Source organism: Anaerostipes amylophilus, assembly GCF_025567365.1.
GTDB lineage: Bacteria > Bacillota > Clostridia > Lachnospirales > Lachnospiraceae > Anaerostipes > Anaerostipes amylophilus.
Genome location: NZ_JAOQJG010000006.1, coordinates 1 through 57,671 on the forward strand (window position 1 = coordinate 1; position 57,671 = coordinate 57,671).

The window sequence follows — 57,671 nt, forward strand, 5'->3', positions numbered from 1 at the left end:
GGTCGAGGCTTTAACCAAAGAAGGCAGAGTGGAAGAGATGTGAATAGTTCTTGTATGTTGTTTTGAAGGTATATCCTTTACAATTTAATAAAGGGGCATAGTTTCAATGGTAAAACATCGGTCTCCAAAACCGCAGTTGGGAGTTCGAGTCTCTCTGCCCCTGTTATTGAAAGATAGATTAGATTTATGTCTAGTCTATTTTTTGTTTTATAAGAAGATAAATCTGAGCATCTTGCTTGCTAAGCAGGATCGCACTGCTTTCTTGAATATTTCAAAAAAACGTTATAAATATTACAGAAATATTACAAAAACACTTTACAAGAAATCAATAATATGCTAAGATTACAATAAATGTAACAGAAATGTAACAATTATAAAAATAGAATTGAGGCAATAATTATGATAAAAATAGTAAAGAAAATAACAATGATTGCGGCTATGACAGCCGTAATGTTAACAACAACGATTACCCCAACAATATCGACAACAACATCATCGACAACAACAGTTTTTGCAGCATCAGGATATAGTGGTAAAATATATAAACATTGGTGCAGAATGAGAAAATCAAAATCTAAAAAAGCAAAAACGATCAAAAAATTAAAAATAGGAACAAAAGTAACAGTTCTTTCCACGAGTGGAAGTTGGAGAAAGATCAAAGTTGGAGGAAAAACAGGATATGTACTAAAAAAATATGTATATATTAATACAAGAGCACCAAAACTAAAAGGAAGTACATATAATAAAGGTAAAACAGTAGCATCATTTGCACAACGATTTGTTGGGAACCCATATGTATGGGGAGGAACGAATCTGAATACTGGTGCAGACTGTTCAGGATTTGTAAAAAGTGTGTACAAATCATTTGGATATAATCTTCCAAGAAGTTCATCTTCTCAGAGAAGAGCAGGACGTAAAGTTTCATATAACAAAAAGCAGCCAGGAGATTTAATTTGCTATAATGGTCATGTTGCTATTTATATAGGTAAAGGAAAGATTGTTCATGCAAGTTCTAGGAAAACAGGAATCAAGATTTCTCCAAAAGCTAATTATCGAAAAGTACTTTCAGTAAGAAGAATTGTAAAATAAAAAAATCAGGAGAAAATATGAGATATGAAGGAATGATTTACAGACCGCCAAGTGAGGCATATAGTCTGATTGTACAGGTAACAATCGGCTGTAGCCAGAATCACTGTATTTTCTGTAATATGTTTAAAGAAAAAAGCTTTAGGATCAGAAAAGCAAAAGAAGTACTTGAAGATTTGCAAGATGCAAGGAATCAATACAGACATGTTGAGAAGATCTTTCTTGCAGATGGAGATGCATTGGTCTGTAAAACACAAGACTTAGAATCAATTCTTCATTTTATTCAAGGAAAATTTCCAGAATGCAGACAAGTAACCTTATATGGATCACCAAGAAGTATCTTAATGAAGGACCAAGAAGAATTGGACAAATTACAACGACTTGGAATATCTATGATTTATATGGGATTAGAATCAGGAAATGATAGTGTCCTTGCATATATGAAAAAAGGTGTGACAGCACAAGAGATGATCGAGGCTGCACATAAGGTAAAAAAGGCAGGAATCCGACTATCTGTTACGGCAATCTCAGGTTTGGGTGGCAGAAAGCTATGGAAGGATCATGCCAAAGATACAGGACTCGTTTTATCAGAAATGAAGCCAGATTATATAGGATTGCTCACGTTAATGATAGAAGAAGGTCTTCCGTTGGCAGATAAGATCAGAAGCGGAGAATTTGAACTTTTAAATCCATATGATATTTTGATCGAAACAAAAGAAATGATAAAATATCTGGATTGTCCAGGATGCCTTTTTAGATCAAATCATGCATCCAATTACGTAAATTTAAGAGGAACATTAAATCAGGATAAAGAAACAATGATTCATTTATTAGATGAAGCAATTAAGGGAAATATTCATATGAAATCAGAATGGATGAGAGCACTTTAAAATGGATCAAACAAAGTAAAAGAACGAAATTATAGGAATATCTTATAATTTCGTTCTTTTTGGTATTATGAAACTTATAATTTAATAAATTCGGGCTTTTTATTTCGAAAAATCGTATAATAACGAACTCCAAGAGAAGACAGAAAATCAGGCAATTTATGAAAATCATAAGCCATATGTTCAGGACAATGTCCGTCGGAACCGATGGTGATGATTTCGCCGCCAAGTTCGAGATATCTTTTTATAATATCATGATGAGGATTAGGATCATTCATGCCGTATTTAAGTCCAGCAGTATTCACTTCAATGCCTTTTCCATGATCGATGATAGTTTTTAAAATAGTATCTAGGAGATCAGAATAATCACTGTAATGAAATTCAAAAGAAGGATCTTTGATATAACGTGCTGCATAATCAATATGTCCATAGACACAATAATCATCAAAAGAAGAAACATTTTTTAAAATATCTTCAAAATAATGAGCAAGTCCTTTGCCGGCAGGGTAAGTTTCAAAATAAATTGCATCATAAGGATCCATAAAGTCAACAATATGAGTAGAACCAATAATGAAATCGAAAGGTTCATCCTTTACAAAATCAGAACATTTCTTTAGAGTTGTTGGCATTAATCCAAGTTCAACCCCATAATTGATTTCAATCTGATCCTTAAATTGTTCTTTCATTGTAAATAAATTTTCTTTATAAGACGGAAGATCCAAAAGAAAATCAAAATCATCAGGGTTATCGGGATAATCAATATCATGATGTTCTGTAAAACAAATGGTTTTAAGACCAAGAGAAATTGCCTTTTTGATCATATCTTCCATAGGACTTTCTGAATCGGAAGAAAAACTGGTATGTAAATGATAATCTGCAAGAATCATAAAAAACTCCTTTGTAAATAGTCAAAATAAACAAAAATTAATACTTTTATTATACACGTTATAATAGAAACATAAAGAAAAAATAAGATCTATGTAAAAAGTTCTTTAAATATAGGAGTATGTTTGTTAAAATTATTTATGTCGTACAAACGATAATATTATATATGTGGGAGATCCAATAAGGGGGATCTGTTAAAAACACAGGAGGAATCATAAAAAATGAATACACTAACACATGTCGGTAACCTGTTTGCGTTTATCGGCGGACTTGGAATGTTTCTGTATGGCATGGATATCATGGCATCAGGACTTCAAAAAACAGCAGGAAATAAAATGAGAGACCTGCTAGGATATCTGACCAATAATCGTATTCTGGGTGTTCTGGTAGGAGCATTGGTAACAGCAATCATTCAGAGTTCATCTGCAACTACAGTTATGGTTGTTGGTTTTGTAAATGCTGGTATCATGAACCTTACACAGGCGGCAGGAGTTATCATGGGTGCAAATGTTGGTACAACGATCACAGCATGGCTTGTATCAGCCAATGAGTGGGCAGGAGCACTGAAGCCAGATTTCTTTGCACCATTTATTTTAGGTATTGGAGCATTTATCATTACATTTTCTAACAAACAGAAGTTGACACAGAAAGCAGAGATTGCAGTTGGATTTGGTATCTTATTTATTGGATTATCATCTATGTCTTCATCCATCTCAGTCTATCAGGATAGTCCTATTTTTTATAAAGCATTTCAGGTATTAGGAAGTAATCCGATTCTTGGAATTTTAGTTGGGGCGGTTGTAACAGCGATCATTCAGAGTTCTTCAGCATCTGTTGGTATTTTACAGACATTAGCAATGAGAGGAATTGTAAACTGGAGATCAGCAATCTTTATTACTTTAGGACAGAATATTGGTACTTGTATCACTGCAATCTTATCAAGTGCAGGAGCGAATAAAACAGCAAAAAGAGCAGCGGTAATCCATTTAAGCTTCAATGTATTAGGAGCAGCAATCTATGGAGTGATCATGACGATCTTCTTTGGAATATTTCCAGATCTTGCAATGCAGCATATATCAAGTACACAGATTTCTATTTTCCACTCAATCTTTAATGTATCTGTAACGATATTGTTATTCCCATTTGCAAATGCATTGGTTAAATTATCAGGTATTATTATCCATGAAGATGTTGTGGAGGATGAAGAGGAAGAAGAACCGGAAGAGAAAGCATTACGTCACTTAGATCCACGTATTCTTGAAACACCAGCATTTGCTGTAGAGAATGCTGTAAAAGAAGTTGTGCGTATGGGTGAAATTGTTTTAAAGAACTTAAATCGTGTCACAAAAGAAGCAATGCGAGGGGAAGAACCAAGGCAGAGTAAGATCGATAAAGTTCACAATGACGAACAGGTGATCAATCATTTAGAGCCAATGATCACAGAATATTTGGTTAAGATCAGTCATCTGGCAATCACGGAAAAAGAAATGAAAGTTGTTAATAATCTATTTGATTCGATCACGGACATTGAACGTTCCGGAGATCATGTGGAAAATATGGCTGGATATCTGCAGCATATCAAAGATATGAAAGAAAGTATTTCAGAAGATGCAGCATATGAGCTTAGAAATATGAATAATCTTGTAAAATCAGCATTTGAATCAGCAATCCGTGCGATTGAATTTGATGATACAAAAGAGGCAAAAGAAACTCTTTCTTATGCGGCAGATGTGTATTATACAAGAAAAACGATCAGGAAAAGACATATCCAACGTATGAAAGATGGAGAATGTTCACCAGATGTAGGAGTATATTTCCTTGATATCATTTCCAGTATGGAAAGAATTGCGGGATATGCATTTACGATCGCCAGATATATTTTAAGTCAGAATGACGAAGAAGAATAATGAAATTTCAGGAAAATTGGTATTTATTCATTGTGCTAAAGAAACAATATCAAAATTTGGTAAAATTGTACAAGGACGTTTTATTGTATACATGATAAAAATACTAAATTTCCCTTGAATTTTTTGTCGGTATTGTTTAAAATAAGAAAGAAGTTTGTCAATAGATTAACAGATTGACAAATCCATCAAATTAATTAATCAAGACTTAGGAGGAATTTGAGATGGCAGTTAAAGTAGCAATTAATGGATTTGGACGTATTGGACGTCTTGCATTCAGACAGATGTTCGGAGCAGAAGGATATGAAGTTGTAGCAATCAACGATTTAACATCTCCAAAGATGCTTGCACACTTATTAAAATATGATTCTTCACAGGGAACATATGCATTAGCTGACAAAGTAGAAGCTGGAGAAAACTCTATCACAGTTGATGGAAAAGAAATCACAATCTACGCTGAAGCTGATGCTAAGAACCTTCCATGGGGAGAACTTGGAGTAGACGTAGTACTTGAATGTACAGGATTCTACACATCTAAAGAAAAAGCATCTGCTCATATCGAAGCAGGAGCAAGAAAGGTTGTTATCTCTGCACCAGCAGGAAACGATCTTCCAACAATCGTTTACAATGTAAACCATGAAGAATTAAAAGCAGAGGATACAGTTATTTCTGCTGCATCTTGTACAACAAACTGCTTAGCACCTATGGCTAAAGCTCTTAATGATCTTGCAGCAATCAAATCTGGAATCATGTGCACAATCCATGCTTACACAGGAGATCAGATGACTCTTGACGGACCTCAGAGAAAAGGTGACTTAAGAAGATCTCGTGCAGCAGCAGTTAACATCGTACCTAACTCTACAGGTGCTGCTAAAGCAATCGGACTTGTTATTCCAGAATTAAACGGAAAATTAATCGGATCTGCTCAGCGTGTTCCAACTCCTACAGGATCTACAACAATCTTAACAGCAGTTGTTGAAGGAAATGTAACAGTTGATGAAGTAAACGCAGCTATGAAAGCAGCTCAGACAGAATCTTTCGGATATAACACAGACGAAATCGTATCTAGCGATATCGTAGGAATGAGATATGGTTCTTTATTCGATGCTACACAGACAATGGTTCTTCCATTAGAGAATGGAACAACAGAGGTTCAGGTTGTATCTTGGTATGACAATGAAAACTCTTACACAAGCCAGATGGTAAGAACAATCAAATACTTTGCTGAATTAGCTTAATTTGATATTTGAATGAGGATAGGCCTGTAATTAATTATACAGTGTGATAAGACTCAAACAAGGGTCCGGTCTTTGGGGACCGGGCCCTATTTTTAAATTAAAACTAAAAGCCCTAATTAAATAAGAGATGCCTTATGGCATACAATCTTAGGAGGAAAAACGAAACATGTTAAACAAAAAATCTGTAGATGACATTAATGTAGCTGGAAAGAGAGTCCTAGTACGTTGTGACTTTAACGTACCTTTAAAAGACGGACAGATTACAGATGAAAATCGTCTGGTTGCAGCACTTCCAACAATCAAGAAACTGATTGCTGATGGTGGAAAAGTAATCCTTTGCTCTCATTTAGGTAAACCTAAAGGAGAACCAAAACCGGAATTATCTTTAGCACCAGTAGCAGTACGTTTAAGCGAACTGTTAGGACAGGAAGTTAAATTTGCAGCAGATGACAATGTTGTCGGAGATAATGCAAAAGCAGCAGTAGCTGCTATGAAAGATGGAGAAGTAGTACTTCTTCAGAATACTCGTTACAGAGCAGAAGAAACTAAAAATGGTGAAGCATTCAGTAAAGAACTTGCAGATCTTTGTGATGTATTTGTAAACGATGCGTTTGGTACAGCTCATAGAGCACATTGCTCAAACGTTGGTGTAACAGAATATGTTGATACAGCCGTTGTAGGATATTTAATGCAGAAAGAGATCGATTTCTTAGGAAATGCGGTTAATAATCCAGAAAGACCTATGGTAGCCATCTTAGGTGGAGCGAAAGTTGCTGACAAATTAAAAGTAATTGATAACTTACTTGAAAAATGCGATACACTGATCATCGGTGGAGGAATGGCTTATACATTCTTAAAAGCACAGGGTTATGAAGTTGGTAATTCATTAGTAGACGATGAAAAGATCGACTACTGTAAAGAAATGATGGCAAAAGCAGAGAAATTAGGAAAGAATTTATATCTTCCAATCGATACAACAGTGGCAGATGGATTCCCTAATCCAATCGATGCTGAGATTGAAGTATCTGTAGTACCATTTGATGCAATTCCAGCAGATAAAGAAGGTCTTGATATCGGTACAGCTACATGCGAAAAATTCGCAGAAGCAGTAAAATCTGCTAAAACAGTTGTATGGAACGGACCAATGGGAGTATTTGAAAATCCTATCCTTGCAAAAGGAACAATTGCCGTTGCTCAGGCTTTAGCTGATACAGATGCAACAACAATTATCGGTGGAGGAGACTCTGCAGCAGCTGTTAACCAGTTAGGATTCGCAGACAAGATGACACACATCTCTACAGGTGGTGGAGCTTCTCTTGAATTCTTAGAAGGAAAAGACCTTCCAGGTGTAGTAGCAGCCGACGATAAATAATCGTTGTAGATATTAAATTTTTTAAATAATTTTTAAACAATATATCAAGAAAGAAGGATATAAGTCTTATGCGTAAAACAATCGTAGCAGGAAACTGGAAAATGAACAAAACTCCTAGCGAGGCAAAAGCATTAATCGAAGAATTAAAACCATTAGTAGCAAGTGAAACTTCTGATGTAGTATTCTGTGTACCAGCAATCGACATTCCAGCAGCAATCGAAGCTGCTAAAGGAAGCAATATTGCAATCGGTGCTGAGAATATGTACTTTGAAGAAAGTGGAGCTTACACAGGAGAAATCGCTCCTAATATGTTAACAGATCTTGGAGTAAAATATGTTATTCTTGGACATTCTGAAAGAAGAGAGTACTTTGCTGAAACAGATGAAACTGTTAACAAAAAAGTATTAAAAGCTTTTGAACATGGAATTACACCAATCGTTTGCTGTGGTGAAACTCTTGCTCAGAGAGAACAGGGAGTTACAATTGACTTCGTTCGCCAGCAGATCAAGATTGCATTCCAGGGAGTAAGTGCTGACCAGGCTAAGACTGCAGTTATCGCTTATGAGCCAATCTGGGCTATTGGAACTGGTAAAGTTGCAACAACAGAACAGGCTCAGGAAGTTTGCGCAGCAATCCGTGCATGTATCGCAGAAGTATATGATGAAGCTACAGCAGAAGCAATCCGCATTCAGTATGGTGGATCTGTATCTGCAGCTAGTGCACCAGAATTATTTGCACAGCCAGATATTGACGGTGGATTAGTTGGTGGAGCATCATTAAAACCAGACTTTGGTAAAATCGTAAACTATAAATAATTTTGATTAATTAAATGATGGGTCCCTCGGGTATTGAATATCCGAGGGATTTTTTCTTTTTAAAATACTAGAAGGAATTAGTAAATCAGTCTATAATAAAAGAAAAAGGAGGAATGTAATATGGAAAGATATAAAAGAATTTTTGTCATCGTTTTAGACTCCTTAGGAATCGGAGAGATGCCGGATGCAGCTAGATTTGGAGATTATGATGTAGATACTTTTGGTCATATTTGTGATACAGTAGGAACCTTAAACATTCCAAACTTAAAGAAACTAGGAATGCTGAATCTTCATCCAGTCAAAGAAATGGAAGAAGCGAAAAATCCAATGGCCTATTATGCTAGATTAAAAGAAAGCAGTAACGGAAAAGACACCATGACTGGCCATTGGGAGATGATGGGCCTAAAGATTGAGAAACCATTTCTTACCTTTACAGATACAGGATTTCCACCAGAATTGATTCGCGAATTAGAAGAAAAATGCGGAAAGAAAGTCATAGGAAATAAATGTGCCAGTGGGACGCAGATTCTGGATGAATTAGGTGAAGAAGAGATCAAAAATGGTTCCATGATTGTGTATACATCTGCAGATTCCGTGATGCAGATCTGTGGAAATGAAGAAACCTTTGATCTTGCCAATCTCTATCGATGCTGTGAGATTGCGAGAGAACTTACAATGAAAAATGAATGGAAAGTCGGAAGAATCATAGCAAGACCATATGTTGGAAAGAAGAAAGGTGAATTTGTAAGAACCAGCAACCGAAGAGATTATGCTTTAAAACCATTTTCAAGAACTGCGTTGAGTGCATTAAAAGATGAGGGATTTGATGTGATTTCTGTCGGAAAGATCAATGATATATTCTGCGGAGAAGGAATCACAAAAGCATATCATTCTGAGAGTTCTGTCCATGGAATGGAGCAGACCGTAGATGTATGTAAAGAAGATTTCCACGGATTATGCTTTACAAATCTGGTAGACTTTGACACTCTTTGGGGACATCGAAGAAACCCGGTTGGGTATGCAAAAGAGATTGAAAAATTTGATGTTGGTTTAGGAAATCTTTTAGAAGTTTTAAAAGAAGATGATTTACTGATCATCACTGCAGATCATGGAAATGATCCAACTTATATAGGAACAGATCATACAAGAGAATATACACCATTTATTGCATACTCAAAATCTTTAAAAAGCAGCGGAAAATTAGAAGATCAAGATACCTTTGCAGTGATTGGAGCAACAGTTACTGATAACTTTGGAATCAAGATGCCAGAAGGAACGATTGGAACATCATTATTGGATAAATTAAAATAATTACAAAAAAGTACCACAGGAGTATAAAATTTCTGTGGTACTTTTGTTATGATTTAAAGATATAAAAAATTCCTTTATCTTTTACGAAATTATAATGAGAAAATTATTCATTCAAAACTGAATCCATAAAGGAAACAATTCCAGCCTCTACCTCATCCTTCAGATCATCATAATTATGAATCTCATGACGATATCCAGAATAAACACGAGTTTTTACGTTATGTCCGGTATCAACAAGCCAGTTAGAAACTTCATAGATACCCTTTCCATATTCACCAACAGGATCCTGATCTCCGCCAATATTATAAATTGGAAGATCAGAAGGAACCTTACTTGCCCATTCCGTACCAGTGATTGCTTTCATCATTTGGACAAAATAAAGCAGAGACTGGTTGGTTGTTGGTTTTGTAAATGCATCAAATGGATCTTCAGCATGATCTTTCTGAACATAAGGATCAGAACAGATCCATTCATTTCCAATGGAAACATTACCACAACGCTCGCACATCCACCCCATCAGATCAGTTGTAAAGGAAGGATCAGACTCTTTTCCTTTTCCTTCAGCAACAGCAGCCAACAGAGCAGTTTCAGCTTCTGTAGCACCGCGGAAATGTCCGGTTGTACCACAGATTGTAATTCCTGCAAGCTCTTCCCCATATTTCGCAGCAAAATCTCGAGTAATAAAGGATCCCATGCTATGTCCGAATAGAAAATAAGGAAGATCAGGATACATTTCATTGACGATCTCTTTTAACTTATGCTCATCTTCCATCATCGTATGGAAACCAGCATCACCCCAGTCACCCCAGGTGTTGTTATACATGGCAGTTTTTCCATGGCCAACATGGTCATCTGCCGCAACGATATACCCAGCATCCATAAATTTCACGATCATATGGAAATAACGGCGAGAATGTTCTCCGAATCCATGGATTACCTGTACAATTCCTTTTGGTTTGCAGGCAGGTACATAAACCCATCCCTGCACTTCATCACGATCATTAAAGGAATGAAAACTAATTTCATGAAGCATACTAAGCACCTCCGAATCTGTAAAAACTAATATGTAATGAAAATGAACAAACATATCAGCTATATAAAATTGTATCTGAATCCATTATACTCCGAATAAGAATGTTCGTCTATAAATACAAACATATAATAGTTGAATTTCAAGAAGAAAATCGTTATAATATTAACGGACATAAAATAAGATTAATTTTTGGGAAATGAAGGAGAAAATAATGAGTAAAAAACCAACAGTCCTGATGATTTTAGATGGATATGGATTAAACGAAAACAAAGAAGCAAATGCAGTAGCAGAAGCAAAGACTCCTGTAATGGATAAATTAATGAAAGAATACCCATTCGTAAAAGGAAACGCATCCGGAATGGCAGTCGGACTTCCAGAAGGTCAGATGGGTAATTCTGAAGTAGGACATATGAATATGGGTGCAGGACGCATCGTATATCAGGAATTAACAAGAATCACAAAAGAGATCCAGGATGGAGATTTCTTTAAGAACGAAGCAATGTTAGAAGCAATTGAAAACTGCAAGAAGAACAATTCTGCATTACATTGCTTTGGATTATTATCAGATGGTGGAGTACACAGCCACAATACACATTTATATGGTGTTCTTGAAATGGCTAAGAGAAATGGTTTAGAGAATGTATACGTTCATTTATTCTTAGACGGACGTGATACAGCTCCAACATCAGGAAAAGGATTTATCGAAGAATTATTAGCAAAGATGGACGAGATCGGAGTAGGTAAAGTAGCATCTATCTCTGGACGTTACTATGCAATGGACCGTGACAATCGTTGGGATCGTGTACAGAAAGCATACAATGCAATCGTTATGGGACAGGGAAATGAAGCAGATAATGCAATCGATGCAATCGATGCATCTTATAAAGAAGACGTTACAGACGAATTCGTAGTACCAACAGTTATCATGGAAAATGGTACACCAGTTGCAACATTAAAAGAAAATGATTCCGTAATCTTCTATAACTTCAGACCAGACCGTGCAAGAGAGATCACACGTTCTATCTGTGATGATAAATTTGACAGTTTTGATCGTCCAAACGGATATTTCAAGACAACATTCGTATGCTTCACAGAATATGATGTAACAATCCCTAACAAATTAGTGGCATTCCATAAAGTAGAGATTAAGAATACATTCGGAGAATTCCTTGCAAAACACGGATTAAAACAGTTAAGATTAGCTGAGACAGAGAAATACGCTCATGTAACATTCTTCTTTAACGGTGGAGTTGAAGAACCAAATGAAGGAGAAGACAGAATCTTAGTAAAATCTCCAGCAGTCGCAACATATGACCTTCAGCCAGAGATGAGTGCTCCAGAAGTTGGTGCAAAACTTGTAGAGGCAATCAAATCTGACAAATATGATGTGATCATTATGAACTTTGCAAACAGCGATATGGTAGGACATACAGGAATCGAAGAAGCAGCGATCAAAGCCGTAGAAGCAGTTGACAAATGCGTTGGAGATGCTGTAGAAGCGATCAAAGAAGTAAACGGACAGATGTTCATCTGTGCTGACCACGGAAATGCTGAACAGTTAAAAGACTACGAAACAGGAGCTCCATTTACAGCACATACAACAAATCCAGTACCATTTATCCTTGTAAATGCAGAAGAAGGATTAAAATTAAGAGAAGGTGGATGCTTAGCTGATATCGTACCTACATTAATCGAGTTAATGGGAATGGAACAGCCAGCAGAAATGACAGGAAAATCCCTGATCGTAAAATAAGATCTTCTTAAAGACTTCTTGAAAGAAGCAAGATAAGAGGATATAATAAGAATAACAGCAAAGGCGCTTGTGAGAAATCACAGGCGCCTTTTTGAAGTTCAAGTAAATATATAGATTGTTTAAGCATTATAAAAAATGCTATAATGATAATCAAGTAAGAAGAGTCGTCAGAGAGGAGTGAAACATTATGGATGTATACGAAAAATTAGAAGAATTACAGGAAAAAGCTCTGCATGATGAAACAATGAAACAGGCTTTATTAGCAACAAGAACAGAAAAGGAACCAATCATTGCTTTTTGTAAGAAATGCCAGGAGTTTGGTTATGAGATCTATCCAATGGAATTGATCAACGCAGGAGAAGAATTTTATGCAACAATGCGAAGAAGTACGAATGGTGGCGGAGAGAATTCTCCAAAACTAAGCGGTGAAGATGATATGTATGAACTGTTTATGGTAGCAATCGAGAGAGGAACACAGTTTTAAATAATAACAACTTTGCAACTTGACGAAACATCAAAAATCTGTTAGAATACCACACAGTGTAAAAATTAGATATGATAGGGTGTTGTAATGATAGTATTACAATGCTACGGTTCGGACATCCATAATCCATTATATATTTTAAGGATTATGGATGTTTTTTGCCGTTGAAACAAATAAAATGGTATCAATCGAAAGGAGATTTAAAAATTTATGGAAAATTATTTATTTGAAAAAATGCCGGTACCAAAGGCATATATGAAACTGGCCTTACCAGTTGTATTAAGTATGATCGTATCACTTGTATACAACATGATAGATACTTATTTTATCGCACTGACTGGTGTACAGGAACTGGTCGCTGGAGTATCACTCGTAGCGCCAATGTTTACCTTAATGATCGCATTTGGAGATATCTTTGGCCTTGGTGGAAGTTCTGTGATTTCAAGATTATTAGGAGAGAAGAAAGATAATGAAGCCAAGAAAACATGTGCGTTCTGTATCTGGGTTTCTCTTGTATTTGGATTATGCATCAGTGTGATCTTATTATTATTCCGCACACAGATTCTTGGATTATTAGGAGTCAGCAAGGTTACATATGAATATGCCAATGCCTATTACACATGGATCGCGATCGGAGCAGTATCCATCATTTTCAGTATGGTGCCAAGCAACATTCTAAGAACGGAAGGATTGGCAGTCCAGTCAATGGCAGGATCTATTATTGGCTCCATTGTAAATATCATCTTTGATCCAATCTTTATCTTTGGATTAAATCAAGGGGCAGCAGGAGCAGCGATGGCAACAGTTCTTGGAAATATCATTGCGGATATTTACTATGTCTATGCAGTGATCAAGAAATCAAAGAGACTGACATGTTCCCCATCCCATATGAAGATTACAGGAAGAAGAGTCAAAGATATCTTAATGATCGGAATTCCAGCATCGATCACAAATATCATGCAGACCTTTATGATGGTCATGACAAATAATTTTTTACTCCTATATGGAACAGACAAAGTTGCAGCCATGGGAATCGCATTAAAGGTTAATATGATCACAGCCTTAGTACTCGTAGGATTTGCATTCGGAGGACAGCCGCTAGTTGGATATAATTATGGAGCGAAAAATGAAAAAAGATTAAAAAATATCTTGAAATTTTCTTATCTTTTTGAAATTGGATTAGGATTATTATTTACGATCATCATGTGCATTTTCGCACCACAGATCATCAAAGTATTTATGGATAAACCAGATATCATAACAAATGGAGCTATGATGTTAAGATTCCAACAGATGGGAATGATATTTATGTCAGTTACCTTGATTTCAACTTGTGTGTGTCAGGCAGTGGGAAATGCAGGAGGAGCTTTTGTACTGTCCATTAGCAGACAGGGAGTGATCTATGTATTGGCACTTTTGATCATGTCAAATGTATTTGGATATACAGGAGTTTTGGTATCACAGGCATGCTCAGATGTGGTAACAGCATTGATCGCAGTGGGGATTATGTTAAGGATTATGAAAAAACTTATAAAGAAGTAAAAAATATAAATCAACAGATGATTTTGTCAGACTTATTACTAACTTGTATTATTCATACTTTTATGATAGGATAAAAAAGCATTTGTGTAGTTTTGTGAAGTAGAAAGAAGTTTGAATACAAATGATAAAGCATAAGTTTTTTCAAAATAAAAAAATATGGATTGTTTCAGTGATGGAACTGATCATTTTTTGACAAATTACAATGTCACAATTCTTCCAGGTGTTACCATTGGCAATAATGTTGTGGTCGCAGCAGGTGCGGTAGTAACAAAAGATGTACTGGATAATTGTGTGATCGGTGGTATTCCGGCAAAAAAAATAAAAGATATTGAGAATGATATTTTATGACATAAAGGAGAATATATATGAATAGTATTTTTCATCATGTAAGTATAAGAAAATATAAAAATCAGCCAGTAGAAAAAGAGAAAATTCTTCGGATATTAAAAGCTGGTATGCAGTCCCCAAGTGCATGAAATCAGCAACCATGGGAATTTTATGTAGTAACAAATAAAGAAAAGAGGAAGCATTAGACAACAACAGGTAAGGCTGGCAGCATGGCGAAGGACATTATGGATCGACATGGACAGTATAAAGATCCATATACTAGAATTTAAGAGAAAACATAGAATATCTGGAGAAAGAAATTCAAAATCTTGAAGAAAGGTACAAAATAAGCGATAATAACTTTGAAGAAAAGTACATTTCATGCTATAGAAAGGAGCAAGACAATAATGTTTAGACTAAACAACGAAACACAAATTCCAGAAATCGGATTGGGTGTCTATAAAATGGAAGCCGGAAAAGAAATGAACGATGCAGTCAAATATGCTTATCAAAGTGGATACCGCCTATACGACACCGCACAGATGTATAAAAATGAACAGGCATTAGGAGATGCCTTAAAAGAAAATAAAATTCCAAGAGAAGATATCTTTCTGATTAGCAAAGTTAATAATTGTAACCAAGGTTATGAAAAAACAATCAGCAGTTTTAAAGAATCCTTACAAAAGTTGCAGACAGAATATCTTGATGCATTTTTAGTACATTGGCCAGGACAAGACAAAGCTAGAATGCTTGATACATGGAAAGCAATGGAACATCTATACAAAAAAGGCAAGGTAAAAAGTATCGGTGTCTGCAACTTTGAAATCAGTCAGTTAACTTATCTTTTAGAACACTGTGAGATCAAACCAATGATCGATCAGGTAGAACATACACCGCTCATGCACGATGAAAAACTGATTAGTTTCTGTAAAGAAAACAATATTCAGATCATGTCATGGGGACCTTTATTAAGAGGAAATCTTGAGAACAAAAAGATGGAGGAAATCGCAGAAAAATATAATAAAACAACTGCACAATTATTGTTAAGATGGAATATTCAGCAGGGAATCATCCCAATTCCAAAATCCAAAAATGAGCAGAGATTACAGCAGAATATTGATGTTTTTGATTTTGAGATTACAAAAGAAGATATGGAAGAGTTAAATCATATGAATGAAAATCACAGGACAAGTTTTGATCCGTTGACATTTGATTTCTAACATTTCGTGGAGGTTTATTTTATATGGTAAATACTTTAAAACTGCCAGTAGGAATCGATAGTTTTGAAAAAATCAGAAAGAATCAATTTTATTATATCGATAAGACAAAGCTTATAGAACAGTTAGTGGAAACAGGTGGAGAGGTGACTCTTTTTACACGCCACGTCGTTTCGGTAAGACCTTAAATATGAGTATGTTACGCTCTTTTTTTGAAATAGGTGCTGACGAATCATTATTTGAAAGTTAAAGAGTGGTATGACGGTTATCATTTTGGAAACACTGATATATATTGTCCATGGGATGTAATTCAATATTGTAAAAGTTTATATTTAGATGCTGCTGCTAAACCACAGGATTTCTGGTCCAACTCAAGTGGTAATGCTATCGTTCGCAGATTTATAGATAAGGCTGATATATCAATGAAAAATGAGATAGAATGTCTGATAGCAGGAGAGAGTATTGAGAAAGATGTTGTACCAGAACTTACCTATGATGAGCTTGATAAAAGCATAGAAAATTTGTGGAGTGTGCTTTTTACGACAGGATGGTATGAAAAATTTTATCAAGTATGGAGTTGCATGTTTCAAGAAGGTATGCAAGGTTGTGGTTGAGGGATGATTTTTAATTTGCTGGTTTGATGACGGAAGTTATTGGTGGAATATTATAAAAATTAATCAGCATAATGCTTTCTGAATTTCTGAAAATTCTTCCCACCCTGATATGCAAAAAATAAGAAAAGTACTGCCTGTAATCCTCTTTCAATAGGAGAATGGAGTGTTGGAAAAATAGCAACAATAAATAAAATCCAACAAAGAATACTGATGATTAAATACTTATAGTGTGTTTTAGATTTCAAGTTTGTTCACCTACCACGTGATTGTGCAAATATAATTATTATGTCAAAAAGGATAATACATCTGCTAAAATGATAAGTCAATAGTTAGTATGATTTTTTTACTAAAAATATATTACTAAAAGATTATTTTGAACATGAAATTAATATTATTTTAAATGCATATGTATAAAAACATCCAATCAAGGAAATAATACAACTATTATTTTCAGAAAGAAGGATGTGACAAAAATTGAAAAATCGTTTATGCATTGAAAACGTTATCGGAAGGGAAGTCTTAGATTCCAGAGGAAATCCAACGGTAGAAGTCGATGTGCTTTTAGAAAATGGAGCCTTGGGAAGAGCGATCGTTCCTTCTGGTGCTTCCACAGGGAAATACGAAGCGTTGGAGCTAAGAGACCGTGAAAAAAGATACCGCGGATTGGGAGTCGAAACGGCAGTGAACCATGTCAATCACAAGATTGCAGACCGTCTGATCGGCAAAAATGCACTTAATCAGATTGAAATTGACCAAATCATGTTGGAAGCAGACGGCACACCAAACAAAGAGAGATTTGGAGCAAACGCAATCCTTGGAGCATCTCTTGCAACCGCCAAGGCAGCAGCCAGCGGGCTAAGTATTCCGTTATATCAATATCTTGGAGGTAGTTTTGCATCCAGACTTCCAATACCAATGATGAACATATTAAATGGAGGAAAACACGCAGATAACACCGTCGATTTTCAGGAATTTATGATCGCACCAGTAGGAGCAGATTCTTTCAAAGATGCACTGATGATGGGAACCGACGTGTATCATACATTAAAATATATTTTGAAAAAAAATCATTTGAATACAGGGGTTGGGGATGAAGGAGGTTTTGCTCCAAATCTAGAAAGCTCTGAACAGGCATTAGACCTTTTGGTTCAGGCAATTGAACAGGCAGGGTATAAAACAAAAGAAGAGATCGCGATTGCGATGGATTGTGCAGCATCAGAAATCTATAATGAAGATGAGAAAATCTATCATTTTATGGGAGAAAGTATGATGGCAGGCAAAGAAATTAGAAGAAATTCAGAAGAAATGGTGCAATATTATGAAAAGTTGGTGGAAGATTATCCGATTTTTTCAATCGAAGATGGATTAAATGAGGAAGATATGCCAGGTTGGAAGGTATTAACCTATCGTCTTGGAGAGAAAATTTTATTAGTAGGAGACGATTTATTTGTAACAAATGTTATGCGTTTAAAAGAAGGAATCGAAGAGGATATCGCAAACAGTATTCTGATCAAGCCAAATCAGATCGGAACATTGACAGAGACGTTAGATGCCATTGAAACAGCTGCAAAATCAGGCTACAAAACGATCATTTCCCACAGATCAGGTGAAAGTGAAGACACAACGATCGCAGATATCGTAGTTGCAACGAATGCTGGTCTGATCAAGACAGGAGCGCCATGCAGATCTGATCGAACATCAAAATACAATCGTTTATTACGCATTGAAGAAGAACTTGGAAGTTGCAAAAAATATGGTTTTTAAAAGGATAAAAATGTAAAAACTATGGAAAGTATTGCTGTTTTTCTTGCAAGTTTGATATGTCTATGTTAGAATAAATCTCAGTGAATGGAAATATATTAGGAGGCATATTGTGAAAACAGCATTAACTGTAATTTTTATTATAGCATCAATTTTATTAATCATATTAGTATTAATGCAAGAAGGAAAAGAAGCGGGATTAGGTTCTTTAACTGGTGCAGCAGACAGCGGAACATACTGGAGCAAGAACAAAGGTCGTTCTAAGGAAGGAACACTGATCAAAGTGACAACATTCTTTACGATCGTATTTTTCGTAACAGCAGCAATCCTTTGCTCAAGATTTATTTAGAGAAAAGATAAGCACTTCTTAAACTTGTTTTAAGAGGTGCTTTTTATGTCATAACGCCATAGGTAATATACACGATATGAAAATGATATTTCCATAAGATCAAATATATAGTAAAAAGAGTTGAATATACAGGAGAACACAATGACAGATAAACGATTTAACAGAAAAAAGAAAATTAAAGCGTTGATCAATGATCCGTATTACCAGCCAATGAAGCAGAGAGAGATCGGATACCTGATGCAGGTAGCTCCAGAAGATCGAGATGAGTTTGTTGAGATTTTAAATGAACTGGTAGAAGAAGGATCAATTGAAGTAAGCAAACGTGGAAAATACATGCCGCCAAGTGTGAAGACAGTCAAAGGAACCTTCAGCTGTACAAGCAAAGGCTTTGGATTTGTAACCGTGGAAGGGGAAGACGATGATTATTACATTCATGAGAAGAACATGAATGGAGCTTTCCATGAAGATACAGTCTTAATGCAGGTATTAGACGATCATCCAACTTCTGGAAGAAGAAAAGAAGGAAAGATTATCAAGATTTTAGAGAGAGGAATCAAGACAGTGGTCGGAACTCTTCAGAAAAACCAGAACTTTGGGTTTGTGATTCCAGATAATTTAAGATTTGACAGTGATATTTTTGTATCCAAATCTCAGTGCAAGAATCTTACCAGCGGATTTAAAGTGATGGTAGAGATCACAGATTATGGAGATGCCAGAAGAAGTCCAGAAGGAAAGATCATTGAAGTTTTAGGACATAAAGATGATCCAAGAGTTGATATTTTATCAATTGTCAAAGCTTATGGAATCCCAACCCAGTTTGAAGATGATGTCAAACAGCAGGTTGATACGATTCCATCTGAGATCAAAGCATCTGACTACAAAGACCGTATGGATATCAGAGACTGGCCGATGGTAACGATCGATGGAGAAGATGCGAAGGACTTAGATGATGCGATCACATTATCAAGAAAAGGAGAGAATTATTTACTCGGAGTGCATATCGCAGATGTATCCGAATATGTAACAGAGTATTCTCCATTAGATAAGGAAGCATTAAAACGAGGAACGAGTGTGTATCTTGTAGACCGCGTAATTCCAATGCTTCCACACCAGTTATCGAATGGAATCTGTTCCTTAAATCAGGGATGTGACAGACTGGCACTAAGTTGTATCATGAAAGTCGATCCAAGTGGAAAGGTTGTCGATCATCAGATTGCAGAGACATTGATCAATGTTGATCACCGTATGACATATACATCCGTAGCAAAAATCTTAGACGGAGATATGGAAGAACGTAAGAAATACGATGACTTTGTAGAAATGTTTGAGTTAATGAAAGAATTATCTGATATTTTAAGACACCGTCGCCATGAAAGAGGAAGTATCGATTTTGACTTCCCAGAGTCTAAGATCATTTTAGATGAAAAAGGTCGTCCGGTCGATGTTTATCCACAGGTAAGAAATGCAGCGACAAAGATCATTGAAGATTTCATGCTGTGTGCGAATGAAACGATCGCTGAGGAATTTTACTGGAGAGAGATTCCATTCTTATATCGAATCCACGAGATTCCAGATCATGAAAAGATTGATAAATTACAAGTATTTTTACAAAACTTTGGAATTTATTTAAAGAGTAGCCATGATGAGATTCACCCAAAGGAAGTGCAGAAGTTACTGACAAAGATCGAGGGGACTCCAGAAGAACCATTGATCAGCCGTTTGACATTAAGATCTATGAAGCAGGCAAAATATTCTGCATACAGCTCCATGCATTTTGGATTGTCTACAAGATATTACTGCCATTTTACATCACCGATCCGAAGATACCCAGACCTTCAGATCCACAGGATCATCAAGGAAACATTGCATAATAAATTTACAACAAGACGATTCAGTCATTACGATGCAATCCTGCCGAAAGTAGCAGAACAGTCCTCTAAGATGGAACGTCGTGCGGAAGAAGTCGAGAGAGAAGTATGTAAGCTTAAGAAAGCGGAATATATGAGAAGAAGAATCGGAGAAGTTCATGAAGGAATCATTTCTGGTGTGACAAACTGGGGAATTTATGTGGAACTTCCAAATACGATCGAGGGAATGGTGCATGTATCCATTCTTCCGGGAGATTACTATTACTATGATGAGAAGACTTATTCTATGGTCGGTGAGAGAACTGGAAGAACCTTTAAACTAGGAGAGAAAGTAAAAATCCGTGTCAAAGATGTGGATATGATGCTTAAGAATATTGATTTTGAGTTAGTGGAGGATGATGATTATGAGCAAAGCGAAGACGGATGGAAAAAAACTCATTGCAAATAATAAAAAAGCAAGACATGATTATTTTGTAGAGGATAGTTTTGAAGCAGGGATCGTACTTCATGGAACCGAAGTAAAATCCTTAAGACAGGGACACTGCAGCATCAAAGAAGCTTTCATTGATATTGATAATGGAGAAGCTTTCATTCATCAAATGCATATCAGTCCTTACGAAAAAGGAAATATCTTCAACAAAGATCCACTTCGTACAAGAAAACTGTTATTGCATAAATCCGAGATTTCCAAGATGATCGGGCAGATCAATCAGAAAGGATATACACTGATTCCATTAAAGGTATACTTTAGCGGAAGCCTTGTGAAAGTCCAGATTGGATTATGCAAAGGTAAGAAACTTTACGATAAACGACAGGATATCTCAAAGAGAGACCAGTTAAGAGAAGCACAGAGAGATTTTAAAGTAAGAAACTTTGGATAATTTCAAGTAAGATAAAAGATTGTATAAGAACTTGTACAAAAAGACTTGACATCTTATATAAGAGACTATATAATATAATTTCGAGACTGGGAAGATTCCTAGTCTCGAACCAAGCTAATTAATTCCGGGCTAGTAAAGGTTTCGACAGGGGTTATGAAGCTTGAGGAGCCATTGGGAGGGACCACCTTACGGTACAAACTTAAATATAAACGCAGATAATAAATTAGCGTACGCTGCCTAGTTTGCAGCAGTCAGCTCTAGATCACCTGTAGTCTGGAATCCTGGCTTCAAACATGCAGGACCCTTGACCGGTCAAGCTTTGTGCCGGTTAAAGTATTGATGAAGCTACTGAAACTGTGATCCTGTTAGTCGGAGCACAGTAGAGGGAATGAAAGAAGACTGACTGTAATGGGAGAGCCTCATGTGAATTGGCTTTTGGACGCGGGTTCGATTCCCGCCTAGTCCACTAAAGCTGAACAAGTCAAACTCTGTATATGATATTATCGTATACAGGAATATGTTTTGTTTGGTGTATCGAAGAAAATAAAAGTAACGACATTGTATGTTACGAAAGTGATATACAGTGTCGTTATTTTTATGCTATAATGCGGATATGAATTTAACAAATCGGAATTGAGATTTCATATATTCCAAGGGATTTAATAACTGTTATATTTTATTATCAAATATCTCTCAATCTCTTGAAAACACAAAGTTTATCGCAGGTGAGCTTCCCCTTATTGTTTCCCTTGTGTTATATCGTCCCACCAGTGTTTACGAACTCTAATAAGGGCAAAAACAAGGGCAAGAAAATTATATAAAACAGTATAACACAAAATAAAAGTGATATGGTGAACTGATTGAAATGCTTCTGATTTTTGCAACAAATGATTGATTTAACGATAAGGATATTTGATACGATGAGAACAATATTTGCAGAATACACTCCCAAGCGCAACAGTATTGATGTTTACACCTCTGTTGGCTATATGCTCCGCATTGACTGTTGGGAAGCTGAAAAGAACTTAAAAACCACACCAGGATCAGACTGTGCATTAAACGCACTCGCCATTGATGAACCTCTTGAATATGCGAAATTATATCTTGATGGAAATTTGCAGATGTGGGTAGATGCGGAAGACTCATTAGATATTTTTTAATTTTTAAACAAATACAACAGTTTAAATCGCTATTAACCACAATATTTCCGGAAAATTCATTATAGGTTTGTGTAAACGCAAAGAAACGGCGGCTCTGAAAATTAAAGCCGCCGTTTGATAAGCGCGTGAAAATATGTCTGCTGTACGACGGCTTTTTTTCTTTTGCCGTCGTGCGACAGATAATCAATTCATTCTATTTTGAACTTCTTTTATGCTACCTGATGTCTGCAATAGGAATGAATCGCCAAGAATGTAAACACAAATAATTCAATTCCTGCCGAAATCAAAATAACATGCGGTGTCCAGAAACTCATTCCACCGATATTCAGATAATTGAAATTTGCAAGCTGATAAAGGAAATTGTTCTGCATACCAATTCCACCAGATGGAAGTATGGTAGAGAGCCATGTTGCTCCCATCGCCACATAAGCAAAAAGCGGCATGAGAAGAACTACAATAGAGATCAGCAAAACTGTCAATGTGTCTTTACATTTTGCAGACAGTAACAACGTACAGCTAACCGTTGCTAATACAGAAATCAAGCCCGCTGCTGCGAGAATTATCTGCAACTGCCCCAGATTGATGTTTGGCAGGTTAATGATAGAGTATAGCATCTGAAACGATGTTTTTAAGCAATCCGTCCCGAACGCTGCATCTAAAATCAGAATGTGTACCGTGATCCCGACAAGGAAAGTAACAACGAAAAGTGTAAATGCCGCCAGAATTTTTGTAATTGCTAATTGGTTACGCCCGTATTTGGTAGTTCGCAGGATGCTGTCACCGCCTGTTTGATATTCTCCGGCAAAAGTAGGAGCTTCGATTGTCACGCACAAAATAGCAAGGAACAAAATATAAAACTCAATATAATCAAATGCATCTTTAGAAATTCCAGAATGAATATAAAAAGGCGTATCAAGTTCTGAATATTTTTCAAGAGCTTTCTGCTGTGCGGTTTCGTTTTCTCTTTGCTCATTTCGCATGACATCCTGTAAATGTTCTGCGCACTTTTCATAATAGGCTCCGTCAATGTCATTCGGGTCAATATTCCATTAAATCAGCACCAATGTCTGTTAATGGATCAGCAAACGCTTCGGACAGACCTTTCAGCAAGGGACGGATCGGGACGATTTTTTCAATATTTACAGCCAGAGGAAGGCCCTCTTCCTCGACTGGCCCATATTCTCGAACGCAGCTTTGATAAGTTTCCAAAGCCGATTTGATCCTATCCGGGGTCACTTCACCAGCGGATGTTTTATATAAATCTTGTTTGTACTTGATAGCTGCCAAGCCGTCTAATTCTGTAACCGTGCCATCTTCGTTTGGACGGTTAATACCCTCAAATGAATGCTCATGTGCCATAAAGTAACACAAAAAAGCAATAGACAGCCTCCACAATTCCGTAATGATTGATGCTTGACGGTCTCCTGAAAGTTCGCTATAATAATAACCGTAAAATTTGAGTGGACTTTTCCGGATTCGGTCATCTTTTTGCCACACAACTGTCTTGTGATAGTTGTGTGGCTTTTTTGTTGCCTGCATCTCGGAAATGTTGACAGAATGGAGGATGATTTTTTATGGAAAACAACTTCTTATCTCTGATCAAGACGCGCCGCAGTGTAAGGGCTTATAAATCAGAGTTTGTCCCCTCCGAGGCTTTGGACGCTGTACTGGAAGCAGGGACTTACGCTCCTACCGGCGGAGGACATCAATCTCCAACCATCATTGCAATTACAGACCCCAAATATAGGAAGGAGATTGCAAAACTAAACGCAGAAGTGATGGGGAGTAACACAGACCCTTATTATGGCGCACCTGTCGTGATTTTGGTTCTGGCAGATGGCTCCGCAAGCACCTTTGTCGAGGATGGAAGCTGCGTCCTTGAAAATATGATGCTCGCTGCCCATGCCCTTGGCCTGGGAACCGTATGGGTACATCGGGAACGTGAGATTTTTGACAGTGAAAGCGGCAAGGCTCTCCTGCGGGAGTGGAAGCTACCGGAAACCTTGCGTGGCGTCGGGGCGATTGCATTGGGTTATCCAGCCCAGGGAAGCCGGCCAACCGCAGCACGCAAACAAAACTATATTGTTCGGATTTAATGTCCTGCTGTCCGGCACAGTTTTCCTGCGCCGGACAATTTATGGAAAGGAGGTAGAGTATGCAGACGAATAACAAAATGGCGGTTGCTCCTGTCGGAAAGCTCATCTGGCAAATGTCGCTGCCACCGCTGATCTCCATGTTTCTGCAATATTCCTATAATCTGATAGACAGCGCGTTTGTAGCGCGTCTGAGTGAGAATGCGTTGACGGCTGTTTCTCTGTCATTCCCGATTACAACCCTGATGAACGCAGCGTCCATCTGGATCGGTGTCGGTGTGAATGTATTGATTGCAGGGTATCTTGGGGAGAGAAAGCAAGATGAAGCAAATATCACCGTTACACACGGATTGTTACTGGCCTTTGGAATTGGGGCTTTGCTCAATCTTCTGTCATTGCTGATTATGAAACCCTACTTTTGGGCATTTACCAATAATGAAGAAATCTATCAGTTGAGCATTGCCTATATGAGCGTATGTTCGTTCATGCAAATCCCCAATATGGTGCATATCGCCATCCAGAAGATGATACAGGGCACCGGAAATATGGTCGCTCCCATGTGGTTCCAGATTGCAGGAGTGGTCGTTAATTTTGTATTCGACCCACTCCTAATTTTTGGTATTGGTGTTTTTCCGGCTATGGGAATCCGTGGCGCTGCGGTGGCTACTGTTGCGGGCTATTTGTTATCCATGATTTTGGCATTTGCCTTGCTGCTGGGCAAAAAGCAGAAAGTGCGGATAAAGATCAAAGGATTTCATTTGCAAAAGTGGCTGATTGGCCGTATTTTCACCCTTGGACTGCCGTCTTTTATTATGAATGCCCTTAGTTCTTTTATGGTGACTTTTGTAAACTTTTTTCTGGTCGCCTATTCCGATACGGCAATCGCTTTCTTCGGTGCGTATTTTAAGGTGCAGCAGTTGATTGTCATGACGGTCAACGGGCTGATCCAGGGCTGTCTTCCTATTATGCGGTTTAACTACGGTGCGGGAAACAGAGATAGGCTGCACTCTGCTTTCCGCTACGGAACCGCTTTGGTCTCCGGTATGATGATACTGGGAACATTGACCGTCATCCTCTTTCCGGCGCAGCTTTTGGGATTATTTACGGCGTCGGAATCCATGCGCTCCTTTGGAATATCCGCTATGCGGATTATGGCGGTCAGCTACCTATTCTGCGGATGGTCTACCATGATCTCCACCTATCTTCAGGCAACAGAACAGGTCTTTCCAAGTATGCTGATCCAGCTACTGCGTCAGTTTCTGCTGCTCATTTCATTCATGTGGGGTCTGGAAAAACTCCTGAAGATTACAGGGATCTGGCTGTCCTTCCCTGTCACAGAAACGGCAACATTCGTTCTGGCGCTTCTGATCTTCCGAGCAGGCAGAAAAACAGAAACGCTTTGCAGCGGTACAAAAACACAGTAAGAACAGGAAAAGGAGAGACGATATGGAAATACATATTAAAAAAGGGCTAGATGCTCTGCAAACAGAAACCGTACTTCGCCTTCTATCTGGGCGCTGGAGATAACAGGAAAGCGGATCAGGCTGCAACGCAGGGACTTGTGCTTGCCGTGATACATGGCGTTGTCATGACAGTCTGCTGTATCGCAATGATGCCGGCTTTTTTAGGAATGTTCACTTCATCCGAGACAGTGATTGAACTTGGCGTCCGCTATTCTGTTGTTGCATTCGCTTTTACATTGATTATCATTGTTGGTGTAACATTCGAGAAAATATTCCAGGCAGTAGGAAACATGAAAACAACCATGATAAGCCTGATGTGCGGGTGCATCACAAACATTGTCTTAGACCCCGTTCTGATTTTTGGCTATGGCTTATTCCCGGCAATGGGAATCGAAGGCGCTGCGCTGGCAACCGGTATCGGGCAAACTCTGACGCTGGCAATTTATCTGGTCGTTTATTTTGTGCGGCCAATCCGCGTACATATTCGCAGGCAGTACATTCTGCCCGGCAAATGAATGGTATTGAAGCTATATTCAATCGGCATTCCTGCCACCTTGAATCTTGCACTTCCGTCTCTTTTGATTTCGGCGCTCAATGCTATTTTAGTAGCATTTTCCGAAGTGTATATTTTGGTTTTGGGAATCTATTACAAATTACAGACTTTCATCTATCTGCTGGCGAATGGCATTGTGCAGGGGATGCGCCCCCTGATCGGCTATAACTACGGCGCGGGCGAGAACAAAAGGGTCAGTCAGATTTATAAGATTGTCTTGTGCATGAGCGGTATCATTATGGTACTTGGAACAGTGATATGCCTTCTGATCCCCGGACAGTTGATGGGGCTGTTTACCCACACAAAAGCGACGATTCAGGCCGGGGAAACCGCCTTACGCATCATCGGGGCCGGGTTTATCGTCTCGGCGGTTTCTGTTACATCTTCCGGCGCATTGGAGGGACTTGGGAAAGGAACTCCCTCCTTACTGATTTTCCTTTGCCGGTATGTAGTGGTCATCATCCCGGCTGCGTTTTTACTCAGCAGGTTTTTCGGGGCCGTTGGCGTCTGGAATGCGTTTTGGATCACGGAAGCGATTACAGCAATCATTTCTATTTGTATTTACTACAAGGCAATAGCAAAGCCAGCCGAGCCAGTCAACGGTCAAGATGAACGGCGCCATACGCACCGCCGTTGACAGCCCCGCCTGCCTTTGTAGATTGACATCATTTACTGCTGTTTTGTCTTTGAACTGCTTGCTTAAATGCTCTATTTTCAGTTCCATGCTTACACTCCTTTCTTTTGCTTCGGCTGAACAATAAAAAGCCCTTGTTCGATAATCATTGTACCGAACAAAGGCTTTTCAATCTCAAAAATCACACGCTTAAATTCCTAAGTAATTCCTAAGATCACATTCTTATTTTCCTAAGCGGAAAGGGGTAATGTAATCACAAAGTCTATAGTTTCGTTTTGACTGGATGCAGTAATCTTTCCACCATGTAAATGTATAATTTCTTCCGCAATAGAAAGACCAAGCCCCGCACCACCTGTATTAGAAAGCCGAGCATCATCCAAGCGATTGAATTTTTCAAATATACTGTTAAGCTGTTCCTGTGGAATTGTTTTTCCACGATTTTCAAAAGTGATCTGTATATCATGCTCTAACCGTTTGGTGGATATAGTGATTTCTGTCTGCGGGTAACTGTATGACGCAGCATTTCGTAAAAGGTTACTGAAAACTCTCGCCAGCTTTTCGGGATCAGCGTTCACAGATAAATTGTCCTCCGCAGTAAATACAGCCGTATTGCCATTTGCAGAGAGTGTCGGGTATATTTCATCTATTACCTGCGCAATCAAACAATGTAAATCTACATTTTCTTTTTTGATAATGACCGTATGTGCATTGTACTTGGTAATTTCAAAAAGCTCATTGATAAGTCTTTCAAGGCGCTCTGCTTTGTCCAACGCCACCTTCACATACTTTTCCTTTTGCTGTTCAGGCATGTCAGGTGCTTCATGGAGCAGGCTCAAATAGCCGATTACCGTTGTGAGAGGGGTGCGTATATCATGTGCCAGATACATAACAATTTCATTTTTCTTTTCTTCTGCCTGCTTTGCATCCTGCTTGCTCAACAGAACAGACATTTTAATCTGATTGAGCTGTTCCTCCAGTTCTTTCAGTGGCTCAGACAACGATACTGTATGATTGTTCTGCTCATAGACCGTTTGGGTTGCGTCAATTACTTCATCCAGATAGCCCCACGGCTTTTTCCAATAGTAATTGAAGATACATATAAAGCCAAGCATCAGATACAAAATAAAAAGCAGATCAAGCCGCCAGTAGAGCCATGCAAAAATACCGATGTCAAATTTTGAAAAGATGTAGTCCAAGATAAGGGTCAAACCATATCCAACAACGGTATAAACCAGCAATGATAGGTATAAGCGCGCTTTAAGGCGCTTTTCTGTTGATTTATAGGAAAGTTCGCCTTTGGCTCCTTTCCAAAAGAAAAATAGCCCACATAAAAGTGGGCAGAGCAAACAGATGATCATGGTTTTAGAAAATATAAAAACCTTCTTCACCAAAATCATCACCAAACACATCTTCATTTAGGAAATAATCCGTATCCAGCAGGTCCTCCTCGCTCATATGGCGAATGTCCTCGGATGTCATACCTTCTGGAGGATTTAAAATATATTTTTCGCGTAGCTCTTTGATCTTCTTTTTCATGGTAGGGTTCCTCCTATATATGAGGATTATAGCATAAAAAAGTGGTCATGCAGAAGAACGCTTTCCACGGGAGCGGGACATTGCTTTCTCGTATAAATCTTCAAGAGGTACGCGGTGATGGTTATGATATATTTCAAGGATCACCATCTGTTGTTTACAATGAGGACAGATCAGAGGATTATAGCCAAAAGAAGAAAGGATCGCAGTACGGAAAGCATTGCGAAGGAAAGTATAGTTGAAATGAGAGACATTACGCCAGAAAGCATCATCACTGTAACCGCCTTCAGAGATGAGACAATGGATATGAGGATTCCATTTAAGATCCCTGCCGAAAGTATGCAGGACCATGATAAAACCAGGGGTAAAGTTTTTGTGTTTGTTCATTTTAGAGAATAAACGAAGGACAACGCTGGAGACAGTTAAGGAGAGAGCAATCCTGCAGTAAAAAAGGGAAATCGTATTTTAATGTCAATTCTTAATAAGACGCTAAAGACCATGCAGACATCGAAGTTGTCAGATGCGGTTTCTGCATATGAAGAATCCCAGAAGAAAGTGACATTATCAGACTTTATCAAAGACAATCTGGCAGCAGTTTCTGTCGGGTGTACTGGTGCTTTTTTATTGGTTTTGATCGTGTTTTTAAAGCTGCTTCAAAAGGCAAGAATCGAAAGCGGGAAGATGGAACTAGATGAAAATTATGCAAGTGTTAGAACCGTTGTAAAAGAAATATATGATGTGTTTGAACCAGAAGCAACGAAAAAAGAAGTTGACTATATCCAGAAAGTTGATGTGATATATGAGCATATTTTATGCGATATCACAAAAGTAGAACAAATTCTTTTAAATCTAGTCAGTAATGCAGTAAAATATACAGCATCTGGTGGAACAGTAAAACTGAAGATACAAGAGATTCCATGTGATCAGGATGGGCTTGTCCAGATTAAAACAGAAGATAATGAGTTAAATGCAGAGATCGCAATCACGATCCTCAATGAAATGGGAATGAAAGTCGATCATGTAGAAGATGGAGTTCAATGCGTCAGCAAGATCGAGCAGATGCCAGCAGATATCTACGATCTGATTTTAATGGATATCCAGATGCCAAATATGGATGGGTATAGGGCAACAGAAGCAATCAGAGATTTAACAGATCAGAAAAAAGCAAAGATTCTGATCATTGCCATGACCGCCAATGCATTTGAGGAAGATCGTAAAATGGCATTATCAAAATGCATGAATGGACATATTGCGAAACTAATTGATGTCAAGAATATGGAAGAAGTTTTGATGTCGGTTTTACGATAGTAAAAAAGAAGAGGTTATAAATAAAAGGGATCGATCACAAGAAAATATAAGTGATCAATCCCTTTTGTTATTTTGTGATACAAATTTTATAAATTCACAGATACAACCTATTCAACAACCTCAATTCCGTCAATATTTGGAATACACATCATAGAATAGTTCGTATGGTAAATGACAAATCCAGGTTTTGCTTTCGGTGGTTTCCGAAGTTCTTTTCTCTGTACATAATCGACTTCAACCTTTGGTGCCTGACGGCCTTTAGAATAATAAGCCGCAAGACGACCAGCTTCTTCAAATGTTGCATCTGGAAGCGTTTCTGCCTGCTCTTTACGAACAATGACATGTGAACCAGGCATATTTTTCGCATGGAACCACCAGTCACCACCATTTGCAAATTTAAAGCTTAATTCATCATTCTGGTAGTTGTTTTTTCCAACATACATATGGAAACCATCGGAAGAAATAAAATGTAATGGTTTGGATTTTGCTTGTTTCTTACCCTTTTTCTTTCCATGGCTCTTAATATAACCATAATCAGAAAGCTCATCTTTGATCAACTGAAGATCTTTTTCATCTTCTGATAAAGAAAGAGCGGTAGAGATGGAATCGAGATGATCAAGATCTGCTTTTGTCTCCACGACTAGCTCAGAAAGAGCTTCATACGTACGTTTTAATTTATTATATTTTGCAAAAAATTTCTTGGAATTCTCCAAAGGAGTTTTTGTTGGATCCAGAGGGATCGTAATCTCTTCATTTGTATAATAATTCATGCAAGTCAGAGATTTTGCATTTGGTTCCAATCCATAGCCATAAGTTTGTGTAAGTTCTCCATAAACTTTGAATTTCTCACGTTTTTCCGTATCTTTTAACTGACGAAGCTGCAGATCATATTTCTTACTCGTTCTCTCAAGGGCTGTCTGCACGATCTTACGAAGATCAGAAGATTTCTGCTTCATTCTCGTATATTTTTCTTTTTCAGAATAATACCCGATCAATACGTCGAAAATAGAATCATATGTTTTTGCGGTGCAGTCAGGATAAGAAGTTAAAGGGATACAAGAAAATTCCTTCGGTTCTTCCCCGGAATAAATGATATTTGGCTGATAAGCTTCATCTTCTACAAGAGCATTTAATTTTATAAGCTGTCCATATAAACCAGCAGCACTGTCATCGGTCAAAGAATCCGTGGAAGCATTACCGTCAAGTCCTGCACGATAACAAAGTTCATTTGCGATCAAAGGACTCATTCCCGTGATGGAAGTATAAAGTGCTTTGCAAAGATTCAATGGTTTTGTGATGATATGCTGATAAAAGTCATCTGCAGTCAGGCTTGCTAGCGGATGTTTTCCCTTAGATGGCGGGAAGGTATAAGTACGTCCCGGCAATACCTCTCTGACAGAACTGATATTTGCAGAGATATGCTTGATGCTATCTAAGATCACATCATCGCTGTTTACAAAAATGATATTGCTGTGTTTTCCCATGATCTCAATGATCAGACGCTTCTGGCAGATATCTCCAAGTTCGTCCAGATGCTCAATCTGAATCTCAATGATACGCTCAAAATCAGGCTGAGTGATCGAGATGATCCTTCCGCTGCTGATATGTTTACGAAGCAGCATGCAGAAGTTTGGTGCCTGCATAGGGTTTGCTTTTCCTTCCTTGGATAAATAGACAAGGGGAAGAGAAGCACTGGCTGAGAGATGAAGTCTTGTTGTCAGTCTCTCTTTCTTGATCACAAGTGTGATCTCGTCGGCTTCTGGCTGATAGATCTTATAGATTCTTCCGCCAATGATCTGTTTATTTAATTCTGATACAATATTTGAAATGACAAATCCGTCGAATGCCATAATGAAATACCTCCTGGTAAAAAATCGGTTATCTTATAATATAAGAAGATAAATCCGTCAAACAATTATATCAGAAATCGGGAAAAGTATAAAGAAAAAACGATCAAATCGATAAATCATAGAGAGATAGTCGGGATTTTGTTGTAATTAAAATCATTTCTTATTATAATAAATCTTAAGTATACAAAATTACGTCAAAGATATGGAGGAAAGTTCATTGAGAAAAGAAGCATCAATCAATGCATGGAAGCAGTTATATGATATTACATTAAAGTTAGACAAATTAGAACCTTGGAATGATCTTGGAGATACGCAGCTTGTGACGATTCAGTTAAAAGACAGAGAAGAACCTGTCTTTTGCAGTGTGATGGGAAAATTCAGTGGGGAAAGAGGAATCGCAGTCTTCGACGGAATGGAAGGTTTAGGGGATTTTTATATGATCCTTGGAGCAGAAGAGGGAGATCTTCCAGCACAATATCTGATGGATGAACATTCAAGCCTTACTTGTTTCTGGGGAAGCATGATGAATGTTCCAGACGAGCAAAGAAGCGTGATCGATGAATTGGATATCCGTTTCAAAACAATCAGTGACTGGATTTATTTTGTTTCTTATAAAAAAGGATACAAACCATATCAGTTAGATGAAGATGAAGTAGCACTTCTTACAGAAACTTATGAAAATTTATATATGGTATTAGAAGCAGTCAAAGATGGAAAATTAAATCCAGATATCGAACAGGCAGAAGGAATCGTACGCCGTTATAATTCTGAAAATGACACATGGGAGATGTTTGTAAAAGAAATTCCAGAAGCAGAAAAAGAATTTCCATCCGTGATGTTAGAAGATCAGGATTTAAAAGACGAATTAAAGAATAAGAAACAGATTGATCTTGAAGTGATCTTAGATTTTACTTATCTCCCAGTGATGGTAGAAGGGGAAGAAGAGGGAGAACGTCCAAAGAATCCTCTGTTATTTATGGCATATGATAATACCGATGGCGGAGTGATCACAATGGATATTTTAGAAGAAGGTGATGATGAGATCAGTAGAACTTTGGGATTTTTCATCAGTTTCGTACAGCAGAATGGAAGGATGAAGACGATCAAAGCAAGAAATCCATGGATTTTTGGAGCCTTAGAAGATATCTGTGAATACTGCAGTGTGGATCTTGTATATGACCCAGTAGAAATCATGGATCAGGTCATTGAGGAAGTAATCTCCCAGTTGTAAGATTTTCATGTAATATAGGATAAGATGAATTAGAGTGAACGAGGTTGACAAATAAGTTAATGATTGGTAAAATACAAATAATTTGACGTGCTACCTAAGTAGCACTTTAATTCGATAAAGTATCAAGGAGCGGCAAAATTATGAATAAAAAGAGAGTCCACACACCAGAAGGTGTCAGAGATGTATATGGAACCGAATATGGACAGCGAAGCAAGTTAAAAGCCAAATTAAACAAAGTCTTTGCATCTTACGGATATGAAGGAATCAGAACTCCAGGATTTGAATTCTTTGACGTATTTAATAGCGAAAAAGGAACAGTCTCTGCAAGAGAGATGTTTAAATTTTTTGACAGAGAAGGAAATACCTTAGTTCTTCGTCCAGACGTCACACCATCCATTGCACGTTGTATTGCAAAATATTTTAATGAAGAGAATATGGGAATCCGTCTTTCTTATGCAGGAAACGTGTTTTTGAATAACTCAAGTTATCAACTGAAGTTAAAAGAGACATGTCAGTTAGGTGCAGAATTAGTCAATGATGCATCTGTACAGGCAGATACAGAATCCATTGCAATGGCAATTGATTGTTTTTTAGCAGCAGGATTAACAGATTTCAGACTTTCCATTGGGGAGGTTGAATTTTTTAACGGATTAACACAGACGATCAAAGAGGAAGAAGTCAAGACACAGCTTCGTGAATTGATCTTAAATAAAAACTATTTCGGATTAATGGAATATGTGGAAGCATTAGATTTATCTGATAAGATTAAAGATGTCTTCTTACATTTCAATGAGTTAAATGGAGATGTAGAGATCTTAGATCAAGCAGAAGCTATGGTAGAGAATGAACAGTCTAAGAAAGCGATCAAAAGACTTCGTGATGTCTATGATATTTTGAAATTATACGGCAAAGAACAGTATGTAAGTTTCGATCTTGGAATGTTAAATAAACATAACTATTATACAGGAATCATTTTCAAAGGTTACACTTATGGAACTGGAGACGCAGTCCTAAAGGGTGGACGATATGATAATCTGATCGAACAGTTTGGAAAGAAAGCCCCATCTGTCGGATTTGCGATCGTATTAGATGAGCTGATGATGGCATTAAGTCGCCAGGGAATCCATATGGAAGCTGATCATATGGATACCATGATCATTTATAAAGAAGCAACGATGAAAGATGCGATCCTTCGAGCAGAAGAATTAAGAAAAGAAGGAAAGAAAGTCATCTTAGAGAGAAAGAATGATCTGTGCAGTAAAGCAGATTATGAAAAATTTGCCAAAGAACATCGCCTTGGTGGAATCCTTTATTTTATCTAATCAACAAATCTAGCACAAAGAAGGGAAACAAAAGATCATGAGATATATTACATTTGCCCTTGCAAAAGGGCGACTTGCAAAGAAAGCGATGGCTTTATTAGAAGAGATCGGTATTACATGCGAGGAAATGAAAGATGAGAAAACAAGGAAATTGATCTTCGTCAATGAAGAATTAAAATTAAAATTTTTCCTATCCAAAGCAAGTGACGTGCCAACTTATGTTGAATACGGAGCAGCCGATATCGGTGTTGTTGGAAAGGATACGATCCTTGAAGAAGGAAGAAACCTGTATGAAGTATTAGATCTGAAATTCGGAGCCTGCAAGATGTGTGTCTGTGGACCAAAAGAAGCGAAGAAATACTTAAACAGCAATGAGATCATCCGTGTAGCATCCAAATATCCACATATTGCGAAAGAATATTTCAATAATCAGAAATTACAGACAGTAGAGATCGTTAAATTAAACGGATCTGTCGAACTTGCACCGATCGTTGGATTATCTGAGGTGATCGTCGACATCGTAGAGACAGGAACAACATTAAAAGAAAACGGACTAGAGGTCTTAGAAGAGGTTTACCCACTATCTGCAAGAATGGTAGTAAATCAGGTAAGCCAGAAGATGGAACAGGAACGTATCAGTAAGATCATCGTTGCATTAAAGAAGATCTTAGACGAAAAAGAATAGGTCGGAGGAAAGAATCATGAGAATAGTAAAAGTAAACAAAGATTCAATTGCAAATATCTTATCAGATTTATTAAAGAGAAGTCCTACAAACTATGGGGATTTTCAGGATAAAGTTGATGCGATTATCAAAAATGTCAGAGATAATGGAGATAAAGCAGTCTTTGATTATACAGCACAGTTTGACAAAGCTGAGATCAATGCAGACAATATTTTAGTTACAGAAGAAGAGATCAAAGAAGCTTATGAAGAAGTGGATGATGAATTGATCAAAGTTATTCGTAAAGCAATCAAGAACATTCGTGATTTTCATGAAAAACAGATTCAGAAGAGCTGGTTTGAGACACGAGAAGACGGAGTGATGCTTGGACAGAAAGTTACACCAATGGAGACTTGTGGTGTTTATGTGCCAGGTGGAAAAGCCGTTTATCCATCTTCTGTATTAATGAACATTGTTCCAGCACATGTTGCAGGAGTGAAAAATATCATCATGACAACACCTCCTGGAAAAGATGGAAAAGTTACAGCAAATACATTAGTGGCAGCAAAAGAAGCTGGAGCAACAAAAGTATATAAAGTTGGTGGAGCACAGGCAATCGCAGCGATGGCATTTGGAACAGAGTCTATTCCAAAAGTAGATAAGATCGTAGGACCAGGTAACATTTTTGTTGCATTAGCGAAAAAAGCAGTTTATGGAAATGTAAGCATCGATTCCATCGCAGGACCAAGTGAGATCTTAGTTTTAGCAGATGAGACAGCAAACCCAAGATATGTGGCAGCAGACTTACTTTCACAGGCAGAACATGATGAGATGGCAAGTGCGATCCTTGTTACAACAAGTGAAGAATTAGCACATAAAGTATCTGATGAGATCGATGGATTCTTAAATCAGTTATCAAGAAAAGAAATCATGGAGAAATCTCTAGATTCTTTCGGATATATTCTTGTTGCAAGTGATATGAAAGAAGCGATCGATACAGCAAATGCCATTGCATCTGAACATATGGAGATCATGACAGCCAATCCATTTGATGTTATGACAAGAATCAAGAATGCAGGAGCAATCTTTATTGGAGCATACAGTTGTGAACCTCTAGGAGATTATTTCGCAGGACCAAATCATGTTCTTCCTACAAACGGAACAGCGAAATTCTTCTCTCCATTAAGTGTTGACGATTTTATCAAGAAATCAAGTGTCATTTACTATTCAAGAGAAGCCTTAGAGCCAGTACACAAAGACATCGAATTCTTTGCAAATCAGGAACAGCTGACTGCACATGCAAATTCCATGAAAGTAAGATTTGAAGATAACCAGGAAGGATAAAGATATGAGTAGAAGTGCATCAATTGAAAGAAATACAAGCGAGACAAAGATCAAACTTTCCATTGACCTTGATGGAAATGGAAATGGAAACATCCATACAGGAATCGGTTTTTTTGACCATATGTTAAATGCATTTGCACGCCATGGATTTTTTGATCTTGATGTGGAAGTCGAAGGAGATCTATATGTCGACTGCCACCATACAATTGAAGATGTTGGAATTGTACTTGGCGAAGCGATCAAACAGGCGGTTGGAGATAAAAAAGGGATCAAACGTTATGGATCTTTCATGCTTCCAATGGATGAGACATTAATGCTATGTGCGATCGATTTATCTGGAAGACCATATTTTGTGATGGATTGTGACTTTACCGTTGACCGTGTTGGCGAATTTGACACAGAGATGGTAAAAGAATTCTTCTATGCGGTATCTTATGGCAGTATGATGAATCTGCATTTAAAGAAATTACATGGGGAAAATAATCATCATATGATCGAAGCAGCATTTAAAGCATTTGCTAAAGCTTTAGATGAAGCAACAAGTTTAGACTCAAGGATCACAGATGTGCTTTCTACGAAAGGAGCCCTATAAGATGAGCAACGAAGCAAAACCATTAAACAGTAAGATGAGTTTTGATGAATTCAAATTAAACAGCGATGGAATGTTAACCGTTGTTGTACAGGATTATAAGACAAATGAAGTTTTGATGGTCGCATATATGACCAAGGAAGCTTATGATAAGACGATCGAGACAGGAATCATGACATATTACAGTCGAAGCCGTAATGAATTATGGATTAAAGGAGAGACATCCGGACATTATCAATATGTCAAAGATTTATATATCGACTGTGACAGAGATACTTTACTTGCCAAAGTAAAGCAGATCGGAGCTGCCTGCCATACAGGAAATTATTCTTGTTTCTACACAGATTTATTAGAAAAAGAGGATTAAGATGTAATCTTTGTGAGAAAATATTTGTGTTTCTAAGTTCGATTTGGTATAATCGACTTTATAAGATAAGGAGGCAAGATTATGACAGCATTTTTATCAGAATTAGTCTCTTATGTATTGAAGTTTGCGATTCTCTTTGCATGCTCCGCGGCAGGAATTTATTTCGGAACTGGTCGTGCAAAGGCAAAGAAGAAAGAAGCATAAGATCATACATGATTAGGAGAAGATCATTTAGCTGCATGAGTTTATATTCTCATGCAGCTAAAAAGCCGTAAAGACAAGGTCTTCTTAATAATATAATGAAATGACACTAGGAGGATGAAACGTTGAGAGCATATGGAGTCAACGAACTCAGGAAGATGTATCTTGAGTTTTTCGAAAGTAAAGGACATTTAGCATTAAAGAGTTTTTCACTTGTGCCAAAGAATGATAACAGTTTATTACTGATCAACGCTGGTATGGCACCACTGAAACCTTACTTCACAGGACAGGAAGTACCACCAAGAACAAGAGTAACAACATGTCAGAAGTGTATCCGTACAGGAGATATTGAAAATGTTGGTAAGACAGCAAGACATGGTACATTCTTTGAGATGTTAGGTAACTTCTCTTTTGGAGATTATTTTAAACACGAAGCAATCGCATGGTCTTGGGAATTTTTAACAGAAGTGATCGGATTAGATCCAGATAGATTATATCCATCTGTATATGAAGATGATGATGAAGCATTCGAGATCTGGGAGAAAGAGATCGGAATCGCACCAGAGAGAATCTTCCGTTTTGGAAAAGAAGACAACTTCTGGGAGCATGGTGCAGGACCTTGCGGACCATGTTCAGAGATCTACTATGATCGTGGAGAGAAATACGGATGTGGAAGCCCAGACTGTACAGTAGGATGTGACTGCGATCGTTATATGGAAGTATGGAACAACGTATTTACACAGTTTGAGAATGACGGACACAACAATTATACAGAATTAGAGAACAAGAACATTGATACAGGTATGGGACTGGAACGTCTTGCTGTTGTAGTACAGGAAGTAGATTCTATCTTTGATGTAGACTCTATCAAAGCAATCCGTGATGAAGTCTGTAAGATTGCTGGTGTTACTTATGGTGTCGATCACGAGACAGATGTATCTATCCGTGTGATCACAGACCATATCCGTTCTGCTACATTTATGTTATCTGATGGTATCACACCATCCAACGAAGGACGTGGATATGTACTTCGTCGTTTGATCCGTCGTGCAGCAAGACATGGAAGATTACTAGGAATCGATCATCTGTTCTTAACAGATATCAGTAAGATCGTGATCCGTGAATCCAAAGACGGATATCCAGAATTAGAAGAAAAAGCAGAATTTATCTTCAATCATTTATCTCAGGAAGAAAAACAGTTCAACAAGACGATCGATCAGGGACTGTCTATTTTAGCAGATATGGAAAAAGATATGAACGAAAAAGGCAGCAAAGAACTTGCTGGTGCTGATGCGTTCAAATTATATGACACTTATGGATTCCCACTAGATCTGACAATCGAAATCTTAGAAGAAAAGGGATTTACTGTAGACAAAGAAGGCTTTGATAAAGAAATGCAGATTCAGAGAGAAACTGCCAGAGCTGCAAGAAAAACAACAAACTACATGGGTGCCGATGCAACTGTTTACGAACAGTTAGACCCAGCTATGACAACAAAATTTGTTGGATATGATGAGCTTACTTGTGAAGGCGAGATCACAGCCATGACAACAGAGACAGAAGTTGTTTCTACTCTGAATAAAGGAGACAAAGGAACAATCGTTGCTGACCAGACAGCATTTTATGCAACAAGTGGTGGTCAGGAAGCAGATAAAGGTGTGATCGTCAGTGGAGATGCAGCTTTTGAAGTAGAAGATGTTATTAAATTATCTGGTGGTAAGTTCGGACATGTTGGACACGTAGTTGAAGGAACATTCAACGTAGGAGACAAAGCAGTCTTTACAGTCAATGAGAAGAACCGAGCATTAGGAGCTAAGAATCATAGTGCAACTCATTTATTACAGAAAGCATTAAGAGAAGTGCTTGGAACTCACGTAGAACAGGCAGGATCTTTAAATAATGCCGAACATTTAAGATTCGACTTTACACATTTCTCACCATTATCTGATGATGAGATCGCAAGAGTTGAAAAGATCGTCAATGAAAAGATCGCCGAGGATCTTCCAGTTGTAACAAAAGTTATGTCTATGGAAGATGCTAAGAAAACAGGAGCTATGGCACTGTTTGGAGAGAAATACGGAGATGAAGTAAGAGTCGTTTCTATGGGAGATTTCTCTGTAGAATTATGTGGTGGTACTCATGTAAAGAATACCGGAGTGATCACAGCATTTAAGATTTTATCTGAAACTGGTGTTGCATCAGGAGTTCGAAGAATCGAAGCAGTGACTGACCAGGGAGTATTTAACTATTACCACAAACAGGAAGAAGAATTAAAAGAAGCAGCCAAAGCATTAAAAGCTACACCAGCAACACTGCTTACAAGAATTGAATCTCTTCTTGCAGAAGTGAAAGAATTAAAGAGTGAAAATGAATCCTTAAAGAGCAAACTTGCAAAAGATGCTCTAGGAGATGTTATGGATCAGGTAGAAGAAGTCAAAGGAGTGAAAGTTCTTGCAACTTCTCTAGAAGATGTTGATATGAACGGGCTTCGTGAACTTGGAGATAATTTAAAAGAAAAATTAGGAGAAGGTGTCATTGTCCTTGCTTCCCAGAAAGACGGAAAAGTCTTCTTAGTTGCCATGGTAACAGACGAAGCACAAAAAGCAGGGGCACACGCTGGAAACCTGATCAAAGCGATCGCCGGATGTGTTGGAGGCGGCGGTGGAGGACGTCCAAACATGGCTCAGGCCGGAGGAAAGAACCCAGCCGGAATCCCAGAAGCAGTAGCAAAAGTAAAAGAAATTTTAGAAAGTCAAATTTCATAGTTGACAAATCTCTGGAATGTGATATACTAATCTAGTGCAAAAAATTAAAACCCAAACAGTCCTATGCACAAGTACAAGACTGGAGGGGAGGTCGGGAATAGAATGTCAAACGTAATCGTTAAAGAAAATGAATCTTTAGATAGCGCTCTTCGCAGATTCAAGAGAAACTGTGCAAAAGCAGGAATTCAGCAGGAGATTCGTAAAAGAGAACATTACGAGAAGCCAAGCGTAAGACGTAAGAAAAAGTCTGAAGCAGCTCGTAAGAGAAAATCTAAATAATTTTTATCAGTTGAAAAGATAAGCATCATTTACCTGAAAACAGGTATATGATGCTTTTTTTCGGCATATATTAAACCAAATGCCACAAAAGGAGTTTTTCATGAAGAATAAACCAAAAGAAGCAATCGCCAAAGGACTTTCGCTTCCAAGAGATGTGGTGTTTGGAGATTTTATCATTAGCTTGACAGGGAACTGTGAAGCGTACATAGAAAATTATCGGGGAATTGTATCGTATGATGAGGATACGATTTCTGTTCAGGGAAATCATGTCATATTAAACATCTATGGATGTGGTTTAACGGTTGATTTTTACTCACAGGAAGCGATGAAGGTTAAAGGAAAGATCAAAAGGCTGGAATATGTATGATATTCTCTGAAAGGAGCATGGCATATGCTTAAGATCCTGCATTTTATATTTGGGCAATTATATTTTCAAGTCAAAGGATATCAGGCAGAGCGTTTCCTAAATCTCTGTGCCAAAAACCATCTGGTACTGTGGGAATTGAAACCAGTATCAGACGGCTATGCCTTTTGTATTAGAAAAAGTGCTTATCAAACATTAGTAACATTAGCACAGAAAGCAAATGTTGAGCTTACGTTACAAAAACAAAGGGGGCTGCCATATTTCTTAAAAGAACATAGAAATCGTAAAATATTATTTTTCTTCATATTTTTATGTGCGATGATGATCTTTTCTTTTAGCCAGTTTTTATGGGAAATCACAGTTTCAGGAGGAGAAGTATATTCGAAAAGTGATATACTAAAATATGTCACGGATAACTACTATCATCTGGGAACATTAAAATATCAGATTGATTGTGATGCTTTGGAAGATCATCTGAGAGAAGATTATGATGAGATTGCGTGGGTATCCTGTTCTGTTCAGGGAACAAGACTACATATCGAGATCAAAGAAACTTTGGATCGCAAAACAAAGCAGAATCCAAAGAAGCCATGTGATATCGTGGCAAATAAATCAGGGATCATTACAAAAATGGCAGTAAAAAGCGGGACACCATTGGTAAGTACCGGTGACAGCGTGAAAAAAGGAACAACATTGATATCTGGATTGATCTATTACTACAGCGATGATTTTACTGTGACACAAACAGATAAGATCAAAGCAGATGGTGAAATTATTATGCGTACCAAAGAGGTATATGAAAATTCCATCCCGATGGAATATTATGAAAAAACAATCACAGATGAGAAAAAATGCATCAAAAATATATATTTGGGGCAATATCAGTTTGATTTTCCATCGAAGCAAAAACAGAATCATACAAATGTAGTGACAGAGAGAAGATCATTAAAAATAGGGACTTCTTTTTATTTGCCCATAGGAATTACGATTCAAACAACCGAAAAATACCAGCCAAAAAAGAAAATCTTAACGAAAAAAGAAGCACAGTTGAAATTAAAAAAACAGCTCGAACATTATCTTACGAAGAAAGCCAAAAAAGGGGCAAAGATTGTTCACTGTGAAGAAAATTATCAAAGGAAGAACAACCGATATGAAGTGAGGGCATCGATCATCAAAGAAGAAAGTATTGGAAAAATCCGAAATATCAAGAAATTAACAAAAAAACAAGAAGAGATGATCGCACCAACGACGGCACAGCAATAAATATTAAAAACCTATGAATCAGACCACATGTATTTTATATGTCTGTCAGGTTGAAAAACTTTGTAACAGATGGTAAAATACATAAGAATATACGCAAAGAAGGAGACTGAGAATTAGATGAATCCAGTTGAAATAGAAATGAATTTTCCAGCAGAACATGGTGGGAATGTATTTGGGCAATTTGATGCCTACATGAAGAAAATTGAAAAGACATTGCATGTAAGTCTGATCCTGCGTGGTGACCAGTTAAAATGCATTGGAACACAACAGGCAGTTAATCATGCGATTTCTGTGATCGATGAGTTACTTGAATTATCCAAACGAGGGAATGTGATCACAGAGCAGAATGTAAATTATGCTTTATCTTTATCTATGGAAGAAAAATCTACAAGTCTTGTAGAACTTGATAAAGATGTGATCTGTCACACGATTCAGGGTAAAGCTGTCAAACCAAAGACTTTAGGACAGCAAAAATACGTCGAAGCGATCAAAGATAAGATGATCACGTTTGGTGTTGGCCCAGCAGGAACTGGTAAGACTTATCTTGCGATGGCAATGGCAATTACAGCATTCAAGAATGATGAAGTCAGCCGTATTATCTTAACAAGGCCAGCGATCGAAGCAGGAGAGAAATTGGGATTCTTGCCAGGAGACTTACAAAGTAAAGTAGATCCATATTTAAGACCATTGTATGATGCTCTGTATGAGATTCTCGGAGCCGATGCATTTATGAAGAATATGGAGAAAGGCTTAATTGAAGTTGCTCCATTGGCTTATATGAGAGGCCGTACACTGGATAATGCATACATTATCTTAGATGAGGCACAGAATACAACACCAGCACAGATGAAGATGTTCTTAACACGTATTGGTTTTGGCTCTAAAGCGATCATCACTGGTGATTTGACACAGAAAGACTTGCCATTTGACAGTATTTCAGGGTTAGAAGAAGCTTTAAGAGTGTTGCGAAAAGTCAAAGAGATCGGAGTCTGTGAACTTACAAATAAGGACGTTGTAAGACATCCATTAGTACAGAAGATTGTTGCAGCATATGATCAGTATGAATCAGCTAGATCTGCGAGAAAGAATAAGAACAACAAAAAGAACAGAAGATAGGAATATTATGAGTATTATAATTGAGAACGAATACGAGGGAGAGATCAATATCCCTTATGAGAAGATCGCACATGAAGTCATTGAGGCAGCAATTGATTATGTGGACTGCCCTTATGAGTGCGAAGTGAACTTAATGTTGACTGATAATGACACGATCCATGAGATTAATAAAGAACAAAGAGAGATCGACCGTCCAACTGACGTATTATCTTTCCCAATGGCAGAATATGAACAGCCAGCAGATTTTTCAAAGATCGAAGAAGATCCGATGGCGTTTGACCCGGAAAGTGGGGAATTTCTGCTTGGAGATATTGTGATCTCTATGGACAAAGTATGGGAACAGGCTGAGAATTATGGACACAGCCGCGAGAGAGAATATGCATTTTTGATCGCGCACAGTATGTTACATCTGTTTGGATATGACCATATGGAAGAGGAAGAACGAAAAGATATGGAAAAACGTCAGGAAGAGATTCTGACAAAGACGAAATATACAAGAGATGAAAGAGGTTTAGTATGAGTAAAAGCAGCAAAAACTCATTTTTAATGCAGGGAATGATTTTAGCCGCAGCGTCTATTGTCTGCCGTGTGATCGGATTATTATATCGTAGTCCACTGTTTGGGATCATTGGCGAAGAAGGAATGGGGTATTATTCTTATGCATATAATATTTACAATATTATTTTGCTGATCGCATCCTTCAGTATCCCACTTGCAGTTTCCAAGTCAATTTCTGCAAGACTTGCAAAGAGAGAATATATCAATGCACAGAGAATTTTCTATGGAGCATTAGTTTATGCGATCGTTGTTGGTGGTATCGCATCATTGATCGCATATTTTGGAGCACCAACCTTTGTTGGACATCAGAAAGGTGCCGCACTTGCTCTTCAGGTGATCTCTCCAACCATCTTTTTCTCTGGAATCCTTGGAGTATTAAGAGGATATTTTCAGGGGCATAATACGATGGTACCAACATCCATTTCCCAGATCATCGAGCAGATCTTGAATGCGATCTTTAGTATTTTGATGGCATATGTATTGATCTTACCATATCTGCCATCTAAGACGATCACATACGAGATTGCTAGACATGGAGCAGCAGGTAGTGCGATTGGTACAGGAGTCGGAGTTTTAACAGGGCTGATCTTTTGTTTTATTATTTATCGTGCATATCAGCCAAAAGTTAAGATTCAGATGAAACATGACCGTACGAAATATATCGAATCTTATGGAAATATCTTAAAGATCTTATTATTGACGATCACACCAGTGATCTTCAGTACAGCGATCTATAACTGCAGTGCAACGATCGATCAGACGATCTTTAGTAATATTTTAGTAGGAAAAGGAATCACAGCGAAAGTAGTTTCAGGATTTTATGGACTGTTCAGCAGCCAGTACAATGTTCTGATCAACGTACCAGTAGCGATGGCATCCGCACTTTCCAATGCGATCGTGCCAAATGTTTCTGCAGCTTATGCTTTGGGTAAGAAAGATGATATGAATGATAGCATTCAGATGGCAATCCGTTTTACAATGATGATCGCAATTCCATGTGCGGTCGGACTTGGCGTGTTAAACAGCTCTATTAATGGACTTATTTTCGGTGCCGTATATGCCAAAGGATTAGGAGCTGCAATGCTTCGAATCGGTGCAGTCTCTGTTATTTTCTACTGCCTGTCTACATTGACAAATGGTATTTTACAGGGAATGGGCAAGATGCGTGTGCCAGTCAAACATTCAGCAATCTCTGTTGTCGTTAATATCGTTGTTTTATGGCTGTTATTAACATATACAGATTGTAAAACCTATGGATTAGTCTTTGCAACAATGGCTTTTTCGCTTGTCATGTGTCTGTTAAATGCACATTCCATCAAGAAATATACAGGATTCCATCAGGAGATCACAAAGACATTTATCAAACCTGCATTAAGTGCAGCTGTGATGGGTGTCGTATGCTTCCTGATCCAGTATGGGGTTCAAAGCGTCCTGCCATTTGGACGAGTATGCTTTGCAATCTGTGTGATCATTGCAGTACCAGTTGGAGCACTGATCTATTTTGCGGCGATCATTAAATTAAAAGTATTTACAGAAGAAGAACTTACAAAGATTCCAAAAGGAAATCTGATCGTAAAATTAGCAAAGAAATTACATTTATTGTAAAAACAATAACAAAAGTCCAAGTCGTAACAGATCTGGACTTTTTGTATAAATAATCCCATCTTTGGAAACAATATAGCCAAAGGAGGGTGATATCATGAAGAAGATCAACCGATTTTTGATCATTTATATGATCGTGATCACTGTTTTATGTGCATACATGTGCTATCTAGCCTTTACAAGAAATGAAAATATAGACAAGATTCAGGAAGTTCGCTCTCAGGTAACAACGACAGTGCTAAAGGAGCAGACAAAAGCCGAAAAGAAGGTGAAAGCAACCTACAGTCTTAAGATTTTAGATGGCAGTCTGGCAGTGATCAATAATAAGACAAAAGAAGTTTTTGAGTACACAGATATGAAGAAAGAAAACCTCCCAGCAGATATTTTAAATATGTTAAAGGAGAATTTTGTCTTTGAAAACAGAGAAGAAGTATATCATTTTCTGGAATCATACAGTAGCTAAACGAATAATTTGGAGAAAACAACAAATGAAATATGATGTGATCATCGTTGGAGCAGGGGCTTCCGGAATGATGGCAGCGATCACAGCAGCTGGCCATCATAAGAAAGTTCTTTTGCTTGAGCGAATGGATAAATTAGGAAAGAAAATATTGGCGACAGGGAATGGAAGATGCAATCTGTCAAATGCTTATATGGATGAGAATTGTTACCGCGGGCAGAGACCTTCCTTTGCCTATCCGATGATTGAAGAATTTGGTTTGGAAGAATTGATTCAATTCTTTGAATCCCTCGGAATGCTTATCACAGAGCAAAACGGGTATTATTACCCGGCATCCTTACAGGCGGCAACGGTGGTTGACACACTGACACAGAAATTAAAATATTTACATGTCGATATTTTGACAGACTTTGAAGTGATAAAGGCAGAGAAACGCAAATCGACATTTTATGTCTATGGAAATGAGAAATGTTTTCAGTCAAGCAATCTGATCCTTGCAACTGGCGGATGTGCACAGCCCAATTTAGGAAGCAATGGGAGTGGATACAAACTTGCAAAAGACTTTCATCATAAGATTACGGATACATTCCCGTCTTTGGTAGGACTGGAAGCGGAAGGGAAATATTTAAAAGAAACTTCTGGAGTCAGAAATGTCAGTGATATTAGCGTCTATGCAAACAATGAACTGATTGCAAAAGAACATGGAGAAGTCCAGTTTACCAAATACGGAATCTCTGGAATCCCAATTTTCCAGATCAGCCATTTTGCGATCGAAGCACTAAGAAGAAAGAAAAAAGTAAAAGTCTATTTAAATCTCATGCCGCAGATGGTAACCTTAGAAGAAACGACAGAAGTATTCTTAAAAAACTGTAATTACAAGACAGTGGAAGAATTCTTCCAGGGATTTTTAAATAAAAAGTTGGTTTATGCGATCTTACAGAGACTAAAGATCGATCCGAGAAAGCCAGTTGCGCAGATTTCAAAGAAGGATCTAAAAAGAATTTTAGATATGATCCAAAACTTTGAAGTCCAGATCAAAGGATACAAAGGATACGATATGGCACAGGTAACAGCCGGAGGTGTATCCACAAAAGAAATTATACAGGGAACACTAGAATCAAAGTTATTAGAAGGGCTTTATGTTGTCGGTGAATTACTAGATGTCGATGGAACATGCGGAGGATACAATCTGCAATGGGCATTTACATCCGGATACATCGCAGCAAGCCAGATAGGAAGACAATGATAAGAATCAACCAGATCAAGCTGCCGATCGATCACAAAGAAGCAGCATTTGAAAAAAAGATAAAAAAAGCGTTACATAACACAGAATATAAACAATACAAGATCGTAAAACGATCCATCGATGCAAGGAAAAAAGAAGAATTATCTTATGTATATGCAGTCGATGTGACATTAAGCAAGAATCAGGAAGAGAAATTCCTGAAAAAGAATAAAAACCGCAATATCATGGCGGTTAAAGAAAAGGTATTTGAATTTCCGAAAAATCAGAGAGAATTTAAGTATCCGCCAGTTGTGATCGGAATGGGACCAGCAGGACTATTTGCAGCCTTGATGCTCGCAAGAGCCGGGTTAAATCCAATCGTCTTAGAACGAGGAAAAGACGTCACAAACCGTATGAAAGATGTCGAGCATTTCTGGGAAACTGGCGAGTTGAATTCTGAATCCAATGTCCAATTTGGAGAAGGTGGCGCAGGAACATTTTCTGATGGAAAGTTAAACACATTGGTGAAAGATAAATTCGGAAGAAATAAATTCGTCTTAGAAACTTTCGTAAAACATGGGGCACCAGAAGAAATCTTATATGAAAATAAACCTCATATTGGAACCGATCTTTTAAGAAATGTTGTTGCAGGAATCCGAGAAGAGATCAAATCACTTGGCGGAGATGTCCGTTTTGAGGCAAAAGTGACGGATTTTGTGATCAAAGATGGAAAATTAACCGGACTGATCATCAATGACGAAGAAGAACTTAAAACAGAAGCAGCAATCTTAGCACCAGGACACAGTGCCAGAGATACATTTAAGGTATTATCAGACCGGAATTTAGAGATGCATCCAAAAGCATTTGCGATCGGACTTCGTGTGGAACATCCGCGTGAGATGATCGATCATTCCCAGTACGGAGAAGGTGCAGATAAATACAATCTTCCAGCAGCATCTTACAAACTGACCTATCATGCAGACAATGGAAGAAGTGTATATTCTTTCTGCATGTGTCCAGGAGGTTTTGTTGTCAACGCATCTTCAGAACCAGAACGATTAACTGTTAATGGAATGAGTAATCATGATAGAGCAGCAAAGAATTCTAACAGCGCGATCATCGCAAGTGTTACACCCGATGATTTTGACGGAGATGATGCATTAGCAGGTGTAAGATTCCAACAAAAATGGGAAGCAAAAGCGTTTCATGAAGGGAAAGGAGAGATTCCGGTACAGACATTAAAAGATTTCAGAGAAGGAAAGATTACAGAATCTTTTGGTGAGATCACACCGAATACCAAAGGAAAGACAAGCTTTGGAAACTTGAGAAACTGCCTTCCAGAACCAGTTAGTGAAGCAATTTGCGAAGGAATGGAATATTTTGATACAAAGATCAAAGGATTTAACAGAGAAGATACCGTTCTTTGCGGAATCGAAGCAAGAACATCTTCCCCGTTAAGGATTGAAAGAGATCAAGGATTCGAGAGTAATATTAAAGGAATCTATCCATGCGGAGAGGGAGCAGGTTTTGCCGGAGGTATCACTTCTGCAGCAATGGATGGAATTAAGGTTGCACAAGCCCTCGTTACAGTGTAAAATACCTTTCAAGGAGTGAATGAAAATGAATAATCGTGAAAAACTAAAAGATAAACAGAGAATCGTCATCAAAGTAGGAACATCTTCTTTGATCCACAAAGCAACAGGAAACATTAATTTATTCCGTTTAGAGAAATTAGTCCGTGTCTTAACAGATTTACATAACAGCGGAAAAGATGTGATCTTAGTATCATCCGGAGCAATCGGTGTCGGATTTAAAGCCTTAGGATTAGAAAAACGTCCGACATCCCTTCCAATGAAACAGGCATGTTCCGCCGTAGGACAGGGACAGTTAATGATGATCTATCAGAAGTTATTTGCAGAATACAATCAAGGATCTGCACAGATCTTGATCACAAAAGAAACAATGCTCAATGATGAGAGAAGATATAATGCCAAGAATACCTTTGAAGAATTACTAAAACTTGGCGTGATCCCAATTGTAAATGAAAATGATACCGTGTCTACAGAAGAAATTGAGTTTGGTGACAACGACACTTTATCTGCAGTCGTAACTGCTGTTGTAGAAGGAGATCTTTTAATTCTCTTAACAGATATTGACGGACTTTATACCGATGATCCGCACAAGAATCCAATGGCAAAATTGATCTCTGAAGTACCAGTCTTAGATGAAAAGATTGGGAAAATGGCAAAAGGAGCTGTAACGAAAGTCGGAACCGGAGGAATGGAGACAAAGATCGCAGCAGCCAATATCGTAACAGATGCAGGAGCAGATATGGTCATTGTGAATAGTGATGATCTAAATAATGTCAATAAAGTCGTTGCAGGAGAAGAAGTTGGAACATTATTCTTAGCACACAAACGTCCAGACTTTGATTTTAAGAAATACTTAACAGAACGCCCATACTTTAAGGCGTAAGGAATCATATATTATATAGAAAGGAAACATTACAAATGAAAGAAAAAGATATTCAGAGAATTAATGAATTATACAATCTAGATAAATCCATTGGATTAACACCAGAACAGAAGGAAGAACAGAGAAAGTTAAGACACGAATATATTCAGTCTGTCCGTGCTAACTTAAGAGCACAACTTAATAACGTAAGCATCAAGAATGAAGATGGATCTATCACTCCGTTAAAACCAAAAGGATTAAACTAGAGCAGATTAGATAAAACAGATTTATAAAGATGCAAAACATACCGAAAAGGAGGCATTCATAATGTTAGAACAACTAGGAAAACAGGCAAAAGAAGCATCATTCATTCTTGGAAAAGCAGGAATTGAAGATAAGAATGAAGTATTAAGAGAAGCCGCCAAATGTCTGCTACAGAGTCAGGAATACATCTTAAGCGAAAACTATAAAGATGTAGAAGCAGCCAGAGAAAATGAGATGAGTGAAGCATTGATCGATCGCTTATCCCTAAATCCTGACCGTATCGAAGCAATGGCAGAAGGACTTCGTCAGGTAGCTGAACTTCACGATCCAATCGGTTCCGTAGAACATATGCAGAAAACACCAAACGGACTATTGATCGGAAGGAAGACAGTACCATTAGGAGTTGTTGGAATCATCTACGAATCCCGTCCAAATGTAACAGCCGATGCTTTTGCATTATGCTTTAAAACAGGAAATGCATGCCTTCTGCGCGGTGGAAGCGATGCGCTCAACTCAAATCTTGCGATCACAAACGTGATTCAGAGTGCATTAGAGTCATGTCACATGCCAAAATACAGCATGCAGCTTTTAACAGATACAAGTCATGAAACAGCAACAAAGATGATGCAGTTAAACGATTACTTAGATGTTCTGATCCCTAGAGGTGGTGCAGGACTGATCAAGAGCGTTGTAAAGAATTCCACAGTTCCAGTTATTGAGACAGGAACAGGAAACTGTCATGTATATGTTGATGAATTTGCACAAAAAGATATGGCAGTGAACATCATCATCAACGCAAAGACACAGAGACTTGGAACATGCAATACATGCGAATCTTTACTCTTACATAAAAACATCTTAGAAAGTCATGGTCCAGCCATCATTGAAGCTTTATTAGAAAAAGGTGTCCAGATCCGTGGAGATGAGAGAGTTTGTGCCTTAAATGATCAGGTCATCCCAGCAACAGAAGAAGACTGGGGAACAGAATACTTAGATTCTATCATCTCTGTCAAAACTGTTGATAGCTTTGATGAGGCAGTGGCACATATCAATCATTATAATACAGGACATTCCGAAGCGATCATCACAGATTCCTACCAGAATGCTCAGGAATTCTTAAATCAGATCGATGCGGCAGCTGTTTACGTGAATGCATCCACAAGATTTACGGATGGATTTGAATTTGGATTTGGAGCGGAGATTGGAATCAGTACCCAGAAGATTCATGCCAGAGGACCAATGGGATTAGATGCACTAACAACAACCAAGTTTATCATTTATGGCAATGGACAGATCCGTAAATAATGTAGTAGCGTCGACAGAATTGTTAACTTATTTTAGAATTTTAAGGAATTCTGAAGAAAAAACACAGAATTTTGTATGCAATATAAAGAAAATGTTAAAAAAACATTGAAAAATAAAAAAGACTATGATATCATAAGTCTTGTGTTCAAAGGAGTTTTCATTTCATGAGAACTCTTTTTTTTCGCAATGGAAAAAAATGTAAAGAAGAAAGGAAGGCTTAAAATGGCATTGTTTACATTTAGCGGAGGTGTTCATCCAGCGGATGGTAAAGAATTTGCAAAGAATTCACCAATCACCGAATACCTGCCAAAAGGAGATGTTGTTTTACCTTTAGGTCAGCACATCGGTGCCCCTGCAAAACCAATCGTTAGCAAGGGTGACCAGGTATTAGTAGGCCAGAAGGTGGCAGAAGCTGGAGGATTTGTATCCGCAAACATTTTCAGCTCTGTTTCAGGAACTGTTAAAGCGATCGAGCCAAGAATGACTCCAGCCGGAGCAAAAGTTAACTCTATCGTAATTGAGAATGACGGAGAATTCAAAGAGGTTGCATACGAGACAAAACCTTATGACCAGATGTCTAAAGATGAAGTCTTAGCAGCGATCAAAGAAGCCGGAATCGTAGGACTTGGTGGAGCTGGATTCCCAACACATGTAAAATTAGCTCCAAAAGATCCAGATGCGATCGAGTATATCATCGTAAATGGAGCCGAGTGCGAACCTTATATCACAGGTGATTACCGCACATTAATGGAAACACCAGAACTTTTAATTGAAGGATTAAATATCGTACTTGATATGTTCCCAAAAGCAAAAGGTATCATTGGTATTGAAGATAACAAAAAAGATGCAATTGCCAAAGTAGAAGCACTGGTAAAAGGTGATGCAAGAATCAGTGTTGCAACATTAAAGACAAAATACCCACAGGGTGCAGAGCGTTCTTTAATTTATGCAACAACAGGAAGAAGTATCAACTCTAGCATGTTACCAGCAGATGCAGGATGCATCGTTGATAATGTAGCTACGATCGTAGCGATCAAAGAAGCTGTCAAAGACGGAAAACCATTATATGAACGTATTGTGACAGTGACTGGAGATGCGATCAAAAACCCAAGCAACTTTAAAGTCCGTACAGGAACAAATGTAGAAGAACTGATCGAAGCAGCTGGTGGATTTAAAACACAGCCTGAAAAGATCATTTCTGGTGGACCTATGATGGGTATGGCAATGTTTACAACAGACGTACCAGCTGTGAAAACATTCTCATGCTTCTTAGCGTTCACAAAAGATGAAGTTGCTGCAAACCAGCCAAGCAATTGTATTCGTTGTGGAAGATGTGTAAGCGTCTGTCCGCAGAAGCTGATGCCAGCAAAATTATCTGTATTAGCAGATCATAACAAGTTTGACGAGTTTGAAAAACTTTATGGAGCAGAATGCGTTGAGTGTGGATCATGTTCATTCGTATGTCCAGCAAAACGTAACCTTGCACAGTCCATGAAGACAGGTCGTAAACAGGTATTAGCTAACCGTAGAAAGAAATAAAGGAGAGATACATATGAGCGAAACATTATATCATGTGTCAGCCAATCCTCATGTAAGAGATAATGGTTCAACACAAAAGATTATGTTAGATGTTATCATCGCATTACTACCCGCTACAATTTTTGGTATCTATATCTTTGGAGCATCTGCGGCACTGACAGTTGCAATTTCTGTTGCTACCTGTGTTGTCGTTGAGTATATTTACCAGAAACTTATGAAACAGCCAATCACAGTAAGTGACTTAAGTGCGGCATTAACCGGACTGTTACTTGCATTAAACTTACCACCAGAGGTACCATTCTGGATGCCGATCTTAGGTGGAATTTTCGCGATCATCGTTGTAAAACAGGTATTCGGTGGACTAGGACAGAACTTCATGAACCCAGCCCTTGGTGCAAGATGTTTCTTAATGATCTCATTTGCAGCAAGAATGACAACATTTACATATGATGGTGTAACAACAGCAACACCACTTGCTGTTATGGAACAGGGAAAAAGCGTAGATGTTATGAAATCATTCTTAGGATTTATCCCAGGAACGATCGGTGAAACATCTGCATTATTACTGATCATCGGTGGAGCATATTTAGTATTTAAGAAAGTCATCTCTCCGATCATCCCATGTGTTTATGTTGCAGTTGTAGCAATCTTCGTACTGATCTTCGGTGGTCATGGATTTGATCTATCTTACATGGCAGCACAGATCTTCAGTGGTGGATTAATGTTAGGTGCGATCTTCATGGCAACAGACTACGTAACATCTCCAATTACAAAGAACGGAAAGATCATCTATGCGATCGTTCTTGGTATTTTAACTGGATTATTCCGTCTGTTCGGACCAATGGCTGAAGGTGTATCTTACTCTATCATCATTGCCAACTTATTAGTTCCACTGATCGAGAGAGTGACAGTACCAACTCCATTTGGAATCGTAAAAAAAGGAGGTAAGAGCAATGAATAAGAATCTCGTAATGGATTGTATTAAATTATGTGTGATCACATTAATTGCAGGACTCCTTTTAGGTATCGTATATAACGTAACAAAAGCACCGATCGCCGCACAGGAAGAGAAGACAAAACAGGAAGCTTACAAAGCCGTATTCGAAGACGCAGCGAAATTTGATACAGTAAAATTAGATCAGAAAGACGTAGCGGCTGTCTTAAAGAAAAATGATCTTGGACAGAACACAATTTCTGAAGTCGTAAAAGCAGTTGACAAAAACGGAAAAGAACTTGGATATGTATTCTCTGTAACAAACCCAGAAGGATACGGTGGAGATGTAACTTTATCCGTAGGTGTCAGAGATGATGGAACAGTCAATGGTTATGAAACATTATCCATCAGCGAAACAGCTGGTTTAGGTATGAAAGCCAAAGAACCAGAATTTAAGAGTAACTTTAAAAACAAAAAAGCAGACAGATTTGAAGTTGTAAAAGATGGATCTGGTAAGAACGATGATTCTAAAGTAGATGCCATCAGTGGTGCAACGATCACTAGCCGTGCTGTCACAAGTGCAGTTAACAGCTGTGTTGCATATTCAAAGAGCCTGAAGGGAGGTAATTAAACATGAAACCAAATCCAATGGAACGATTGATTAATGGTATCGTAAAAGAAAACCCTACCTTCGTATTAATGTTAGGTATGTGTCCTACATTAGCAGTAACAACATCTGCGATCAACGGTGCAGGAATGGGGCTTTCAACAACAGCCGTATTAATGTTTTCTAACATGATCATTTCCGCATTAAGAAATGTCATCCCTGATCGTGTACGTATCCCAGGATACATCGTAGTTATCGCATCTCTGGTAACGATCGTACAGTTCTTATTACAGGGATATGTTCCAGCAGTTAACGATGCATTAGGATTATATATCCCACTGATCGTAGTAAACTGTATCATCCTTGGACGTGCAGAATCCTTTGCAGCAAAGAATGGACCAATCAACTCCTTCTTTGACGGACTTGGAATGGGACTTGGATTTACAATTGCCCTGACAATTTTAGGAGCATTCCGTGAATTATTAGGAGCAGGACAGATCTTTGGAATGCAGGTAATGCCATCTGCATATGAACCAATCACAATCTTTATTCTGGCACCTGGAGCATTCTTTGTACTTGCATGCTTAGTAGCAATCCAGAATAAAGTTAAGAGCAAAAAACCTCAGAAACCAGGACAGCCACAGACAAGTGGATGTGGAGACTGTGCTCACTGTGGAAACAGTGCTTGTGGTTCCAGAAGCTTTTTTGACACAACTGTAGATGACAAATAAGGAGGATCAGAATGAAAAGTTTATTGTTAATTGCCATCGGCTCAGCCCTGGTAAATAACGTTGTATTAAGCCAGTTCCTTGGTTTATGTCCTTTCCTTGGAGTTTCTAAGAAAGTTGAGACAGCAGCCGGAATGGGTGCAGCCGTTCTCTTCGTTATTACCATCGCATCAGCAGTTACAAATTTAATTTATACATTTTTATTAGTACCAACAGATTTAACATACTTAAATACGATCGTATTTATCCTGGTAATCGCAGCATTAGTACAGTTCGTAGAAATGGTATTAAAGAAATCTATGCCAGCATTATATGAATCTCTGGGAGTATTCCTTCCACTGATCACAACAAACTGTGCAGTTCTTGGTACAGCATTAACAAACGTACAGAACGACTATAGTTTCATCGCCAGCATAGTCAATGGTATTGGTATCTCTGTAGGATTCTTAATTGCCATCGTGATCCTTGCTGGTATCCGTGAAAAGATGGAATACAACAACATCCCAGAATCTTTCAAAGGAATGCCTATCACACTGTTAACAGCAGGATTAATGGCGATCGCATTCTTCGGATTCTCAGGACTTATTTAGGAGGTAAAGAAGATGAATATATCAGCAATTTTACTTGCCATGGTTGTTGTCGGAGGAACCGGTCTGCTTATCGCAATCTTACTGGGAATTGCCTCAGAGAAATTTAAAGTTCCTGTAGACGAGAAGGAAGTGGCTATCCGTGCAGAACTTCCAGGAAATAACTGTGGTGGTTGTGGATACGCAGGTTGTGATGGACTTGCAAAAGCAATCGCAAATGGAGAAGCACCAGTCAATGGCTGTCCAGTTGGTGGAGCAGCAGCCGCTGAAAAGATCAGTGCGATCATGGGTGTTGAAGCCGGAGAATTCGTAAAGAAAGTCGCATTCGTTAAATGTGCCGGAACTTGCGAAAAAGCATCTGACAAATACCAGTATTCTGGAGTTCAGAGCTGTATCGAAGCTATGAACGTACCAGGTGCAGGACCAAAAGGATGCGAATTTGGATGTATGGGATTTGGAAGCTGTGCAGCAGTATGTCCAGAAAATGCGATCTCTATCGTGAACGGAATCGCTCACATCGATGAAGAAGCATGTGTAGGATGTGGAAAATGTGCAGAAACATGTCCAAAATCTTTAATCGACCTTGTACCAGAAAATAAGAAAACAAGAGTACAGTGCAGCTCTAAAGAATTCGGTAAACAGGTAATGTCTGTATGTAAGGCAGGATGTATCGGATGTAAAGCATGTGAAAAAGTATGTAAACTTGGAGCAATTAAGGTTGAAAACAACATTGCACAGATCGATTATGAAAAATGTGTAGGTTGTGGATTATGTGCAGGTAAATGTCCAAAAGGAATCATTACAGGAAAGAAATTAGTTCCTAAGAAACCAGCACCTAAAAAACCAGTAGAAAAGAAAGAAGCTTAATCTTTCTTCATAATGATAATAATAAAGAAGCAGAAGATTCTAGAGATTGGATCTTCTGCTTTTTTCTGCGTCTATTTATCGAAAAAAAGAATACTATTATAATAGGAAGAAAAAGGATTTCCGACATGAAATTTCTCGAACTTCGGCAAAAAGATGTGATCAATTGTAACACAGGTGAATGCTTAGGATTTGTCTTAGACCTCGAATTTGAAATACATACTGGACAGATCTGCTATCTGATCGTGCCCAAAACAACAAAGATGATCCTGTGCCTTGGGAAAAAGAATAAAATCTATAAAATTCCATACAAATGTGTCGTGAGGATCGGAAGAGACACCATTTTAGTCGATATTAATGAAAAAGAATGCCTGAAATAAAAGAAAAGCTTTTATTTCATGGCAAAAAATGATATACTTCAAGCAGAAAAAAACACGGAGGTACAAGAAGATGAGATGCCCATATTGTGGAAGCGAGAATTCCAGAGTCGTAGATTCCAGACCGGCAGAAGACAACAATGCGATCCGTAGAAGAAGACAATGCGATGAATGCGGAAAGCGTTTTACAACTTATGAGAAGATAGAGACAGAACCATTAAGCGTTATCAAGAAAGATAAGACAAGACAGCTTTATGACCGAAGCAAAATAAGAAATGGAATCGTACAATCCTGTCACAAACTTCCAGTCTCCATGGGACAGATCGAAGCAGCGATCGATGAGATCGAGACAAAGATCTACAACATGGGAACAAGAGAAGTGGAGTCATCCGTGATCGGAGAGATGGTCATGGACAAATTAAAAGACTTAAATGAAGTTGCATATGTAAGATTCGCAGCCATCTATCGCGAATTTAAAGATGTGAACACCTTTATGAGTGAATTAAAGAAATTATTGAAATAAGTACGATTGTTTTGAATATACAGTATTGTAAAAATATTACTTTTGTGATAGACTAACCATATCATTTTGAAACCAGCTTCTTTTTTGAGAAGAGAAGGAGTTGAGTACTATTTATCAGGAAGTAATCACAGGAATCGTCAGTGGAGTGAGCGGAAGACTCATCCACGTCGAAGTAGAGATCAGAAATGGCCTGCCATATTTCACCATGGTAGGCTATCTT

Annotated in this window: 59 protein-coding genes, 1 tRNA gene, 1 other RNA gene and 3 pseudogenes (1 of these 64 running past the window's edge); 56 read left to right on the forward strand and 8 right to left on the reverse strand. The window is 38.0% G+C overall.

The annotated features are described in order from the left end of the window. Positions 1-91 precede the first annotated feature (91 nt). The 3 genes from OCV53_RS09280 to OCV53_RS09290 all read left to right on the forward strand — a co-directional run bounded on the left by OCV53_RS09280 (position 92) and on the right by OCV53_RS09290 (position 1,976). A tRNA-Trp gene (locus OCV53_RS09280) sits at positions 92-163 on the forward strand. 236 nt (positions 164-399) lie between these two features. Then, positions 400-1,089 (forward strand): C40 family peptidase, encoded by a 690-nt coding sequence (locus OCV53_RS09285; protein WP_055197821.1) that lies wholly within the window; start codon positions 400-402, stop codon positions 1,087-1,089. 17 nt (positions 1,090-1,106) lie between these two features. Continuing rightward, on the forward strand, positions 1,107-1,976 hold the full coding sequence (locus tag OCV53_RS09290) for a radical SAM protein (protein ID WP_055197823.1): 870 nt from the start codon (positions 1,107-1,109) through the stop codon (positions 1,974-1,976). 74 nt (positions 1,977-2,050) lie between these two features. On the opposite strand, the gene OCV53_RS09295 is transcribed toward OCV53_RS09290, so the two are convergent. After that, on the reverse strand, positions 2,051-2,860 hold the full coding sequence (locus OCV53_RS09295; RefSeq protein ID WP_055197824.1) for a histidinol-phosphatase HisJ family protein: 810 nt from the start codon (positions 2,858-2,860) through the stop codon (positions 2,051-2,053). A gap of 219 nt (positions 2,861-3,079) precedes the next feature. On the opposite strand from OCV53_RS09295, the gene OCV53_RS09300 reads away from it, so the two are divergent. The 5 genes from OCV53_RS09300 to OCV53_RS09320 all read left to right on the forward strand — a co-directional run bounded on the left by OCV53_RS09300 (position 3,080) and on the right by OCV53_RS09320 (position 9,498). Next, positions 3,080-4,765, forward strand: coding sequence for a Na/Pi cotransporter family protein (locus OCV53_RS09300; protein ID WP_022374760.1), 1,686 nt, complete (start codon positions 3,080-3,082; stop codon positions 4,763-4,765). Between the two features lie 221 nt (positions 4,766-4,986). After that, entirely contained in the window at positions 4,987-6,000 is a 1,014-nt protein-coding gene (gene gap / locus OCV53_RS09305) for a type I glyceraldehyde-3-phosphate dehydrogenase (RefSeq protein WP_055197827.1), read from the forward strand. A gap of 166 nt (positions 6,001-6,166) precedes the next feature. Then, a complete protein-coding gene (locus OCV53_RS09310) occupies positions 6,167-7,372 on the forward strand; it encodes a phosphoglycerate kinase (RefSeq protein WP_022374986.1) in 1,206 nt (401 codons plus the stop codon). Positions 7,373-7,440: 68 nt separating this feature from the next. Beyond that, entirely contained in the window at positions 7,441-8,187 is a 747-nt protein-coding gene (gene tpiA / locus OCV53_RS09315; protein WP_022374987.1) for a triose-phosphate isomerase, read from the forward strand. Between the two features lie 120 nt (positions 8,188-8,307). Next, on the forward strand, positions 8,308-9,498 hold the full coding sequence (locus OCV53_RS09320; RefSeq protein ID WP_022374988.1) for a phosphopentomutase: 1,191 nt from the start codon (positions 8,308-8,310) through the stop codon (positions 9,496-9,498). A gap of 103 nt (positions 9,499-9,601) precedes the next feature. Here the strand turns inward: OCV53_RS09320 and OCV53_RS09325 are convergent, their stop codons facing one another. Continuing rightward, positions 9,602-10,531: an alpha/beta fold hydrolase gene (locus OCV53_RS09325; RefSeq protein ID WP_022374989.1), complete on the reverse strand. Its 930-nt coding sequence runs from the start codon at positions 10,529-10,531 to the stop codon at positions 9,602-9,604. 211 nt (positions 10,532-10,742) lie between these two features. Between OCV53_RS09325 and gpmI the strand changes: the two genes are divergently transcribed. The 14 genes and pseudogenes from gpmI (at position 10,743) to OCV53_RS09390 (ending at position 22,487) form a co-directional block, all read left to right on the forward strand. Continuing rightward, positions 10,743-12,284, forward strand: a complete 1,542-nt coding sequence (gene gpmI / locus OCV53_RS09330) for a 2,3-bisphosphoglycerate-independent phosphoglycerate mutase (protein ID WP_055197831.1) — start codon at positions 10,743-10,745, stop codon at positions 12,282-12,284. Between the two features lie 187 nt (positions 12,285-12,471). Then, on the forward strand, positions 12,472-12,768 hold the full coding sequence (locus OCV53_RS09335) for a hypothetical protein (protein ID WP_022374991.1): 297 nt from the start codon (positions 12,472-12,474) through the stop codon (positions 12,766-12,768). A 210-nt stretch (positions 12,769-12,978) separates the two neighbouring features. After that, positions 12,979-14,310 (forward strand): MATE family efflux transporter, encoded by a 1,332-nt coding sequence (locus tag OCV53_RS09340; protein WP_055197833.1) that lies wholly within the window; start codon positions 12,979-12,981, stop codon positions 14,308-14,310. A gap of 189 nt (positions 14,311-14,499) precedes the next feature. Further along, the gene (locus tag OCV53_RS09345; RefSeq protein WP_410075686.1) at positions 14,500-14,658 is read left to right on the forward strand and encodes an LbetaH domain-containing protein; all 159 of its coding nucleotides are present in this window, start codon (positions 14,500-14,502) and stop codon (positions 14,656-14,658) included. Between the two features lie 17 nt (positions 14,659-14,675). Further along, a complete protein-coding gene (locus OCV53_RS09350) occupies positions 14,676-14,786 on the forward strand; it encodes a nitroreductase family protein (protein WP_022374994.1) in 111 nt (36 codons plus the stop codon). Positions 14,787-15,044: 258 nt separating this feature from the next. After that, complete coding sequence (locus OCV53_RS09355) at positions 15,045-15,857, forward strand: aldo/keto reductase (protein ID WP_022374995.1); 813 nt, start codon at positions 15,045-15,047, stop codon at positions 15,855-15,857. 23 nt (positions 15,858-15,880) lie between these two features. Continuing rightward, positions 15,881-16,104, forward strand: a pseudogene (locus OCV53_RS12600) (AAA family ATPase). Further along, positions 16,079-16,405 (forward strand): annotated as a pseudogene (locus tag OCV53_RS12605) (AAA family ATPase); the annotation flags it as partial. The pseudogenes OCV53_RS12600 and OCV53_RS12605, both read left to right, overlap by 26 nt. A gap of 537 nt (positions 16,406-16,942) precedes the next feature. Then, positions 16,943-18,232: a phosphopyruvate hydratase gene (gene eno / locus OCV53_RS09365; RefSeq protein WP_055197842.1), complete on the forward strand. Its 1,290-nt coding sequence runs from the start codon at positions 16,943-16,945 to the stop codon at positions 18,230-18,232. A gap of 70 nt (positions 18,233-18,302) precedes the next feature. Then, positions 18,303-18,578, forward strand: coding sequence for a preprotein translocase subunit SecG (gene secG, locus OCV53_RS09370; RefSeq protein ID WP_055197844.1), 276 nt, complete (start codon positions 18,303-18,305; stop codon positions 18,576-18,578). 141 nt (positions 18,579-18,719) lie between these two features. Further along, complete coding sequence (gene rnr, locus OCV53_RS09375) at positions 18,720-20,894, forward strand: ribonuclease R (protein WP_055197845.1); 2,175 nt, start codon at positions 18,720-18,722, stop codon at positions 20,892-20,894. Beyond that, on the forward strand, positions 20,842-21,327 hold the full coding sequence (smpB, locus tag OCV53_RS09380) for an SsrA-binding protein SmpB (RefSeq protein ID WP_081020101.1): 486 nt from the start codon (positions 20,842-20,844) through the stop codon (positions 21,325-21,327). Before rnr ends, smpB begins: the two co-directional genes overlap by 53 nt. A 126-nt stretch (positions 21,328-21,453) precedes the next feature. Then, positions 21,454-21,796, forward strand: a transfer-messenger RNA (tmRNA) gene (ssrA, locus tag OCV53_RS09385). Positions 21,797-22,247: 451 nt separating this feature from the next. Beyond that, on the forward strand, positions 22,248-22,487 hold the full coding sequence (locus tag OCV53_RS09390) for a DUF6061 family protein (RefSeq protein ID WP_055197850.1): 240 nt from the start codon (positions 22,248-22,250) through the stop codon (positions 22,485-22,487). A 209-nt stretch (positions 22,488-22,696) separates the two neighbouring features. On the opposite strand, the gene OCV53_RS09395 is transcribed toward OCV53_RS09390, so the two are convergent. After that, complete coding sequence (locus OCV53_RS09395; protein ID WP_242852150.1) at positions 22,697-23,467, reverse strand: hypothetical protein; 771 nt, start codon at positions 23,465-23,467, stop codon at positions 22,697-22,699. Between the two features lie 58 nt (positions 23,468-23,525). Beyond that, positions 23,526-24,026 carry a hypothetical protein gene (locus tag OCV53_RS12610; RefSeq protein WP_242852151.1) on the reverse strand — a complete coding sequence of 167 codons (501 nt, stop codon included), beginning with the start codon at positions 24,024-24,026 and terminating at the stop codon, positions 23,526-23,528. Positions 24,027-24,061: 35 nt separating this feature from the next. Between OCV53_RS12610 and OCV53_RS09405 the strand changes: the two genes are divergently transcribed. The 4 genes from OCV53_RS09405 to OCV53_RS12555 are packed head-to-tail and all read left to right on the forward strand — an operon-like array spanning position 24,062 to position 27,233. Beyond that, positions 24,062-24,583 (forward strand): nitroreductase family protein, encoded by a 522-nt coding sequence (locus OCV53_RS09405; protein WP_055197853.1) that lies wholly within the window; start codon positions 24,062-24,064, stop codon positions 24,581-24,583. Positions 24,584-24,642: 59 nt separating this feature from the next. After that, positions 24,643-26,004 (forward strand): MATE family efflux transporter, encoded by a 1,362-nt coding sequence (locus OCV53_RS09410; protein ID WP_055197855.1) that lies wholly within the window; start codon positions 24,643-24,645, stop codon positions 26,002-26,004. A gap of 50 nt (positions 26,005-26,054) precedes the next feature. Then, positions 26,055-26,558 carry an MATE family efflux transporter gene (locus OCV53_RS12550; RefSeq protein WP_331485932.1) on the forward strand — a complete coding sequence of 168 codons (504 nt, stop codon included), beginning with the start codon at positions 26,055-26,057 and terminating at the stop codon, positions 26,556-26,558. A gap of 6 nt (positions 26,559-26,564) precedes the next feature. After that, positions 26,565-27,233, forward strand: coding sequence for an MATE family efflux transporter (locus tag OCV53_RS12555; protein ID WP_331485933.1), 669 nt, complete (start codon positions 26,565-26,567; stop codon positions 27,231-27,233). Between the two features lie 227 nt (positions 27,234-27,460). Here OCV53_RS12555 and OCV53_RS09420 read toward each other — a convergent pair whose 3' ends face one another. The 3 genes and pseudogenes from OCV53_RS09420 to OCV53_RS12475 all read right to left on the reverse strand — a co-directional run. Continuing rightward, positions 27,461-28,627: a sensor histidine kinase gene (locus OCV53_RS09420; protein ID WP_242852152.1), complete on the reverse strand. Its 1,167-nt coding sequence runs from the start codon at positions 28,625-28,627 to the stop codon at positions 27,461-27,463. Continuing rightward, the gene (locus OCV53_RS09425; protein ID WP_172674556.1) at positions 28,593-28,766 is read right to left on the reverse strand and encodes a hypothetical protein; all 174 of its coding nucleotides are present in this window, start codon (positions 28,764-28,766) and stop codon (positions 28,593-28,595) included. The genes OCV53_RS09420 and OCV53_RS09425 overlap by 35 nt, the downstream gene beginning before the upstream one ends. A gap of 45 nt (positions 28,767-28,811) precedes the next feature. Continuing rightward, a pseudogene (locus OCV53_RS12475) lies at positions 28,812-29,214 on the reverse strand (transposase); the annotation flags it as partial. Positions 29,215-29,231: 17 nt separating this feature from the next. Between OCV53_RS12475 and OCV53_RS09435 the strand changes: the two are divergent. After that, a complete protein-coding gene (locus tag OCV53_RS09435) occupies positions 29,232-30,071 on the forward strand; it encodes a hybrid sensor histidine kinase/response regulator (RefSeq protein WP_055197859.1) in 840 nt (279 codons plus the stop codon). A gap of 107 nt (positions 30,072-30,178) precedes the next feature. Here the strand turns inward: OCV53_RS09435 and OCV53_RS09440 are convergent, their stop codons facing one another. After that, on the reverse strand, positions 30,179-31,921 hold the full coding sequence (locus OCV53_RS09440; protein WP_022374180.1) for an Rqc2 family fibronectin-binding protein: 1,743 nt from the start codon (positions 31,919-31,921) through the stop codon (positions 30,179-30,181). 217 nt (positions 31,922-32,138) lie between these two features. On the opposite strand from OCV53_RS09440, the gene OCV53_RS09445 reads away from it, so the two are divergent. From OCV53_RS09445 to OCV53_RS09585, 29 genes are all read left to right on the forward strand, one after another. Next, positions 32,139-33,152: a DUF7309 domain-containing protein gene (locus OCV53_RS09445; RefSeq protein WP_242852153.1), complete on the forward strand. Its 1,014-nt coding sequence runs from the start codon at positions 32,139-32,141 to the stop codon at positions 33,150-33,152. Positions 33,153-33,292: 140 nt separating this feature from the next. Then, positions 33,293-34,474, forward strand: a complete 1,182-nt coding sequence (hisZ, locus tag OCV53_RS09450; protein ID WP_055197863.1) for an ATP phosphoribosyltransferase regulatory subunit — start codon at positions 33,293-33,295, stop codon at positions 34,472-34,474. A gap of 37 nt (positions 34,475-34,511) precedes the next feature. Beyond that, positions 34,512-35,159, forward strand: a complete 648-nt coding sequence (gene hisG, locus OCV53_RS09455; RefSeq protein ID WP_055197865.1) for an ATP phosphoribosyltransferase — start codon at positions 34,512-34,514, stop codon at positions 35,157-35,159. 16 nt (positions 35,160-35,175) lie between these two features. Beyond that, entirely contained in the window at positions 35,176-36,480 is a 1,305-nt protein-coding gene (hisD, locus tag OCV53_RS09460) for a histidinol dehydrogenase (RefSeq protein ID WP_009264306.1), read from the forward strand. A 4-nt stretch (positions 36,481-36,484) separates the two neighbouring features. Continuing rightward, complete coding sequence (gene hisB / locus OCV53_RS09465) at positions 36,485-37,072, forward strand: imidazoleglycerol-phosphate dehydratase HisB (protein ID WP_055197867.1); 588 nt, start codon at positions 36,485-36,487, stop codon at positions 37,070-37,072. A 1-nt stretch (position 37,073) separates the two neighbouring features. Next, the gene (gene hisI / locus OCV53_RS09470) at positions 37,074-37,436 is read left to right on the forward strand and encodes a phosphoribosyl-AMP cyclohydrolase (RefSeq protein WP_055197869.1); all 363 of its coding nucleotides are present in this window, start codon (positions 37,074-37,076) and stop codon (positions 37,434-37,436) included. An 81-nt stretch (positions 37,437-37,517) separates the two neighbouring features. Beyond that, positions 37,518-37,640, forward strand: coding sequence for a hypothetical protein (locus OCV53_RS09475; protein ID WP_262568793.1), 123 nt, complete (start codon positions 37,518-37,520; stop codon positions 37,638-37,640). A 122-nt stretch (positions 37,641-37,762) separates the two neighbouring features. Beyond that, on the forward strand, positions 37,763-40,402 hold the full coding sequence (gene alaS / locus OCV53_RS09480; protein ID WP_081020103.1) for an alanine--tRNA ligase: 2,640 nt from the start codon (positions 37,763-37,765) through the stop codon (positions 40,400-40,402). A 102-nt stretch (positions 40,403-40,504) separates the two neighbouring features. Next, positions 40,505-40,681, forward strand: a complete 177-nt coding sequence (rpsU, locus tag OCV53_RS09485; protein ID WP_015530429.1) for a 30S ribosomal protein S21 — start codon at positions 40,505-40,507, stop codon at positions 40,679-40,681. A gap of 100 nt (positions 40,682-40,781) precedes the next feature. Continuing rightward, positions 40,782-41,048, forward strand: coding sequence for a YabP/YqfC family sporulation protein (locus OCV53_RS09490; protein ID WP_022374099.1), 267 nt, complete (start codon positions 40,782-40,784; stop codon positions 41,046-41,048). 24 nt (positions 41,049-41,072) lie between these two features. After that, complete coding sequence (locus OCV53_RS09495; RefSeq protein WP_055197873.1) at positions 41,073-42,308, forward strand: sporulation protein YqfD; 1,236 nt, start codon at positions 41,073-41,075, stop codon at positions 42,306-42,308. A 117-nt stretch (positions 42,309-42,425) separates the two neighbouring features. Beyond that, a complete protein-coding gene (locus OCV53_RS09500) occupies positions 42,426-43,424 on the forward strand; it encodes a PhoH family protein (RefSeq protein WP_022374097.1) in 999 nt (332 codons plus the stop codon). A 7-nt stretch (positions 43,425-43,431) separates the two neighbouring features. Then, positions 43,432-43,944 (forward strand): rRNA maturation RNase YbeY, encoded by a 513-nt coding sequence (gene ybeY / locus OCV53_RS09505; RefSeq protein WP_022374096.1) that lies wholly within the window; start codon positions 43,432-43,434, stop codon positions 43,942-43,944. Continuing rightward, on the forward strand, positions 43,941-45,587 hold the full coding sequence (locus OCV53_RS09510) for a putative polysaccharide biosynthesis protein (protein WP_055197876.1): 1,647 nt from the start codon (positions 43,941-43,943) through the stop codon (positions 45,585-45,587). Before ybeY ends, OCV53_RS09510 begins: the two co-directional genes overlap by 4 nt. A gap of 94 nt (positions 45,588-45,681) precedes the next feature. Then, the gene (locus OCV53_RS09515) at positions 45,682-46,047 is read left to right on the forward strand and encodes a hypothetical protein (RefSeq protein ID WP_055197878.1); all 366 of its coding nucleotides are present in this window, start codon (positions 45,682-45,684) and stop codon (positions 46,045-46,047) included. After that, entirely contained in the window at positions 45,998-47,290 is a 1,293-nt protein-coding gene (locus OCV53_RS09520; protein WP_262568798.1) for a BaiN/RdsA family NAD(P)/FAD-dependent oxidoreductase, read from the forward strand. The genes OCV53_RS09515 and OCV53_RS09520 overlap by 50 nt, the downstream gene beginning before the upstream one ends. Then, positions 47,287-48,864, forward strand: coding sequence for an NAD(P)/FAD-dependent oxidoreductase (locus OCV53_RS09525; protein WP_055197882.1), 1,578 nt, complete (start codon positions 47,287-47,289; stop codon positions 48,862-48,864). Before OCV53_RS09520 ends, OCV53_RS09525 begins: the two co-directional genes overlap by 4 nt. A 25-nt stretch (positions 48,865-48,889) precedes the next feature. Next, positions 48,890-49,744 carry a glutamate 5-kinase gene (proB, locus tag OCV53_RS09530; protein WP_022374091.1) on the forward strand — a complete coding sequence of 285 codons (855 nt, stop codon included), beginning with the start codon at positions 48,890-48,892 and terminating at the stop codon, positions 49,742-49,744. Between the two features lie 35 nt (positions 49,745-49,779). Further along, positions 49,780-49,989: a DUF896 domain-containing protein gene (locus tag OCV53_RS09535; RefSeq protein WP_008391314.1), complete on the forward strand. Its 210-nt coding sequence runs from the start codon at positions 49,780-49,782 to the stop codon at positions 49,987-49,989. Between the two features lie 61 nt (positions 49,990-50,050). Further along, positions 50,051-51,292 carry a glutamate-5-semialdehyde dehydrogenase gene (locus tag OCV53_RS09540; protein WP_055197884.1) on the forward strand — a complete coding sequence of 414 codons (1,242 nt, stop codon included), beginning with the start codon at positions 50,051-50,053 and terminating at the stop codon, positions 51,290-51,292. Positions 51,293-51,514: 222 nt separating this feature from the next. Further along, positions 51,515-52,831, forward strand: coding sequence for an electron transport complex subunit RsxC (gene rsxC / locus OCV53_RS09545; protein ID WP_055198108.1), 1,317 nt, complete (start codon positions 51,515-51,517; stop codon positions 52,829-52,831). A gap of 13 nt (positions 52,832-52,844) precedes the next feature. Beyond that, entirely contained in the window at positions 52,845-53,792 is a 948-nt protein-coding gene (locus tag OCV53_RS09550) for an RnfABCDGE type electron transport complex subunit D (protein WP_055197888.1), read from the forward strand. Then, the gene (locus tag OCV53_RS09555; protein WP_055197890.1) at positions 53,785-54,396 is read left to right on the forward strand and encodes an RnfABCDGE type electron transport complex subunit G; all 612 of its coding nucleotides are present in this window, start codon (positions 53,785-53,787) and stop codon (positions 54,394-54,396) included. The genes OCV53_RS09550 and OCV53_RS09555 overlap by 8 nt, the downstream gene beginning before the upstream one ends. Positions 54,397-54,398: 2 nt before the next feature. Next, positions 54,399-55,103 (forward strand): electron transport complex subunit RsxE, encoded by a 705-nt coding sequence (gene rsxE, locus OCV53_RS09560; RefSeq protein WP_055197892.1) that lies wholly within the window; start codon positions 54,399-54,401, stop codon positions 55,101-55,103. 11 nt (positions 55,104-55,114) lie between these two features. Beyond that, positions 55,115-55,690, forward strand: a complete 576-nt coding sequence (gene rsxA, locus OCV53_RS09565) for an electron transport complex subunit RsxA (RefSeq protein WP_055197894.1) — start codon at positions 55,115-55,117, stop codon at positions 55,688-55,690. A 12-nt stretch (positions 55,691-55,702) separates the two neighbouring features. Then, on the forward strand, positions 55,703-56,554 hold the full coding sequence (locus tag OCV53_RS09570; protein ID WP_055197896.1) for an RnfABCDGE type electron transport complex subunit B: 852 nt from the start codon (positions 55,703-55,705) through the stop codon (positions 56,552-56,554). Positions 56,555-56,679: 125 nt separating this feature from the next. Then, positions 56,680-56,931 carry a PRC-barrel domain-containing protein gene (locus OCV53_RS09575; RefSeq protein ID WP_055197898.1) on the forward strand — a complete coding sequence of 84 codons (252 nt, stop codon included), beginning with the start codon at positions 56,680-56,682 and terminating at the stop codon, positions 56,929-56,931. Positions 56,932-57,001: 70 nt separating this feature from the next. Next, complete coding sequence (gene nrdR, locus OCV53_RS09580; RefSeq protein WP_055197900.1) at positions 57,002-57,451, forward strand: transcriptional regulator NrdR; 450 nt, start codon at positions 57,002-57,004, stop codon at positions 57,449-57,451. 100 nt (positions 57,452-57,551) lie between these two features. Continuing rightward, a protein-coding gene (locus tag OCV53_RS09585; protein ID WP_055197902.1) for a YifB family Mg chelatase-like AAA ATPase crosses the window boundary here: on the forward strand, positions 57,552-57,671 show its start. The gene runs 1,425 nt beyond the window's last position; the window shows 120 of its 1,545 coding nt (coding positions 1-120); its start codon is at positions 57,552-57,554; the stop codon falls past the right edge of the window.

Excerpts from the sequence above, each read along its gene's own strand:
- OCV53_RS09285 (WP_055197821.1), top strand. The coding sequence starts at position 400 with ATGATAAAAATAGTAAAGAAAATAACAATGATTGCGGCTATGACAGCC.
- OCV53_RS09290 (WP_055197823.1), top strand. The coding sequence starts at position 1,107 with ATGAGATATGAAGGAATGATTTACAGACCGCCAAGTGAGGCATATAGT.
- OCV53_RS09295 (WP_055197824.1), bottom strand. The coding sequence starts at position 2,860 with ATGATTCTTGCAGATTATCATTTACATACCAGTTTTTCTTCCGATTCA.
- OCV53_RS09300 (WP_022374760.1), top strand. The coding sequence starts at position 3,080 with ATGAATACACTAACACATGTCGGTAACCTGTTTGCGTTTATCGGCGGA.
- gap (WP_055197827.1), top strand. The coding sequence starts at position 4,987 with ATGGCAGTTAAAGTAGCAATTAATGGATTTGGACGTATTGGACGTCTT.
- OCV53_RS09310 (WP_022374986.1), top strand. The coding sequence starts at position 6,167 with ATGTTAAACAAAAAATCTGTAGATGACATTAATGTAGCTGGAAAGAGA.
- tpiA (WP_022374987.1), top strand. The coding sequence starts at position 7,441 with ATGCGTAAAACAATCGTAGCAGGAAACTGGAAAATGAACAAAACTCCT.
- OCV53_RS09320 (WP_022374988.1), top strand. The coding sequence starts at position 8,308 with ATGGAAAGATATAAAAGAATTTTTGTCATCGTTTTAGACTCCTTAGGA.
- OCV53_RS09325 (WP_022374989.1), bottom strand. The coding sequence starts at position 10,531 with ATGCTTCATGAAATTAGTTTTCATTCCTTTAATGATCGTGATGAAGTG.
- gpmI (WP_055197831.1), top strand. The coding sequence starts at position 10,743 with ATGAGTAAAAAACCAACAGTCCTGATGATTTTAGATGGATATGGATTA.
- OCV53_RS09335 (WP_022374991.1), top strand. The coding sequence starts at position 12,472 with ATGGATGTATACGAAAAATTAGAAGAATTACAGGAAAAAGCTCTGCAT.
- OCV53_RS09340 (WP_055197833.1), top strand. The coding sequence starts at position 12,979 with ATGGAAAATTATTTATTTGAAAAAATGCCGGTACCAAAGGCATATATG.
- OCV53_RS09350 (WP_022374994.1), top strand. The coding sequence starts at position 14,676 with ATGAATAGTATTTTTCATCATGTAAGTATAAGAAAATATAAAAATCAG.
- OCV53_RS09355 (WP_022374995.1), top strand. The coding sequence starts at position 15,045 with ATGTTTAGACTAAACAACGAAACACAAATTCCAGAAATCGGATTGGGT.
- rnr (WP_055197845.1), top strand. The coding sequence starts at position 18,720 with ATGACAGATAAACGATTTAACAGAAAAAAGAAAATTAAAGCGTTGATC.
- smpB (WP_081020101.1), top strand. The coding sequence starts at position 20,842 with ATGATGATTATGAGCAAAGCGAAGACGGATGGAAAAAAACTCATTGCA.
- OCV53_RS09390 (WP_055197850.1), top strand. The coding sequence starts at position 22,248 with ATGAGAACAATATTTGCAGAATACACTCCCAAGCGCAACAGTATTGAT.
- OCV53_RS09395 (WP_242852150.1), bottom strand. The coding sequence starts at position 23,467 with ATGCGAAATGAGCAAAGAGAAAACGAAACCGCACAGCAGAAAGCTCTT.
- OCV53_RS12610 (WP_242852151.1), bottom strand. The coding sequence starts at position 24,026 with ATGCAGGCAACAAAAAAGCCACACAACTATCACAAGACAGTTGTGTGG.
- OCV53_RS09405 (WP_055197853.1), top strand. The coding sequence starts at position 24,062 with ATGGAAAACAACTTCTTATCTCTGATCAAGACGCGCCGCAGTGTAAGG.
- OCV53_RS09410 (WP_055197855.1), top strand. The coding sequence starts at position 24,643 with ATGCAGACGAATAACAAAATGGCGGTTGCTCCTGTCGGAAAGCTCATC.
- OCV53_RS12550 (WP_331485932.1), top strand. The coding sequence starts at position 26,055 with ATGCTCTGCAAACAGAAACCGTACTTCGCCTTCTATCTGGGCGCTGGA.
- OCV53_RS09420 (WP_242852152.1), bottom strand. The coding sequence starts at position 28,627 with ATGATTTTGGTGAAGAAGGTTTTTATATTTTCTAAAACCATGATCATC.
- OCV53_RS09425 (WP_172674556.1), bottom strand. The coding sequence starts at position 28,766 with ATGAAAAAGAAGATCAAAGAGCTACGCGAAAAATATATTTTAAATCCT.
- OCV53_RS09435 (WP_055197859.1), top strand. The coding sequence starts at position 29,232 with ATGTCAATTCTTAATAAGACGCTAAAGACCATGCAGACATCGAAGTTG.
- OCV53_RS09440 (WP_022374180.1), bottom strand. The coding sequence starts at position 31,921 with ATGGCATTCGACGGATTTGTCATTTCAAATATTGTATCAGAATTAAAT.
- hisZ (WP_055197863.1), top strand. The coding sequence starts at position 33,293 with ATGAATAAAAAGAGAGTCCACACACCAGAAGGTGTCAGAGATGTATAT.
- hisG (WP_055197865.1), top strand. The coding sequence starts at position 34,512 with ATGAGATATATTACATTTGCCCTTGCAAAAGGGCGACTTGCAAAGAAA.
- hisD (WP_009264306.1), top strand. The coding sequence starts at position 35,176 with ATGAGAATAGTAAAAGTAAACAAAGATTCAATTGCAAATATCTTATCA.
- hisB (WP_055197867.1), top strand. The coding sequence starts at position 36,485 with ATGAGTAGAAGTGCATCAATTGAAAGAAATACAAGCGAGACAAAGATC.
- hisI (WP_055197869.1), top strand. The coding sequence starts at position 37,074 with ATGAGCAACGAAGCAAAACCATTAAACAGTAAGATGAGTTTTGATGAA.
- OCV53_RS09475 (WP_262568793.1), top strand. The coding sequence starts at position 37,518 with ATGACAGCATTTTTATCAGAATTAGTCTCTTATGTATTGAAGTTTGCG.
- rpsU (WP_015530429.1), top strand. The coding sequence starts at position 40,505 with ATGTCAAACGTAATCGTTAAAGAAAATGAATCTTTAGATAGCGCTCTT.
- OCV53_RS09490 (WP_022374099.1), top strand. The coding sequence starts at position 40,782 with ATGAAGAATAAACCAAAAGAAGCAATCGCCAAAGGACTTTCGCTTCCA.
- OCV53_RS09495 (WP_055197873.1), top strand. The coding sequence starts at position 41,073 with ATGCTTAAGATCCTGCATTTTATATTTGGGCAATTATATTTTCAAGTC.
- OCV53_RS09500 (WP_022374097.1), top strand. The coding sequence starts at position 42,426 with ATGAATCCAGTTGAAATAGAAATGAATTTTCCAGCAGAACATGGTGGG.
- ybeY (WP_022374096.1), top strand. The coding sequence starts at position 43,432 with ATGAGTATTATAATTGAGAACGAATACGAGGGAGAGATCAATATCCCT.
- OCV53_RS09510 (WP_055197876.1), top strand. The coding sequence starts at position 43,941 with ATGAGTAAAAGCAGCAAAAACTCATTTTTAATGCAGGGAATGATTTTA.
- OCV53_RS09515 (WP_055197878.1), top strand. The coding sequence starts at position 45,682 with ATGAAGAAGATCAACCGATTTTTGATCATTTATATGATCGTGATCACT.
- OCV53_RS09525 (WP_055197882.1), top strand. The coding sequence starts at position 47,287 with ATGATAAGAATCAACCAGATCAAGCTGCCGATCGATCACAAAGAAGCA.
- proB (WP_022374091.1), top strand. The coding sequence starts at position 48,890 with ATGAATAATCGTGAAAAACTAAAAGATAAACAGAGAATCGTCATCAAA.
- OCV53_RS09535 (WP_008391314.1), top strand. The coding sequence starts at position 49,780 with ATGAAAGAAAAAGATATTCAGAGAATTAATGAATTATACAATCTAGAT.
- OCV53_RS09540 (WP_055197884.1), top strand. The coding sequence starts at position 50,051 with ATGTTAGAACAACTAGGAAAACAGGCAAAAGAAGCATCATTCATTCTT.
- rsxC (WP_055198108.1), top strand. The coding sequence starts at position 51,515 with ATGGCATTGTTTACATTTAGCGGAGGTGTTCATCCAGCGGATGGTAAA.
- OCV53_RS09550 (WP_055197888.1), top strand. The coding sequence starts at position 52,845 with ATGAGCGAAACATTATATCATGTGTCAGCCAATCCTCATGTAAGAGAT.
- OCV53_RS09555 (WP_055197890.1), top strand. The coding sequence starts at position 53,785 with ATGAATAAGAATCTCGTAATGGATTGTATTAAATTATGTGTGATCACA.
- rsxE (WP_055197892.1), top strand. The coding sequence starts at position 54,399 with ATGAAACCAAATCCAATGGAACGATTGATTAATGGTATCGTAAAAGAA.
- rsxA (WP_055197894.1), top strand. The coding sequence starts at position 55,115 with ATGAAAAGTTTATTGTTAATTGCCATCGGCTCAGCCCTGGTAAATAAC.
- OCV53_RS09570 (WP_055197896.1), top strand. The coding sequence starts at position 55,703 with ATGAATATATCAGCAATTTTACTTGCCATGGTTGTTGTCGGAGGAACC.
- OCV53_RS09575 (WP_055197898.1), top strand. The coding sequence starts at position 56,680 with ATGAAATTTCTCGAACTTCGGCAAAAAGATGTGATCAATTGTAACACA.
- nrdR (WP_055197900.1), top strand. The coding sequence starts at position 57,002 with ATGAGATGCCCATATTGTGGAAGCGAGAATTCCAGAGTCGTAGATTCC.